The following is a 57,671-nucleotide window of genomic DNA, read 5'->3' as shown; positions in this document are numbered from 1 at the left end:
GCCGGCCGGCGTTGTTGCCCTTCTTCAGGTTCTCCACCACGGTGTTCAGCATGGAGGGAGCCAGCAGGGGCCGCATGATGGTAAGGTTGGAGGTAATGGGGTTCAGCAGGCGGATTACCCGGCGCTCGGGAGCGTCCTCGGCCAGATGCAGCGCGTCCAGATCGGCGTCCGCGTAGAAGGCCAGGGTGGAAATCTCGTAGTAGCCCTGACCGCACAGGGTGCGCTTGAGCTTGGCGCGGCGCTGCTGAGAGGGATTCAGACCGCCGTTGGTCACGCTGGAATCCTGCAGGAAGGTGGGCACAATGTGCTCGTAGCCGTATTCCCGGATGACCTCCTCGGCCAGGTCGGGCTCGCCGATCTCGATGTCCTCACGGTAGCGGGGCGCGGTCACGTCCAGCACGTCGCCGTCCTGCTTCACCTCGAACTGCAAACGGCGCAGGATGTCCAGAATGGCCTCGGCGGGCACATCAATGCCCAGAATCCGGTTGATGCCGCTGATGGTGGCGGTGAACCGCTTGCCCTCACGGGGAGCACCGGCGCTCACGTCGAAGGCACTGGCGGTCACTTCGCCGCAGCCCAGCTCCTGAATCAGGTGCAGCGCGCGGGCCATGCCCAGCTCGCAGGTGTATTCGGAAATGCCCTTCTCGTAGTGGCTGGAGGCATCGGTACTCTGGCCCAGGCTGCGGGAGGTCTTGCGGATGTTGTCCCGCAAGAACTTGGCGGACTCGAACAGCAGCTGGGTGGTGTTCTCGGTGATCTCGCTGTTCAGACCGCCCATGATACCGGCCAGGGCAACGGGCTTTGCGCCGTCGCAGATGACCAGATTGCTGTCGTTCAGCTGGAACTCCTTGCCGTCCAGGGTGACGATGGACTCGTCGTTGCGGGCGCGGCGCACGATGATCTGGGTGCTTTCCAGGGTGGACATGTCAAAGGCGTGCATGGGCTGGCCGATTTCCAGCATCACGAAGTTGGTGATGTCCACCACGTTGCTGATGCTGCGCAGGCCGCACAGAGCCAGGTACCGGCGCATCCACTGGGGAGACTGGCCGGGGGTGATGTTGCGCACGCCGTGGCCCAGATAACGGGGGCACAGGTCCAGGGCCTCCACGGTGATGTTCAGGCCGGGATAGGTGTAATCGCTGGTGGTGTAGTCGGTGGCGGGCATCTTCAGGGGCTTGTTCAGCACAGCGGCCACCTCGCGGGCAATGCCCAGCACGGACTGGCAGTCCGCACGGTTGGCGGTGACCGAGATGTCGAAGATGTAATCGTCCATGCCCAGCAGAGGCTTCACATCCGCGCCGACGGGTGCGTCCTCAGGCAGCACCAGCAGGCCGAAATAATCGGCGCCGGGGTACAGATCGTCGTTCAGGCCCAGCTCCACGCCGCTGCACAGCATACCGAAGCTCTCGTAGCCCCGCAGCTTGCCCTTCTTGATGGTCATAACGCCTTCCACGGTCTTGTGGTCCTTGCCGGTGGCCAGCACGGTGGCGCCCACCAGAGCGCAGGGGTATTTGCCGCCCGCCTGCACGTTGTCCGCGCCGCAGCAGATCTGCAGCAGCTCGCCGGTGCCCGCGTCCACCTTGCACAGGGACAGATGGGTGTCCGGAATCTTCTCGCACTCCACCACGTGGCCGACCACAACGCCGGAGATGTCCTTGCCCACGGGGATCAGCTCTTCCACTTCAAAACCGCAGCTGAAGAGCTTTTCCTCCAGCTCCTGGGCGGTTACGTCAATGTCTACATATTCCTTCAGCCAGCTGAATGGTACTTTCATGGGTTTGCCTCCTTAGTCCTTGAACTGCTTCAGGAACCGCAGATCGTTCTCATAAAGCAGGCCGATGTTGTTGATGCCGTATTTCAGCATGGCGATACGCTCGATGCCGATGCCGAAGGCCAGGCCGGAATATTCGTTGGGGTCGATGCCGCAGTTCTCCAGCACCTTGTGGTGCACGATGCCGCCGCCCAGAACCTCGATCCAGCCGGTGCCCTTGCACAGCGAGCAGCCCTTGCCGCCGCACTCAAAGCAGCTCACGTCCACCTCCACGCTGGGCTCGGTGAAGGGGAAGTAGCTGGGCCGCAGGCGGGTCTTCACCTCGCTGCCGAAGATCTTCTTCACGAACTCATCCAGCATGCCCTGCAAATCGCACAGGGTGATCTTCTTGTCCACCACCAGACCCTCCATCTGATGGAACATGGGGGAGTGGGTGGCGTCGCTGTCCGAACGGAACACGCGGCCGGGCACCAGCACCTTAATGGGGGGCTTCTCGGCGTCCATCACGCGGATCTGCCCGGGGCTGGTGTGGGTGCGCAGCACGATGTCCTCGGCCACATAGAAGGTATCCTGCATGTCACGGGCGGGGTGGTTCTTCGCCACGTTCAGCCGGGTGAAGTTGTGGTCATCGTCCTCGATTTCGGGGCCCTCGTAGATTTCAAAGCCCATGCCGGCGAACACGTCCACCATCTGGTCCTTCACGATGGTGATGGGATGCAGCGAGCCCATGGGCCGCTTCACGGCGGGCATGGTGATGTCCACCTGCTCGTTTTTGTTGCGGGCCTCCAGCTCCTTGCGGTCCATCTCGGCGCGCACTTCCTGGTAGCGCTGCTCAGCGTAGGCCTTGAACTGGTTGATGAACTTACCCATGGCGGGCCGTTCCTCGGCGGAAACCTTGCCCAGCTCCTTCATCAGCCCGGCGATGCTGCCCTTTTTGCCCAGGTAAGCCTGCCAGAATTCGGCCAGCTCTTCCTGAGACTGCACAGCGCCAAGCGAAATCTCCATCTGCTCTTTCAGAGCATTGATCTTTGCTTCCATAATACACCTCATTTTCGATGATAAAAAGAACAGCCCCGCCCCGCAACACAACGGGACGAAGCTGTAAACTCCGTGGTACCACCCATATTCCGCCGCAAAACGCGACGGCACTTTCGGCGCCGGTAACGGGGCGAACCGTTCCGCACTACTGAGGCCGCAAGGGCCCGTTGGCACGAACTGCTCCGGAGGGAATTCGCATCGCTCTGTTCGGAAGGCCTTTCAGCCGGTGAACCTTCTCTCTGTACCCAGGGGTGCGGTGCGCTGTCTCCATCTCAGCATTTTAACTTTATAAAGTATACTCGTTTGGAAAGCTTCTGTCAAGGGGCGGGGGACAGGGGCTTTGGCGGCGGGCAGGAATTGTGATACAATGAATAAAAATCCACAATACGCGGCGGATTCGGGCGCTGAAACGCTCAAGGGCCCGCAAAATACCTAAGGCAACACCGCATAATTCATGCCTAACGGCTCAGGCGGCGTATCACGCCAAAATTTTCCGTGGAATTTTCCCAAAATGCTCGCGGGTCCACAAAGGATTGCCTGCGCTTTTGGGTTCATTCCGCAAAAAATTTCCGGCGCGCTTCACCACCTGGAATTGTGCGGTATTGCCCTAAAGCCGCTTGAAGGTTGGTGCAGCAATGAGCGATCAGAATATGGAGCGATATTCCAATTACACCATCGGCGATATGGCCAAGCTGCTGGGGGTTACGGCCGAGGCCATCCGGTATTACGAGAGCAAGGGCATCATCAAGCCGCTGCGGGCGGAGGGCAGCGGATACCGGCATTTTACCACCTGGGACCTGCACATGCTGGCCCGTGCCCGCCACTACCGGCAGTGCGGTTTTTCCCTGGAGGAGACCGCCGCGCTGCTGGAGGGGCGCAGTCTGGAGGATGTGGAGCGGGCCCTTCACGCCAAGGAGGAGGAGATTCAGCACGAGATTCTGTGGAACATCAACCTGCTGCGCAGTGTGCGCCAGTGCCAGCAGCGCATCCGCAGCGCCCGTGAGGATGTGGGCGTTTACCGCATGCTGAAAAGCCCCGGTATCTACCGGATAAATACCCAGAAATGCTACACGCTGCCCCGCACCCGGCAGGAGACGGAGCTGATCCGGGAATGGATGGAAAAAACACCCTTTGTATATTCCACCGCGGTGTTTCACAAAAGCCAGATCGAAGCCGGGGACGAGAACTTCGACTTTGGGCTGGGGCTGGATGAGGAGTATGCGGCTTTTCTTGGGGTGGAGCAGAGCGAGCTGGTGGAATATTATCCGCCCTGCCCCTGCGTGTATACCTGCATTCCGTCCCGCTCCAGCGAATATCTGAGCTACCGCCGCCTGGAGGCAGCCTTTGATTATATGCGCCGCTGCGGTCTGCATCTGGCGGGTGATATTGTGACTCAGGTGGCCTGCATGGCAAAGCCGGAGGAGGAGTATTTCAACTGGCACTGCGTCTGGATTCCGGTGGACACCGGCTGCGGGCCGGAGAACACTGGAAAAGATGCACAAATAGTTAAATAAAAAATTATCGAACATGCCCGCTTGACCTTAAAGCGGGTTCAGGCTGTATCATGGGAGCCGCCGGAGGGAGCAAACAACTGCTTTCTCCGGCGGCTTTTTGCGTTTGAATTCGCAGTTGCGGAAAAGGGAGGAAACAGAAAACATGGAACAGAGAAAAGTAGTGCTGATCACCGGCGGCGCCATGGGGCAGGGCCGCGCTCATGCGCTGAAGTATGCGGAAAACGGCTTTGACGTGGTTCTGGGCGATATGCTGGACCCCACCGACGAGCGCTTTCAGGAAACCGTGAAGGAAGTGGAGCAGCGGGGCGGCAAGGCCCTGGCGGTGCAGTGCAACATCACCAGCGACGAGCAGATGCAGGCCATGTTCCAAACCGCCTGGGAGACCTTCGGCCGGCTGGACGTGGTGATCGCCAACGCGGGCGTGATCAACTTCGGCTATACCTGGGAGCTGACCGACCAGCAGGTGCAGAAGGTGATCGACATCAACCTGATCGGCACCTGGCGAACCGACAAATACGCCGCCCGGTACATGCTCAAGCAGGGCTTCGGGCGGATCATTAATATTTCGTCCACCAGCGGCCTGTACGGCACCCCGCAGCTGGCCACCTACTGTATGTCCAAATGGGGCATTCTGGGCCTGACCAAGACCCTGGCCAAGGAGGTGGGCAGCAAGGGCATCATCGTGAATGCACTGTGCCCCACCAAGGTCAAGACCCCCATGTGCGAGACCGAGAGCTATGTGAAGTTCATCAACGACCTGACCGGCAAGAATTTTGCCAACTGGCAGGAGATGTACGAGGGCGTGCCCTTCCTGGAAGTGGACGACATTGCAGACATGGTCTACTGGCTGGGCACCAGCCGCGCCGCGGGCAAGTTCAACGGCCGCGAGGTTGCGCTGGACCTGGGCACCCTGCAGTAATCGGAACAACGAGGAGGAATATCCCATGAAAATTACAAGCAAGACCCGCTGGATGGTATTCGCGGGCGTCTGGCTGCAAAGCCTGTTTACCAGTGCCACTGCCTTTTTCAGTCTGTTCTCGCTGCCGCTGACCACCCAGTTCGGCTGGAGCAGCTCGGATTTCAGCATGGCGTACACCATTTATATGTTTGTTTATTGTGCCGTGGGCTTCTTCGGCGGCTACCTGGCCGAAAAGTTGCAGCCCCGGGTGGCCATCTACATCGGCCTGGTGTTCTTTGCGGGCGGCTGGTTTTTGACCGGCTTTGCCGCCAGCATCCCCCAGCTGTATCTGTTCTACGGCCTGTTTGCAGGTGCGGGCGCGGGTACCATCTATCCCGCCTGTCTGCCCACCGCCCTGAAGTGGTTCCCGGATAAGAGCGGCTCCATCTCCGGCCTGGTGCAGGCGGGCGCTGCCTGCGGCCCCTTCATCATGTCGCCCATTGCCCAGTGGCTCATCGACAGCTACGGCGCACAGATGGCATGCCGGATTCTGGGCATCGTGTTCCTGATCGGTGTGGGCGCTGTGGCCTGGATGATCGTGCCCTGCCCGGAGGGCTGGCTGCCGGAAGGCTGGAAGCCCAGCACCACCCAGTCTCAGGAGCTGAACCGAAAGAACTATAACATTCCCCAGATGGTGGCCACCCCGGTATTCTGGGTGCTGCTGATCATGTTCATCTTCGCCAACGCGGCGGGCACCATGATGGTAAGCGCCACCAGTCCCATCGCCCAGAATCAAATCGGCCAGTCGGCCATGACCGCGGCCATGTGCGTCTCCGCCATGACCCTGTTCAATATGATCGGCCGCATCTCCTTTGGCTTCATCTATGACAAGCTGAAGGGCTGGAACTCCCTGATCCTGGTGCTGCTGCTGAACGGCATCTCCATGCTCATGCTCACCGTGGCGAAGAGCCTGCCCTACTTCCTGGTCTGCGTGGCTCTGGTGGGCTTCTCCTTCGGTGGCCTGCTGGTGGTGTTCGCGCCCATGGTGCGCATCATCTTCGGTTCCCGGTTCTACAACCGCAACTACGGGCTGATCTTCATCGGCTACGGCATCGGCGCCTTTGTGGGCCCCAAGATCAGCGCCAGCTTCTACGATTCCACCGGCTCCTATGTGATGGGCTACATCGGCAGCGCCATTCTGGCGGCCGCCGCCATCCTGCTGGTGCTGCTGGCCAAAAAGCTGGCAAGCAACATGAATCGTTGAAGACCCCCTTTGTCGATGAAAAGCATATCTGATGCGGGAGGCTGGCGGATTGAATGCGGCCCGGAATTTGAGCCCTGGGCAATTTGCGCGATATTTGTGTTCTGCCGGTATCTGGAACAGGAAAATCAGATGGTTGTTGTTTGAAAAAGAGGAGTGGCTTTCCGGCAATTTGCGCCGGGAAGCCGCTCCTCTTATATTACATTATATAAGCAAAAGAAAAACCGCAAGAAAAAGACGAGGCAGCTGCGGAAAAAAACGAAAAACAGCGCCGGGCGCTCTTCGGCAAAATACGCCGGGCAAAAGGGCTTACAATCAAAATCAGACCCGGAAAACGGGGGGCGGGCCACACCCGAAAAACGGAAGCAAAAGTGCCGGACCGGCGGTGAAACAAATGGTGCCTGATGCAAATAGTACCGATTTGCATCAGCAAGGAAAAATCCCCGATTGGAATAAAAATTGTGGAAGCTGCACAAAATCCTCCCAGAGGATTCTGTGAGCGGTAGTAGGAGTTTGTGTTGTACAAAAGGTGGTGATATTGATACAATCGTTTTGAATCTTAAGAAATCTTAAGAAAAAAGCCGAAAAAGCGAGGATTTTAAAAGCAAGCATGAACGGTAAATATATTTCGGCGAAATTTGAAAGCATGCGGCGAAAAACGGCAGGGCTTTCCCGTTTGACGGCCCCGGCCCGCTTTTGCTACAATGCCACAAGTGCCCGGAACGGGCCGCATTGGGCGGCAAAGGCTCCGGGCCATCGAAAGCAGGGCGCGGTCTGGCCCCATGTTCCAGGCCGCCGGCGGGCCGCTTTTGGCCCCCATTGCCCGCCAGCATGGAACGTTAGGAGATTGCATGATTACGATCATCAAGAAATTGCGCCGCCTGGTTCTGGCGGTGCCGGTCAAGGTGTGGGCCTGCCTGATTACCGTGGGCTGCCTGGCGCTCACCCTGATCGGCCTGCATCAGGCGCTGCATCTGGTGCGCATCACCGATTCCGAGGGCGCGAGCGAGGTGGTTATGACCCACCTGGACGACCCGCAGAAGCTCATGCAGCTGAGCGGCATCGTGGCCGAGGAGGGCGACGATGTGCACTACACCGCCTACAAGGGCAATCAGGCCAGCCTGAGCATCCAGCGGGCGGTGGACCTCACCGTCACCGCGGACGGCCAGACCCATGACCTGCGGCTGGTCAACGGCACGGTGAGCGACGCACTGGCCGCCTGCGGCGTGGAGCTGGGGGAGCATGATTACACCGAGCCCAGCCTGCACACCGCCATTTCCGACGGCCTGAGCATTCAGGTGCACCGGGTGGAATACCGGGACACCGTGGTGGAGGAATCCATCCCCTACGAGACCGAGTATGTGTACACCAGCCTGTTCTACAAGAACCGGAACCGAACCCAGCTGGTGCAGCAGGGGCACGAGGGCACCAATCAGATCACCCACCGCGAGCGCGTGGTGGACGGCCAGGTGGAATCCAGCCAGGTGATCAGCGTGGTGCAGACCGTGGCTCCCCAGAACACCATCATCAAGGCCTATCAGGCAGGGGCGCCGGTTTCGCCTCTGGAAGGTCCCGAGGTGGTAGACGGCGTACCCACCGGCTACACGGCGGTGTACACTGGCCGGGCCACCGGCTACAGTGCCAGCCGGGGCCGGGGCGCTTCCGGATTGGGGCTGTACTGCGGCACCGTTGCCGTAAACCCTGCCCTGATTCCGTACGGCACCAAGCTCTATATCACCAGCACCGACGGCAAGCTGGTCTACGGCTATGCCATCGCCACCGACACGGGCGCTTCGCTGCTGAACGGCAGCTGCCTGGTGGACCTGTTCTACGACAGCTTCTCCGAAGCGCTGATGAACGGTGTGCAGGAAGTGAACGTGTATGTGATGGGCTGAGGCCCGCAAAACACAGCACCCCGCGCCGGGGCGGCCAGCGAAACAGCTGGCTGCCCCGGCGTTTCTCTTTCCACGGGAAGAAGCGGCTGCCTTGCCCCAAACCGGGCCGAATTTGCCCGTTTTGGGGCGTTTTTCGCCTTTTTACCCGCTTTTTACCGCATAGCGCCAAAAAGCGGCGTTTTTTGGCGTTTTATGGCTTGACAAACCCGCCCGGCGGGCATACACTAATTGAGGGCCGACAGGGCCCGCAACAAAAAATTCAATGCAAGGAGATGACAGCATGGACGGCGACCCCAGTAGATGTGTGGATCGTTTTATCAGCGGAACCGGCTTTGCTGCCTTACCCTGCATCCTGCGCTGAATCATGAGCGCGGAACCTGCTTTTCGGGGGGCGGCTGTAATGCCGTGCGCCGCAAACACAGCCGGAAAAAGAGCCGGTAAGTTTGAGAAAGCAGGTGTTTTTTATGTTGAATATTTATCTGAGCGATAGCGGCCGTATGCTGGAGCAGGACCAGATTCTGCCCGGCTCCTGGATCAACCTGTGCGACCCCAACGAGAAGGAGATCGGCCGGGTTTGTGCCCAGCTGCATGTGGACCCGGACCTGGTTCGGGCCGCCCTGGACGAAGAGGAACGCAGCCGTATTGAAGTGGAGGACAACGGCCACATCCTCATCATCGTGGACACCCCCATCGTGCAGACCGAGGGCCACAGCTTTGTGTATTCCACCATTCCCTTCGGCATCGTGCTCACCGAGGATAACATCATCACCGTCTCCCTGAAGGAAACCGCGCTGCCCCGCGCCTTCATGGAGGGCCTGGTCAAGGCCTGTAGCACCAAGAAGCGCAAGCGCATGGCTCTGCAGATGCTCTACCGCAACGCCAGCCTGTTCCTGTTCTACCTGCGCCAGGTGGACAAGGCCAGCACCCGCGTGGAGAACGAGCTGCACAAGAGCATGAAGAACAAGGAGCTCATTCAGATGCTGGGCCTGGAGAAGAGCCTGGTGTACTTCTCCACCTCCCTGAAGGGCAACGAGATCGTTCTGGAGAAGCTGCTGCGCATGGATTTTGTGCGAGACTTCCCCGAGGATACCGACCTGCTGGAAGATGTAATCATCGAGAACAAGCAGGCCATGGAGATGAGCAGCATCTACCGGGACATTCTGTCCGGCACCATGGATGCCTTCGCCTCCGTGATCTCCAACAATCTGAACATCGTGATGAAGCTGCTGGCCGCCGTGACCATCATCCTCACGGTGCCCACCATCGTGTCCAGCCTGTGGGGCATGAACGTGCCGGTGCCCTTTGCCGAGAACCCCTTCGGCTTCGTGATCGTGCTGGCCATTGCCGTGCTGGCTACCCTGGGCGCAGGCTTCCTGGCCCGCTGGAAGAAGTGGCTGTAACCGAGAACGGTTTTCAAAAGTACAAACGCGCCCCGGCGATCTGCGGATCGCCGGGCGTTTTGTTTTTGCCAAAAGGTCCGGCCCGCCGTTGCGTAAACCGCCAAAGGCTGGTATAATGATACCATTGAAACTGCGCCGTGCCATGGGGGCCGTTGCGCAGAGCAAGGAGCGAAGCAGTATGCAGATTTTTAACACCCTCACCCGCAAAAAAGAGGAGTTCATCCCGCAGAAGCCCGGCGAGTACCGCATCTATGTGTGCGGCCCCACCGTGTACAATTTCATCCACATCGGCAACGCCCGGCCCATGGTGGTGTTCGACACCCTGCGCCGCTATCTGGAGTACCAGGGCAACAAGGTGATCTACGTTTCCAACATCACCGACATTGACGACAAGCTGATCAAAAAGGGCCAGGAGGAAGGCGTTCCCATGCAGGAGGTCGCCCGCCGCTATGAGGCCGAGTATATCAAGGACAGCGAGGGCTTGAACGTGCTGGCTCCCAGCGTGCGTCCCCGCGCCACCGAGCACATCGACGAGATTCTGGGCATCGTGGCCGACATCATCGAAAAGGGCTACGGCTATGTGGCCAAGAACGGCGACGTGTATTTCCGGGCCAGAAAGTTCAAGGAGTACGGCAAGCTGAGCCACCTGAACCTGGAGGATCTGGAGAGCGGCAACCGGGAGCTGCGCAGCCAGATGGACGACGACCTGAAGGAGGACCCGGCGGATTTCGCGGTCTGGAAGGCTGCCAAGCCCGGCGAGCCCGCCTGGGAAAGCCCCTACGGTCCCGGCCGTCCCGGCTGGCACATCGAGTGCAGCGCCATGGCCCGCAAGCATCTGGGCGAGACCATCGACCTGCACTGCGGCGGTCAGGACCTGATCTTCCCGCACCACGAGAACGAGATCGCCCAGTCCGAGTGCGCCAACGGCTGCACCTTCAGCCGCTACTGGATGCACAACGGCTTTTTAAACATCGACAACCACAAGATGAGCAAGAGCGCCAACAATTTCTTCACCGTGCGCGAGATTGCCGATGTTTACGGCTACGAGCCCATTCGGTATTTCCTGCTCACCGCGGGCTACCGCATGCCTCTGAACTACACTGTGGAGCTGATCCAGTCCTGCAAGGCCAGCCTGGAGCGGCTGTACACCTGCCGTGAGAATCTGGATTTCCTCATCAAGAACGCCGCCGAGACCGGCAGCGATGTGCTGGTTGAGAAGGCTGCCGCCGCCAAGACCAAGTTCAACACCGCCATGGACGACGATCTGAACACCCCGGATGCTCTGGCCGCCATCTTTGAGCTGGTGAAGGAGATCAACACTCTGGGCAAGGATGCCTCCAAGGCTGCGCTGACCAATGCCGCTGAGGTGTTCGATGAGCTGACCGGCGTGCTGGGCCTGCTGTACAACCGCAAGACCAACGAGGTGCCTGCCGAGGTGATGGAGCTGGTGGAACGCCGCGCTGCAGCCAAGAAGGCCAAGGACTGGGGCACTGCCGACGCACTGCGCGCCCAGATCACCGAGATGGGCTGGCAGGTGGAGGACACCGCTCAGGGCCCCAAGGTGTCTAAAATTTCTTAAAATATCACATGCTGGGCTTGCTCTAAAACGGAGCAGCTCTGCAATCCGACGTTTCGCCGGGTGTGGTGAGGGCTTCACCGCACCCGGCTTTTTTGTACCAGTCTTTGTATTCTTTTTTCGTTTTCACAGGAAAACCACACCCTTCCCCTTGCAATGGGCGGCGGGTTTTGACTATACTGAACATAAGAGCGTCTACTATTTGAATAGACCATCCCCGCGCGGTGCGCCGTGCGTGTGCAAAGGAGAGAGATCATGGCAAACGCCAAATCATATGCCCGCCGGAATGCCCGGCGCCTGCCTGCCGGCCTACTGGTGCTGCTGGTCTGCGCCGCTGTGCTGCGCATCGGGCTGACCCTGGTCACCGAGGGCTATTCCACCGACGTGGCCTGCTTCACCGCCTGGGCCCAGCGCCTGGCGGACCTGGGTCCGGGCCAGTTCTATTCCCCGGATTACTTTGCGGATTATCCCCCCGGCTACATGCTGGTGCTCTGGGTGCTGGGCAGCCTGGGCAAGCTGCTGGGCATGAATGTGAGCGGCAAGGGCTTTGTGCTGCTGCTCAGCAGCGTGCCCATCCTGTGCGATGTGGGCCTCACCGCCCTCGTCTGGCACATCGCCCGCACCCATCTGAACGAAAAGCGGGCCATGCTCATTGCGGCGCTCGTCGCCTTCTGCCCGGCCTTTTTGTATGATGCCGCCGTCTGGAAGCAGGTGGACAGCGTACCCGCCCTCTGCCTGGTGGGGGTGTTCTGGCTGCTGAGCCGGAAAAAATACCTGCCTTCTGCATTGCTTTACGGTTTGGCGCTTGCTATGAAGCCCCAGGCCCTGTTGTTCGGGCCGGTGCTGGCTGTCTGCTTTGCGCTGCCCCTGTTCACCGGCCCGGCGGCTGAGCGGGGCAGGGCAGTGGGTCGCGCGGCACTGGGGGCGGTTCTGTCCGTGGCAGTGGTGCTGGCCTTTGCGCTGCCCTTCTGGGGCGATCAGCCCATGGACTGGCTGGTGGAAAAGTACACCGGCACCGTATCCAGCTACCCCTATGCCAGCGTGAACGGCTTTAACCTGATCACCCTGCTGGGCGGCAACTGGACCATGCAGACCGATGGCATATTCGGCACGCCCATTACCTGGCAAATGCTGGGCACTGTGGGCATCCTGATCGCCACCGCCGCCATGCTGTATCTGGTCTGGGCGAGCGTGCGCAGCGGCCGGTTCTGCCCCATGCTGCTGGCGGGCTTTTACGGTGCGGCCATCTTCTGTTTGAGTCACCGGATGCACGAGCGGTACCTGATTCCGGCGCTGGCGCTGCTGCTGGCGGCGGTGGCCCGCTGGGCGGACCGCAAGCTGCTGGCGGGCACGGCGGTGCTGAGCATGTCCACCCTGCTGAATCTGGCGCTGGTTCTGGCCTCCAACGGCACCGAGGATCAGTTCCTCACCAGCGACACCGCCCGGGTGATGATTGCAGTGGTGAGTCTGGCTAATCTGGTTGGCACCGTGATGGTCTGGCTGGCCTGCCTGCGGCTGTGCCGTGGCGGGAAGATTTGTGCGCTGCAGCCCTCCCCGGAGCCTGCCATCACCGCGCCTGCACCCCAGCCCCGCTGGACCCGGCCGGAGCTGCTCTGGCTGCTGGCGGGCACCCTTCTGGTGGGTGTGGTGAGTCTGACCAACCTGGGCGACTTCACCGCGCCTCAGAACCCGGAGGTGGTGCAGGGGACCAGGACCTACACCGTGCAGGTGGAGGGCGAGGCCTCCAGCCTGTGGATTTACCCGGAGATCAACTGGAACGGCCAGCTCACCGTGACCGACAGCCGAGGCACCGAGCTGGTGAACCAGACGCTGGACTACGGCAACGTGTTCCACTGGCTGTCCCTGCCGGTCACCGCGAACGAGACTTATACCATTACCCTCACCGATGCCAGCGTGATGGAGCTGGCCTTCAAGAACGATGCGGGCGAGTGCTTAACCGTGATCGGCGAGAGCGGGGCACTGTTCGACGAGCAGGCCCAGGTGCCGGATACCATCAGCTACAAAAACAGCATGTATTTTGATGAGATCTATCACGGCCGCACCGCCTACGAGCATCTGCACGGCATGCCGGTGTACGAGACCACCCACCCGCCGCTGGGCAAGGTGTTCATCATGCTGGGCATTGCGGTGTTCGGCATGACCGGCTTCGGCTGGCGCGTGGCGGGGGCGCTGTTCGGCATCGCTCTGGTGCCGGTGCTGTATCTCTTTGTGCGGCGGCTCACCCGGTCGCCCCGGTGGGCGGGCTTTGCGGCCCTTCTGGCCGGGCTGGACCTGATGCGCTATGCCCAGAGCCGGATTGCCACCATCGACATCTACGGCACTTTCTTTATCCTGCTGGGGGCTTATTTCATGCTCTGGTACTGCCAGAGCGTGCTGACCAGAGGTGTGGACAAGAGCATCCTGCCCATGGCTCTGGCAGGAGTTGCCTTTGGCCTGGGCGCGGCCAGCAAGTGGACCGGTATTTACGCCGGGGCCGGGCTGGCGGTGCTGTATTTCGGTGTGCTGTGGGCCCGCTGGCGGCAGAAGAAGCCGAACTTCGGCCGGGAGCTGGCCGTGGCCCTGGTGGGCGGCGTGCTCTTCTTCGTGCTGGTTCCGCTGATCATCTACATCGCGGCCTATCTGCCCTACTGGTGGCGGGAAGGCGGCTTCAGCCTGGGCGAGTGGTGGCAGTGCCAGCTGACCATGTTCAACTACCACAGCCAGCTCAAGAGCACCCATCCGTACGAATCCAACTGGTATACCTGGCCTTTGTTATTACGCCCTGTATGGTATTATTCCGCCAGCGGGCTGCCTGCGGAGATGCGAGGGACCATTGCGGGCATGGGCAATCCCATCGTATGGTGGGCGGCGCTGGCCGGGCTGTGTGTGCTGGTCTGGCGGCAGATCAGCGGACGGGCCTGCCGGGCGCAGGGAAGCGTGCTGGTGCTGTATCTGGCGCAGCTGCTGCCCTGGGTGCTGGTGACCCGGTGCACCTTCCTGTATCATTATTTCCCCAGCCTGTGGTTTGCGGTGGCGGGGCTTGTCCTGATGCTGTCCAAGCTGGATCATGACCGGCCGCAGCTTGCGCGTAGAATCGCCCTGGGTGTTCTGGTTGCGGCGGCAGTGGTGTTCCTCTGGTTCTACCCGGCGGTGACCGGTATCCCGGTATCTGAAACCTGGATCATCTCTGCCCGCTGGCTCCCCTCTTGGTTTTTTTAACGATTTTTTAGCGGACTCGAACGTTAGCGGGGTGCGATACGTTTACGTGTACGCACCGGGGTTTCCTCAGCAAAATACGCAAACACCCATTAACGGACTCGACCAGGGCAGGCTTATTGAAGTGTAGATTTACCCGGATTTTCGTTGAAAAGCCCGGATAAACCTTTGTTTTGACCCTTGGCAAGCCCGGTTCCGCCTGTGCTATCATATAAACTGGAACAAATAAAAAACCGACGGCGTATGGCTTTTATTTTGCCATGCGCCGCCGTTTTTTTCTGTCCGTTTGTTCCCGGAAATTTCAACAGAACCAAAGGAGGAAAACAACCATGCGTTCCATGCCGAAATCCCTGTGCCCGATGCGTCACTTCCATGTTACAGATTTGAAAGATGGAAACGTCAGTTTCGATCCTTCCATGCGCCGGATGCAGCACTTGAAAGTGACGAAACCGGAAGAGCAATATAAGATACCCAATAAGATATCCAAGAAGATATACACACACAAAGAAGCACCCCGCCCCAGAGGGCGAGGTGCAATGTGCGAATTTTAAACACTCGAAGTAATTTTTGATTTTAATTCAACGAACTGGATTGCAATCCTGGCGGGGAAGAAAGGGATTTTGTTTCAAACCCTTGGAACCAGGCCAAGAACCGGGAGAGTCCGCCAAAAGCCAGCTGGAGTATTTCGCTGAAGAATACCCGGCATATATCGGGTACTGCATTCTGTCAATGGTCGGGGACGCCCTATGGGGGTTAGCGTACGTTGCTGAGGAAAATCCGGTGCGTACACGTAAACGTACCGCACCCCGTTACCGATCGAGTCCGTCAAAAAGAAGATTTGATAACTTTGAGGCGGGAGAAATCTTCCCGTTCTTTTTCTTCCAGCACTTCGGTGATGTACTTGATGTTGGAATTGAACTGCGGGATCATGATGTTGCTCAGAGCGTTGGCCCGCTTCTGGGTCTTCTGAATGGCCTGTGCCAGACGGTATACGCTGCTCTCCACCTCGGCCAGCTCCACCGTGAGCCTCTTCACCTGGCAGAACTTGCGGTATGCCTCGTCCAGCTGACTGTTGGTCCCGCCTAAGCCGTAATACAGGCTCTGGGGCGCGGTCTCCTCCAGCTTCACCATGGGCAGCTCCACGCCCATCACGCTGCGCCAGTCTAGCGAAAGACCGTTTTCCACCGGCACCGTGTGAGCAAAGCCCGATACCACGCCCAGGGTCACATTGGCCAGCTGCAGAGCAGCATAGGCCTCCGCATAAGCCGCGGCGATCTGATCCTGAATGGCGGCGGCCCGGTCGATGAGCTGCATCATCTCGCGCACCAGAATGTTGCGCTTTCGGTCCATCAGCTCGTAGCCCTGGCTGGCCAGCGCAAGGCTTTTCTGCTGCGCCATCAGGTTGCTTTTTGTGGGGAATATCTGCTGCGCCAAAACAAGGCCTCCTTTCTGGGTCTATCTGCCCGGTTACTCGGCGTCGTCATGGAAGGCCCGGCGCAGGCCCAGCTCCCGCTGCTTCGGGTCGGTTTTGGGCTTGTAGTAGTGGTCCAGCAATACCTGGTCCACACGGTCCAGCTCCTCCTTGGGCAGCATGCTCAGCAGCTCCCAGCCAAGATCCAGCGTCTCCTCAATGGTCCGGCTGGTGTTGCCCTGGCCAACGAATTTTTCCTCAAAGGCGCGGCCGAATTCCATCACCCGCTTGTCGCTGGGCGAAAGCTCTTCCTCACCGATGACACTGGCCAGAGCCTTCGCGTCCTGCACCCGGGCATAGGTGGCGAACAGCTGGTTGGCCAGCGGGTTGTGGTCCTCGCGGGTGTAGCCCTTGCCGATGCCGTCCTTCATCAGACGGGACAGGCTGGGCAGCACGCTGATGGGCGGATACACGCCGGTGGCGTCCAGATTGCGGTCCAGCACGATCTGGCCCTCGGTGATGTATCCGGTCAGGTCCGGAATGGGATGGGTAATGTCGTCGTTGGGCATGGTCAGAATGGGGATCTGGGTCACGGAACCCTTCTTGCCCTTCACGATGCCCGCCCGCTCGTACAGGCTGGCCAGGTCGGAATACAGGTAGCCGGGGTATCCCTTACGGCCGGGAATCTCGCCCTTGGAGGAGGAGAACTCCCGCAGAGCCTCACAGTAGCTGGTCATGTCGGTGAGGATGACCAGAATGTTCTTGCCCAGATCAAAGGCCAGATACTCCGCGATGGTAAGCGCCGCCTTGGGGGTGATGATACGTTCCACGATGGGGTCGCCCGCCAGATTCAGCAGCATGACTACCCGGTCCATCACGTTGGCGGCCTCGAAGGAGCTCTTGAAATAATCCGCCACGTCGTTCTTCACGCCCATGGCCGCGAACACGATGGCGAAATCCTCGCCGTCGGATACGTTTGCCTGCTTTACGATCTGCACAGCCAGCTCGTTGTGGCGCATGCCGGACCCGGAAAAGATGGGCAGCTTCTGGCCGCGGATCAGGGTGGTCAGCGCGTCAATGGCGGAAATGCCGGTGCAGATGTAGTTGCGGGGATAGACCCGGCTCACCGGGTTGATGGGCGCGCCGTTCACGTCCCGGCGGCATTCCGGGTAGATGGCGCCCAGACCGTCGATGGGGCGGCCCAGACCGTCCAGCGTGCGGCCCAGCAGCTCCGGGCTCAGGTCCACCTGCATGGGATGGCCGGTCAGGGTGGTGCGGGTGTTGCTCAGCGAGAAGCCGGTGGTTCCCTCGAACACCTGAATCACGCATTTTTCGCCCTCGATCATCACGATGCGGCCGATGCGCTGGCTGCCGTCGTCAAGGCGCAGCACCACCATCTCGTCGTAGCTGGCGTTTTTCACCCCATCCAGAATCACCAGCGAGCCGTTGATCTGGCTGAGGCCAACATACTCTAAGAGCATGGTACAAATCTCTCCTTTCCGGCGCCGGTCACGGGCGCATGAGTTCGCCGATCTTCTGCTCGATCTCGGCGGTATAATCGTCGAAAAGCTCCAGGTGGTCGTTGGGGATGTCGTACTTCATCTTGACCAGCTTGTCGAACAGGCCGGTGCGCAGCACCCGGCTCATGGGCACCTGCTTTGCCACCAGCACCTGGCTCTTTTCGTACAGATGCAGGATCACCCGCATCATTTTCAGCTGCTTTTCCAGGCTCACATAGGTGTCCTGGTCGTGGAAGAAGTTCTGCTGCAAAAAGCCCACGCGGATGACGCGGGCGATCTCGATGATCAGCTTCTGGTCGTCCGGCAGCACGTCGGAGCCGATCAGCTTCACGATCTCCATCAGGCTGGTCTCCTGCAGCAGCAGACCGGCAATGCGCTCGCGGCACTGCATGAAGTCCGGGCCCACGTTGTCGTAGTACCAGGGGGACAGATCCCCCAGATACTCGCTGTAGCTGGTGTTCCAGTTGATGGCAGGGTAGTGGCGGGCGTAGGCCAGCGCCTTGTCCAGCGCCCAGAAGCAGCGGGTGAACCGCTTGGTGTTCTGGGTCACCGGCTCCGAGAAGTCGGAGCCCTGGGGGCTGACCGCGCCAATTACGGTAACAGAGCCCTCCTGGCCGCACAGCGCCTGGGCATAGCCTGCGCGCTCGTAGAACTGGGCCAGACGGCTGGGCAGGTAGGCGGGGTAGCCCTCGTCAGCGGGCATCTCCTCCAGACGGCCGCTGATTTCGCGCAGAGCCTCGGCCCAGCGGGAGGTGGAGTCGGCCATCATGGCGGCATGGTAGCCCATGTCCCGGTAGTATTCCGCCAGGGTGATGCCGGTGTAGATGGATGCCTCGCGGGCGGCCACCGGCATGTTGGAGGTGTTGGCGATCAGTACGGTGCGGTCGGTCAGCGGGCGGCCGGTCTTGGGGTCGATCAGCTCGCTGAACTCGGTCAGCGCCTGGGTCATCTCGTTGCCGCGTTCGCCGCAGCCCACGTAGATGATGATGTCCGCGTCACACCATTTGGCCAGCTGGTGCTGGGTCATGGTCTTGCCGGTGCCGAAGCCGCCGGGGATGGCCGCCGCGCCGCCCTTGGCGATGGGGAACATGGTGTCCACCACCCGCATGCCGGTAATCAGCGGCCGCTGGGCGGGCATCCGGCGAGAGACAGGGCGGGGGATTCGGATGGGCCATTTCTGGCACAGGGTCAGCACCCGCTCGTTGCCCCGGTCGTCGGTGAGCTTTACCACCGTGTCGTTCACGGTGTAGCTGCCGTTTTCGGCCACCCAGGTCACGGTGCCGGACACATTGGGCGGCACCATGCACCGGTGCTCAATGGCGGGGGTCTCGGGGCAGGTAGCGTAGATCTGGCCGGGGGTGAGCCGGTCGCCGGGCTTTGCCAGCACCGTCACGTCCCAGCGGGCGGTCTCGTCCAGCGCGGGGGCGGAGCAGCCGCGGCCGATGAAGGCCCCGCTCAGCTCTTCCAGAGCGGGCAGCGGGCGCTGGATGCCGTCGTAGATGTTGCGCAGGATGCCGGGGCCAAGGGTCACGGCCAGCGCGCCGCCGGTGGAATACACCGGCTCGCCGGGGGCAAGGCCGCCGGTCTCCTCGTATACCTGGATGGTGGCGGCGTCCTCGCTCAGGCGGATCACCTCGCCCACCAGCCGGGCCTCGCCCACATACACCATCTCCATCATGGAAAACCCGGTTTTGCCCCGCACGGTCACAACCGGGCCGTTGATGCTATAGATGCGATTTTCTGCCAATTCCCTTCACCTCACAACTGTTCCAGCGCGATGGACATGCCGCAGGAACGCAGGAACCAGTCCTTCTGGTTCTCCATGCGCATGTCCAGCGTGTCGTCCGCCTCGGTGCTGCCCGCGCGGGCGCGCAGCCCGCCCAGACGGATGGTACCGTCCGCCTCCACGGTGCAGCCGGCGGGCAGGTTCTGCCGGGCCAGCTCCAGGTCCTGGGGCCGGGCAAAGAACTGGGCGGTGTCGCACCGCAGCAGTGTCAGCAGCCCGGCGGCGTTCTGCTTCAGAAACGGCCCGTAGTCCGGGCTGCTCACGAAGGCTTCGATCTCTTTTTCGCAGGCCGAGAACACCTCGTCCGCGATCTGGCCCCGGCGGCGGGCAAGCTCCGCCCCGGCGTCCAGCACGCTCTGCGAAAGCAGCCGGTTGGCGTTTTCGGTGGCGCGCTGGGTTTCGTATTCCTCCATACGGGCGGCCTTTTTCTCCGCTTCGGTCCGCTTCTTTTCCAGCTCAGCAGCGGTCTCGGCGTCGATGGCCTTCACGATCTCGCTGCGCCGGTGCTCGGCGTCCCGCTGGATGGCCTGCAGAAACTGCGCGGCCCGCTCGTTTTCGTCGATCATGGCTTACACCTCTTTTGGTTGGTTTACGGCCCTCGGGTCAAATCTTCACGCCGATGGCCTCCCGCACATAGCGGGTGATGCGATCCTTGCCCAGGGCCGAGCCGTGCCGGTCCGGAATGGCAAGAATCAGCGGGGCGTCCGGGGCTTGCTTTGCCTCGTTCACGATGGCCTCGAAATCGTCGGCAATCTTTTCCGTCACCAGAATCATGCCCACGTCCGGCTGAGCCAGGGCGTAGTCCAGGGCGGCGGTCACCTCGTCGGCCTGGTGGGCCACCACGCCCTCGATGCCCGCCAGCCGCATGCCGGTCTGGGTATCGGTATTGTCGCTGATCAGGTAAAACCGCATGGTCTGCCCTCCCTTCGGGTTATCAAACCGCCGGGTCAGACCAGCTTGTTCAGGATCAGAATGGAGATAACCACGCCGTACAGCGCGATGGACTCGCCCAGAGCAACGAAGATCAGGCTCTTACCGAAGCTCTTGGGGTCCTCGCTGGCGGCGGCGATGGCGGCAGGAGCGCCGGCGGCAACGGACAGGCCGCCGCCGATGCCGGCCAGACCGGTAACCAGCGCGGCAGCCAGCAGGCCAAGGCCCATGCTCTCGTTGCTGGCGGCCTTCTCGGCGGCGGTCATCACGGCGGTGGTGGTGGCGGCGTCCTCAGCGCTGACCGCGAAGGCGAAGCAGCCGGCGATCAGCAGAACGACCAGAAAACAGCTCAGGTTGAGGGCCAGGGTGCGCTTGACCGGCATGCCGGTGGCAGAGCGTTTGGCCAGATAAGCGGCGCAGCCCATGATCAGGGCCAGGGGCAGCAGAACGAGCAGAGCGGTGATTACGGGATTCATAGATCATTACCTCCAAATAACTATCTCAAAGGCGGCAGGCAATCAGCCCTGCTGCGCCTTCTTGGTCAGGTCCACGCCCCGGAAGGGGTGGCCGCCGCCCTCGTAGCAGCGGCTGAACATTTCGTAAAATTCAAGGCGCAGGCCCTGAATGCCGGAGAGCAGGCCCTCCAGTGCGATGATGAGGGCGTTGCCCAGCACCACCACGATCATGTTGGGCGGGTCGCCCGCCAGGCTGAAGATGGCCATCATCATGGCCGCGTGCACGAAGACGAAGGCGCCCACGCGCAGGAAGGATACCGTGTTGCTGAAATAGCTCAGCACGTATTCCAGCAGTTCAAACACATTCTGCATGCAGTAGTCGGCCCAGCTGTCCGGCTTCCAGTGGGGATGATGGTCCACCAGACCGATGAGCACCTCCTGGAAGAAGAGCACCACAAGGCCTGCCACCAGGATGACCAGCGCCACGCTGCCCGGCAGGAAGACGGGGCCCTTCATGAAGCCGCTCACCAGCGAAACACCGGCGGCGTACACCAGCATGCCCACCAGGCCGTTGTTGGAGAAGATGGCCTCGCCCCAGTGCTTTTTGCGCACCGCCGCATATACGTGCAGCAGCATGGCCAGGAAGACCATGGCCACGCCGATGAAGATGGCACAGATCAGAATGGGGTTGATGGCGGCGGTGTCCAGCACCGAATGGGGAGCGCCGGGCCACCAGCTGATGGGCTTTCCGCTCCAGCCGAGGGCCTCATACACCGGGTTCAGCGCCTCCTCGAAGCCGAAGACAGAGCCGAACAAAAAGCCGAACACCATGCTGGAGATGCCGCAGGGCACCACCAGCCGGGCCAGACCGATCTTTTTCCACTTCCACAGTGCGAAGCCGCCGATGGCCAGCACCGCGCCCTGGCCCAGGTCGCCGAACATGATGCCGAACAGCACCGTGAAGGTGATGGCCACAAAGGCGGTGATGTCCATCTCGCCGTAGCTGGGCAGGCCGTACATGTCCACGAACATCTCGAAGGGCCGCACGAACCAGGGGTTTTTGAGCAGGGTGGGCGGCGTGGATTCCTCCACCTCGCCCGGATCGCTCACCGTGACCCGCATGTGGGGGATGGCCTTTGCCTTCTTCTCGAATTCCGGGGCCTTGTCGGCGGGCACCCAGCCCACGAAGAAGAAGTAATTGTCGCGGCAGGCGGCGTAGTGGCGCATATCAAATACGCTCTGGTGCCATTTCAGCTGGCGGTAGATATCCGCCAGGGGCTTTTCCTCCTGGGCCCAGTAATCGGCGGTGCGCCGGGCCACGTCCTCCAGCTTTTTGTCCAGCTCGGCCATCTGGGCGTCCAGCTGGCTCACGATCTGTGCCGGGGTGCCGGTGGCGGCGGGCAGATGCAGCCGCTCGAAGAACAGGGTGGAGAAGATGCCGTCGATCTCGTCAGCGGTCTCCCGGGGGGTGAAATACAGGCCCCAGTACCCGGCGGCCTCCTCGCCGCAGGTGACGAAGAGTACGTGGGGGTTCTCGGCGTAGGCCACCGTCATGCGGGCGTAGCTGGCCTTGGGCAGAAAACCGAACCGAATTTTGATATACTCACAGCCCAGAATGTCCTCCAGCGGTACGTCCAGCCCGGAGAAGTGGGCGAACTGGTCCCGCTGCTGGGCCAGCTTGCTTTTCTCCTCCACCAGTGCATCCCGCTCGGCGGCCAGGTCCTGCAGCTGCCGGGCCACCTGATGTACCAGCTCGAATTCCTCGTCCCGGATGTGGCGGGGCTTGCCGGTGACGGCGGGCAGCTCGGTCTGCCCGGCCAGCCGGAACAGCTCCTCCATCTGCTGCACGTCCGGGGCGTAGGGGTTGTCCTCGCTGAGGGTCACATAGCCCAGCGAGCCGGACATGTGCTGCACCGCGGGCTCCGGGTGAAAATCGCCGTTCAGGCAGCAGGCTGCGATCAGCTCGTCCAGCTGAGGCAGCAGCCCGTCCACCCGAACCAGCTTCATTTTTTCAATGGCCAAGGTGTTCTCATCTCACTTTCGTTCGCTTCTTCCTGTTTCCTGCTCCCAGGCCCGGCGGGCCAGCACCCGGTCCGGCAGCAGATTCAGCTGGCCCAGTCCCCGGCAGGCGGCCTCAAAAGCCGCCAGATCCGGCTGGCGCAGCCATACGCAGTAAAAGAATCGCTCGCCGCGCACCGCAGCGCACCGGCGCAGCTCCTCCACGCGGGCCCTTCGGCAGGCCAGGGCGTAAAGGGGAGCGGCCCATGGCTTTGCCTGCTGCCACAAAGCGGTCCGGTGGTCCAGCGCGGCGGCTTTTTCAGCCTCCAGCAGCCGGATGTTCCGGCCAAGATTTTCCACGATCTGAGCGGGCGTGCCCGCCGCACCCGGCAGGTGCACCGGCTCGAACCGCAGCTCGGCCAGAACGCCGTCCATGCGGGCGGCCTCCACCATGGGGGTCAGGCAGACGCCCCAGCAGCCCTGCTCGTTCTGACCGCAGGGCAAAAACAGCAGGCAGTCCTTGGAATAATCCCGCTGCAGCATCTCCAGCCCCCGCTGGGGCATGCAGCCGAAGCGCACCTGCACGAAGCGGCATTGCTCCAGCTGGTCCACCGGCACCTCCAGCCCGGAAAACTGGTTGAATTGTTCGCTGCCGGTGCGGCAGAGGGTGAGCTGGTCGTTCAACAGCTTCAGATCCGCGTCGCTCTCGGCCAGCTGGTGCTCCAGCTCCTCCAGCAATTGGCGCTGCCGGGGCGAGAATTCCTCGCAGGGGTGGGTCAGGGGCAGGGAATCGTCCCCGGCATCCGCCTCCAGCCGGGCCACCAGGGCGGCCCATTCGCCGCTGGTTTCCGGTGCGGCGTAGCCCGCCGCCGGATTCATGTTGTCCAGCGCCCGGGCGGGATGCACCGTGCCCTGGTCCAGGCAGCAGCGCTCGAGAAAATCCGTCAGCCGGCCGATGGGTCCGTTCACCCAGACCAGCTGCATTTTTGGTTCAAATAACATCGCTCGGCACCTCCCTTCAGTCGCCCACGCCCACCAGCAGGGGGGCGATCTTTTCCGGCGGCAGGTGGTAGCGGACACCCTCGATGATGTGGGTCAGGTTGGTCAGCTCGTTTTCCGCCAAAAAGATGTAGCAGAACAGCACCACGCTGGGGTCGGTGGAAAAGCGCAGCTTTTTCAGATGCCAGCGGTAATCCAGCCGCTGCACCGCGTCCTCCACGCGGGTGAAGGAGGAGCCGAAGAACTCCCGTGCATAAGGGGTGCGGGCCAGCCGGTGCACAAAGTCCTCGCAGTCCGCCGCGTCCATCAGGTAAAGCAGCTGCTTCTGGCTCATGTTGCTGTAGCCCACCGCCAGCCGGGGCAACAGATACGCCCGGTCGGCGCCGGTCATCTGCTTGAGCCGGTACATGTAGACGATGGCCGCCAGGTCGCTCTTGCGGCGCAGCAGGTAGTCCATGTCCTTTTTGGCGGCGCCGTGCAGCTTTTTGGCCACCAGCTCCTCCATGGTGTTGTAGATCAGCTGGTCCAGCGCGGCCTGTACCTGCAAAACGCCGTCCTTATCCAGCACAAAGCCTGCCTTTTCACAGAAGCTCATGAGGATGGGATGGTAGACGGTGCCCTCCACCACGGCGGTCAGGCTGGCAAGATCGCGGGCGGAGGCCAGGGCAGCGGCGTCCAGCTTGGAATGGCGGCGGATAAACTCCGGCATCTGATACAGCCGCAGCGTCTCGCTGCCAGGGGCGGCCAGCTCCTGCAGCCGGTTGGCAAGCGCCCGGACCTCCGCCTTTAAAATAAAGTAGCGGTAAAAATCGTGGCCGATGTTCATCTCGTACCGGCACAGGGCCGCGTACTGATCGAACAGATTCTGCCGCAGCCGGACCTCCAGCTCCGCCCGGCGTACCCGGGTGGGGTCCGCGCCCTCCAGCGCGCGGGCATAGGCGGTGCGGCTTTTTAAATAGGTGATCACCTCCGGCAGGTCCCGGCAGTTCATCAGCTGCTGATAGTCCTGCCCGGTGAGGCGGCGGCCGTAAAGCGCGCGGCTTTTGGCCAGAATGGCATTGGAGGCCTGCGTGTTGCCCATGGCTTACGCCTCCCGCCCCAGCACCCGGTCGGTGATGGTCTTCACCCATTCCTCCCGTTTGTCCGCCCGGAGCTGCTCCATCCGGCTGAGGGCCTGCTGCTTGCCTGCCTCCAGCTTGGCCAGGCGTTCGTCGGCCCGGGCCTGCTCCCTGGCGGAAAAGGCGTCCACCCGGGTGCGCATGGCGGCCATGATCTCGGCCTCCTGGTTGCGGGCTGCCTCGGTCAGGCGGGTCTGGGCGCCGCGCCGGTATTCCTCGGTGGCCTGAGTGCGCAGCCGTTCCTCCTCGTCCATCTTTAAAATTGCCCGCAGCAGTTCGTTGGTGGCATTCATGCTAAGAGCTCCTTTCCCGCAGCAAAGGGCGAAGGCCGGGCCAAAAACCAGCCCGGCCCGTGGCCCGCAGGGCCGCGTTTGCGATGAAATTTTGATACTATTATAACGCTTTTTACAGGGAGCGACAATGGGCATTTGAACAAATTAACTAAAAAATATTCTACGTTTTTGAGAAACAATGGTTTAAGGACAAAAATATGCGCCGCCACCTTACCCCGAGTGGAGAGAAGGCGGCGGCGCGGTTATGAAAAATGCAATTGGTCACAGCTCAATCCAGTATCGCTGAATGGTCATGCTCCCCATGAGCAGCTCATCCTGCAGCACCGCCCCGCAGTGGAGCATGGTGCGGGCGGAGGCCACGTTGGTTTTCTCGCAGGTAAGCATCACCTGGGAAAGCCCCAGGCGGCGGCATTCCTCCAGAGCCAGGGTGAGCATGGCGGTGGCATAGCCCCGGCGGCGAAAGGCCGGGCGCACGCTGTAGCCGATGTGGCCGCAGTAGCGGCGCAGGTAGTCATTCAGCCGGTGGCGGATGTCCACCATGCCCACCAGCTGCTCTCCGTCAAAGGCCAGGAACACGCTGGTGGCCACGCAGCCCGGACGGGCGGTCTCGTCGTGGGAATTGTCGGCCAGCAGAGCCATCCAATCATCGAAGCCGCTGCACCAGGCAAGCCCGGCCGAGCCGTCGATGGAGTCGCCGCTGTTCAAAAATTCCCGCCGGTAGGTTTCCACCAGCTGCCGGTGCTCGGGCCGGGGGGCTTCCAAGCGCAGTTCCATCTTCTGTTCCCGCCTTTCCGTTTGGGTTTGCCCCTATGGTAGCACAGGGCGGCGGGGCTTTCAAGTGGGCGAAGGCTTTGGTATAATCAAAGGGAATACCGCATAATTCCAGGTGGTGAAGTGCGCCGCCTGAGCCCTTGGGCGTGAATTGTGCGGCATTGCCCAAGGGTAAGACCCGAAACGCGGTACCAAAGAAAGGCAACAAAGCATGAAATTTCTGCATTTATCTGATCTGCATCTGGGGCGCAGGCTCTGTGAGGTGGATCTTTACGAGGACCAGCGGCACATCCTGAACCAGTGCCTTGCCATGGCAACCGAGCACGGGGTGGACGGTGTGCTGGTGGCGGGCGATGTGTACGACCGCAGCGTGCCCACCGTGGGCGCGGTGGCGCTGCTGGATGAATTCCTCACCGGACTGTGCCGGGCGAAGATTCCGGTGTATCTGATCAGCGGCAACCACGACAGCGCCGACCGGCTGGGCTTCGGCAGCCAGCTGCTGGCCGCGGGCGGGGTGCATCTGGCGGCGGTGTTTTCCGGCGGGCTGGAGCACTACCTGCTGGAGGATGCCTTCGGCCCGGTGCATCTGTGGGCGCTGCCCTTTATCCGGCCCAGCCAGGTGCGGGCCGCCCTGCCGCAGGAGACCATCGAGAGCTACACCGAGGCGGTGGCCGCCCTGATCCGGGCTGCCGGGCCGGATTTTTCCGCCCGCAATCTGATCATGGCCCACCAGTTTGTGACCAGCGGGGGCAGAAGTCCCGAGACCTGCGACTCCGAGACGCTGAACCTGGGCACGCTGGACAATGTGGACGCGGTGGTGTTCGAGGGCTTTGACTATGTGGCCCTGGGGCACATCCACGGTCCCCAGCAGGTGGGCGCGGAGCACATCCGCTATTGCGGTTCGCCGCTGGCCTATTCGGTGAGCGAGGTGCGCCACCGCAAGGCGGCGGTGCTGGTGGAGCTGGGCGAAAAGGGGGATGTGCGCTGGCAGCCGCTGCCCTTTGCGCCGCTGCGGCCGCTGCGCCGGGTGCAAGGCCCGTTGGAGGAGCTGATCGACAGCGCCGAGCCGGGATGCGCCGATTTTGTCCATGCGGTACTCACCGACCGGCAGATCCCGCCCAATGCGGCCGCCCGGATGCGCAGCGTTTACCCGAACCTGGTCAAGCTGGAGCTTGCGCCCCAGATCCCCACCGGGCGCAGCGAGGCCCAGCTGCGGGCGCGGCAGCTGCAGCGGGCGGGCCTTTTGGACCAGTTCGCAGATTTTTACCGGACCGTGCACGGCCAGCCCCTCAGTGAGGAGGAGCGGGCGGTGCTGGAGCCCATTTGCCGGGAGGTGGAAGCATGAGACCCTTGACCCTGACCCTGACCGCCTTCGGCGCCTACGCGGGCAGCCAGACCGTGGATTTTGAGGCCGCGGGCGCGGGCGGTTTGTTTCTGATCACCGGCGACACCGGCGCGGGCAAGACCACCCTGTTTGACGGGGTGTGCTATGCGCTCTTCGGCAAGCTCACCGGCCGGGTGCGCAGCGAGAAGATGATCCGCAGCGACTATGCGGACGATACCCTGGAGACCAGCGCCCAGCTGGTGTTCCTGCACCGGGGAGAGCGGTGGCGCATCACCCGGCGACCCGCCCAGACCCGCCGCAAAAAGCGGGGCGAGGGTACCACCGAGGTGCCCGCCACCGCCCTGCTGGAGCGGCTGGAGGGGGAGAGCCCCGTCCCGGTGGCCGAGGGCAAGGAGAGCGTGGATGCGGCGGTGGAAGAGCTGTTGGGCATCCAGGTGGACCAGTTCCGCCAGATCGCCATGATCGCCCAGAACCAGTTTGCCGAGCTGCTGAACAAATCCGGCCGGGACCGCAGCGCCATTCTGCGGCAGGTGTTCGCCACCGAGCGCTGCCAGCAGCTGCAGCAGCGGCTGAAAGAGCTGGCCTCGGCCAGCCGGGCCGAGACGGAAAAGCAGGTGGACTCCCTGCGCCAGTATCTGGCGGGCCTGCGCCTGCCCGAGAGAGAAGAGGCCGAGGCCCTGCCCCAGGCCCGGGAGCTGGCCCAGCTGCTGGCGGATGCAGGCTGCGTCTGGCGCAGCGGCCGGGTGCTGGAGCTGGCGGAGGCGCTCTGCCAGGCGGACCGGGAGAACCTGGCCGCACTGGAGGAGAAAATCAGCGCGCTGGACGAGAGCATCAAGCAAAGCGCCGCACTGGTGCAGAGCGCCCGGGAGGCCGGGCAGCGGGCCGAGCAGCTGGCCTGGCTGGAGCAGCAGCTGGCACAGCAGCAGAGCGAAGCACCCCGGCGGGCGGAGGACCTTGCCCGGCTGGGCCGGTGGGAGGTGGCTGCCCGGCTGGCCCCGGTGTGGGAGAGCAGCGAAAAGGCCCGCCAGTCAGCGGAGCAGGCTGCCCGGCTGCGCGCCGAAGCACAGGCGCAGCTGGAAGGGCTGAACGCCCAGGCTCCCCGGTGGGAGCAGGCCCGGGAGCAGCTGGCGCAGGACCAGCAGGCCACCGCCCGGCTGGCGGTGGCACTGGAACGCCAGGCAGAGGCGCTGAAGCAATATGACAAGCTGGATGCGGCGAAGGCACAGCAGCAGGCCTGCGCCCGGGAGCTGGACCGGCTGAAACAGGAGGAGGAGCGGGCCCGCAAGCTGGAAGAGCAGCAGGCCGCCGCCCTGGAACAGACCCAGACGCTGGCGGATGGCCTGGCCGCTGCCCTTACTGCCGCCCAGGCAGTGGAACAGGAGCTCAACCGCTGGAGCGGGGCCAAGGAGAAAATGGCGGAGGTTCGCAGCCGGATGCGGGAGCTGGTGAAGCTGCAAAAGAGCGAGCAGGCCGCCCGCCAGACGCTGGAGCAGGCGAGCAACGAGCTGGACAAGGCCCAGCAGGCCTACATGAGCGCGGACCAGCTGTTCCGCCGGGACCAGGCGGGGCTGCTGGCAAAGGACCTGACCCCCGGCCAGCCCTGCCCGGTGTGCGGCAGCGTGCACCATCCCAGCCCGGCCCGGGGCGTGACCGGCGCGCCCAATAAGGAAGAGCTGGAGGCACTGGCCGCTGTCATGGAAACGGCCCGCACCGCCTATAACGATGCACTCCAGACCAGCAGCACCCTTACCGCTCAGGCGGGCAGTGCCCGGGAGCAGTACATCCGGCAGGCCCGCCAGGTGCTGGCTGAGCTGGAGCAGAAGCTGCCCCCGGAAGAGGATGCAAAAACTCTTTCCCGTCTGCTGCTGGACTGGGACGAGCGGCTGGACCAACTGCTCCGGCAGGCCGAAGCGGCAAAAGCGGAGTGTCAGGCCAAGGTGGAGGCCGCCAGTGCGGCGGTGAACCAGCTGGCGGAGGACCGCAGACAGCTGGACCAGACCCGCCAGAAGCGCAGCGAATTGCAGGCCCAGGCGGCGCAGGCTGCCGCCCGGCAGGATACGGCCCGGCGTCAGGCGGAGGAGCTGCAGGCAGACCTGCCCCAGGCCACCCGCGCCGAGGCCGAGCAGACCCTGGCCGCCATGCAGGCCGAGAAGGCCCGGCTGGACCGGAGCGCGGAAGAAACCCGGAAAAATCTGGAGGAGTACCAGAAGGCACTGGCCGCCGCCCTCACCCTGCAAACCGAGCGAAAGAACAATGACCAAAAAGCGGCCGGGGAAGCACGTCAGGCGGCCCAGGAGTGGAACAAGGCGCTGGATGCCAGCGGCATGAGCGAGGAAGCCTTCCGCCAGGCGCTGCACACCCAGAAAGAGATTGACGCTCTGCGCCAGCGGCTGGAACAGGAGCAAAAGGCCTGCGAAGAGACGCAGACTCTTTACAAGCAGCTGCGTGACCAGCAGCAAAACGCCCCCGCCCCGGCCTGCCAGCCCCAGGAGCTGGAGCGGGCCATGGCAGAGCAGGAGCAGCGGCGCGCGGCCCTGAACGGGGAGCGCATCCGGCTTGCCGGGCGGCTGGAGGCCAACCGGCAGACCATGGCGGATGTGCGCGCTGCGGGCGGAAAGCTGGAGCAGGCCCAGAAGCGCCAGCAGCTGATCGAGCGGCTGGACGCCACCGCCGGGGGCAAGCTTTCCGGCGGGCTGGGCAAGCAGCAGTTCGAGCAGTATGTGCTGGCCGCCTATTTTGCCGACGCGGTGGAGGCTGCCAACCAGCGGCTGTTTGCCATGACCGGCGGACGCTACCAGCTGGAATGTCACCAGATGACCGCCGCCGAGACCAAGGACACGCTGGATCTGGATGTGCTGGACAACTATACCGGCAAGGTGCGCAGCGTGGGCAGCCTGTCCGGCGGCGAGACCTTCCAGGCGGCGCTGGCTCTGGCGCTGGGCCTGTCCGACGTGATCCAGAATTACGCGGGCGGTGTGGAGCTGGATGTGCTGTTTGTGGACGAGGGCTTCGGCACTCTGGACGCCGAGAGCCTGGAGCAGGCGGTTACCACCCTGCACAGCCTTGTGCAGGGCCAGCGGATGGTGGGCATCATCAGCCATGTGCCGGAGCTGAAAAGCCGCATCGAGAACCAGCTGGTGGTCACCAAGACCCCCGGCGGCAGCACCGTGGCCCTGCGAAAACTGTAAAACAAAAAGCACCCTCAGCCAACCGGCTGGGGGTGCTTTGCTTTGCAAAATGATCGAAAATGACAGGGCCGCTTACAGGCGGGTGTGCAGGGGAACACCGGCCACGTAAATGGGAATCTGCTCGCCCTGGATCAGGGGCCGGGCGTAGGCCTCGAAGGCGCCGGTCACCTGCATGCCGTCCGGGGTGATCCACCCGGCGGGAATGGCCTTTTCCTTGTTGGCAACAGCCTGCACGTCCACGGTCTCGCAGTCCGCCACATAGGGGGCGTCCTGACGGCGAACCAGTGCGCTCATGCGGCCGGTCTGGCCGTGAAGCGCCGCCTGCACCGCTATGCCGCCCACCTGGTAGGCCTCGTTCACGTCGATGCGGCTGGTCAGGTGGCTGGCACACCGCTGCAGGGTGGACAGCTCGATGGCACGGGTCTTGCAGCCCAGATGATGGCGGATCAGGCCCTCCAGATACCGGCTGGTGCCGGACAGGGTGACCTTGTGGCCGAAGGCGTCCACCGCGCCGTCGCCGCCCGCCAGATCGCACAGGAAGGTGCCGTCCTTGCGGCGCACGCCCTCGCTGGCCGCGATGACGATGTTGTTCTTTTCCTTGCGCAGGGCCTCCACCCGGCTCAGGAACAGCTCCTCACTGAAGGGAACCTCCGGCAGCAGAATCAGGTCCGGGCCGTCGCAGTCGTCGCCCTTGGCCAGGCTCGCGGAGGCGGCCAGCCAGCCCGCGTGGCGGCCCATGATCTCGGTCACGGTCACGCTCTTCAGGTCATACACGTTGGAATCCCGGATGATCTCCTTCATCACGGTGGCGATGTACTTGGCCGCGCTGCCGAAACCGGGAGTGTGGTCGGTGAGCATCAGGTCGTTGTCGATGGTCTTGGGCACGCCGATGAACCGGATGGGGCTGCCGATGCGGCTGCCGTAAGCTGCCAGCTTGGCAATGGTGTCCATGCTGTCGTTGCCGCCGATGTAAAGCACCGCGTCGATCTGATAACGCTCAAACAGGGCGAACAGGGTCTTGTACACGCCCTCGTCCTGCTCGGGGGTGGGCAGCTTGTACCGGCAGCTGCCCAGATAGGAGGAGGGGGTGCGCTTGAGCAGCTCGATGTTCAGCGCCTTGCCCAGCAGCTGGTCCAGATCCAGCAGCTTCTCGTTCAAAAGACCCTCAATGCCGTAATGCATGCCGTAAATGCGCCCGGCGCCGCAGGCACGGGCGGTTTCATATACGCCAGCCAGGCTGGAATTGATCACCGCAGTGGGGCCGCCGCTCTGCCCCACCAGAAAATTCATACCCATCAAATACACTTCCTTCTTCAAAAAGCGGGTCAGCCGTCGACCCCTTGTGACACAACGCCTTTTATTGTATCTTATTTATAAAGGGGCTGCAATAATCCCGGCTGCAATTTCGTATAAGGGTCAGAGAGGTGACATTCTTCACCGTGAAATCTTGGTGGTTTTGCCAAAAAACAAGGAGGGAAACAGGATGAAGCACAACAAGCATTGGCTCGCCGCGGCGCTTGCCGCCGCACTTTTTGCCGGCCTTTTCACCGGCTGCGGCGGTTCGTCCGGCGCCACGGCTACCGGCGCCGCCGCGGTGCAGGAGACAGCGGGCAGCGCCATGGAGGACGCCGCCAACGGAACGGGCACAGGCGCGGGGGTGACCGACCTGGATTCCGGCGCGCTTACCCCGCAGGACAGCCGCAAGATCATCTACAACGCCACCCTCTGGCTGGAGACCAAGCAGTTTGACCAGGCCAGCGCCGACCTGCTGGAGGCGGCCAGCCAGGCAGGGGCCTATGTGCAGAGCAGCGAAAGCAGCGGCAGCGCCGAGCAGGGAAACCGCAGTGTGTACTACACCCTGCGCGTTCCGGCAGAGAACTACAGCGAATTTCTGAATGCGGCGGCCCAGGCCGCCAACCTCATCCGGCGCAGCGAGTCCAGCCAGGACGTGACCGCCGAATATGTGGATCTGGAGGCCCGCCTGGCCAGCCTGGAGCAGCAGCGTCAGCGGCTGGATGAACTGGCAGCCCAGGCCGAAAGCCTGGAGGACCTGCTGGCCATCGAGAGCCAGCGCAGCGAGGTGCAGTACCAGATCGAGAGCTACACCGGCCAGATGAATGTACTGCAGGACCAGATCAGCTACAGCACGGTGGACGTCTACCTGGACGAGGTGACCGAGCTCACGCCCCAGAGCACAAGCTTTATCAGCCGGGTGGGCTCCGCCTTCCGGGGCAGCTGGAACGGCTTTGTGAGCGTGGTGCAGGAGCTGGTGATCGGCCTGATCTACCTGCTGCCCTTCCTGGTGGTGGCGGCGGTGGTGATCGTGGCGGTGGTGCTGCTGGCCCGCCGTGCCGCCAAAAAGCGGCCCCAGCCGGTACCACCCAAGCGTCCCGAGGGGGATGGCGGAAACCAGCCGCCCAAATACACCCAGATGAAGTAAGCTGACCCGAAATACCGCCCCGGTGGAACCGCACGTTTGCGGCCCGCCGGGGCCTTTTTGTGCCTCTGACAACTTTTGGGGCGGAAAATCTGGCCGTGGTGTGTTATAATAAGTCGGAACGCATAAATTGTAGAAAAAGGCGGAAACGATCCATGCGAAGCAAAACCATTCGATACGAGCTTGCCACCGGCCTGGGCTGCGCCGCGCTGGTGCTGCTGCTCTGCGCGCTGCCCTTTGCCAGCCGGGACCTGGTGGCTGGGCACGACAGCGTGTTCCATATCCTGCGGCTGGAGGGTCTGGCCGCGGCCCTGGGCGGCCATGCCAGCCTTCCGGTGCGCATCTATTCTTTGATGCTGGGCGGCTACGGCTATGCCAGCGGCCTGTTTTACCCGGATTTGTTTTTGTATCCGGCGGCACTGGCCCGGGTGGCGGGCCTGGGGCCGGAAATGGCCTTTAAATTCCTGATGCTGGGCTGCGTTGCGGCCCAGTGCGTCACCAGCTATTTTGCCGGGCGGGCCATCACCAAAAAGCATTTTGGCGGCTGCCTGTTGATGGTGCTGTACGGCCTGTGCCACTATCATTTTGTGAACCTCTACATCCGCAGCGCGGTGGGCGAGGTGCAGGCCATGGTGTTCCTGCCTCTGGTGGTCTGGGGCCTGTGGGACCTGACCGAGGAGGGGGCAAAGCGCCCCTGGGTGCTCTGGCTGGGCTTCACCGGCCTGGTGCTCAGCCACACCGTGAGCCTTGCCCTGGCGGGCCTTCTGGCCATCGTGTGGGTGCTGGTGCGGCTGCCCCGGGTGCTGAACCGCCGGGCGATTCTGAGTGGCCTGGGCGCTGCCGGGGCCTGCCTGCTGGTGAGCTGCTATTACTGGCTGCCCATGCTGGAGCAGTTTGCAAGCGATAAATTCGCGGTGACCCAGCAGCCGCTGACCCAGGTCTCCTGGAACACGGTGAGCGTGGCCAACCTGTTTGACCCCACCAGCTACATCGGCCTGGGCATCACCGGCTTGGTGGGCATTGTGGCCGCTCTGGTGCTGCCGGTCTGCCCGCTGGGGCGGCGCAGCGGGGCGCGCCGTGCCGCCTGGGCCTTTCTGGCGGCGGGCGTGGTGCTCACGGTGCTGGTGCTGCCCTTCGTGCCCTGGCGCATGCTGGACGATACTCTGCTGAACAGCATCCAGTTCCCCTGGCGGCTCAACGCTTTCAGCCAGCTGGCGGTCTGCCTGGCCATCACGCTGGTGCTGGCAAATCTGAGCAGCCGCCGGGCCCGGGTGCTGGTGCTGGCAGTGGCCTTTGTGCTGGGCGGCGTGGACCTGGCGGTCAGCTCCACCCAGTTCCCCGAGCAGGTGAACTATCCGGCCAACTACTTCACCAGCCAGCGGGGTGAGACCTTCTACCTGGTGGGAGCCGAATGGGTGCCCGCCGGTGTGGACGCCAAGGCCTTCGCCTTTGAGCCGGGCGCCCAGTACAGCAACACCACCGGCGTTTACAGCGGCAATTACCTGCCCAACGGCGATTTCGTGTTTGACTTCGACGGCGAGGTCTTCGGGGCCTACGGTATTCCCAAGCTGTGGTATAAGGGCTACTCCGCCACCCTCACCCCGGCGGACGGCAGCGCGCCCATTGAACTGGAGCTGCACAAGGACGGCGGCGGCCGGGTGGAGCTGACCATGCCGGAGAATGCCCCGGCGGGTCAGGTACGGGTGAGCTACACCGGTACCACCCTGCAGCATGTGTCGGACTGGGTGAGCGGCCTTGGCACGCTGGCCCTTTGTGCGGGCGCGGCCTGGCATCTGGTGCGCACCCGCAGGGCGGGCAAGCGGCAGCCGGTGCTGACCCACTGAACCGAATAAAAAGAGCGCGGGCTTTCTTCCGATCAAGAAGAAAGCCCGCGCTCTTTTCGTTTTTATTCTTTGGCTGGCGCGTCGAACTGGGCGCTCACCTGGGCCAGCAGCTGGCGAATGGGCAGGTGCTGAGGGCAGGAGGCCTCGCATTTTCCGCAGCCGATGCAGTCCTTTGCCTTGCCGTGGCCGCTCCGGGTGCAGATGTTGTAATAAGTGGCGGCGCCGGGGTCCTGGAACAGGTTCCGGCTGTTGGCGCAGGCGAACAGCTCAGGGATGGAAATGGCCTTGGGGCAGCCGTCCACGCAGTAGCGGCAGCCGGTGCAGCCGATGCTCTTCAGCCCGGCCAGCGCCCGGCGGGCGTCGCTCACGGCCTGCCATTCCCGCGGCGACAGGGCACGGAAATCCCGGAACAGGCCCAGATTCTCCTCCATCTGGGCCGGGGCGCTCATGCCGCTGAGCACCATGCACACGCCTTCAAAGCTGGCGGCAAAGCGCAGTGCATAGCCCGCCGGGCTGCTCTCCATTCCGGCAAAGGCCCCGGCGGCCTGGGGCGGCAGGTTGGCCAGCGCGCCGCCCCGCACCGGCTCCATCACGATCACCGGCTTTTGGAAGCGGCGGCAGATTTCATACAGCGCCCGGCTTTCCACGCTGGGGCTGTCGTAGTCGGCGTAGTTGAACTGAATCTGTACCACCTCGATGTCCGGCTGCTCGGAGAGAATCCGTTCCAGAAGAGCGGGCTTGTCGTGGAAGGAGATGCCGATGTGCCGGATGCGGCCCTCCGCCTTCAGCTGCCGGGCCACCGCGAAGGCGTTGCAGGCGCAGTATTTGGGGTAGTACTCCGCGTTCATGGCGTGCATCAGGTAAAAATCGAAGTAGTCCACCCCACAGGCCTCCAGCTGGGAGAAGAACAGGGGGCGAATCTCGGCTTCACTTTTGAAAAAGCCGTTGGAGAGCTTGTCCGCCAGCAGGTAACGCTCGCGGGGGTAGCGGCTGGTCAGGCAGTGGCGCAGAGCGGTCTCGCTTTTGCCGTTCAGGTAGCCGTGAGCGGTGTCGAAATAGCAAAAGCCCGCGGCCAGAAAATCGTCCACCATGCGGCAGGTCTTTTCGTAATCCACCTGGCTGGCCGGGTCGGCGGCAGGGCCAGTGAGGGGCAGACGCATGCAGCCGAACCCCAGCTTTTTGGTTCCAAACAGTTCTTCCATGGCAAAGGCCCTCCGTTTGCATTGAAATTCTGCTTTCATCATAAGGGGAGGGCAGAGGCCTTGTCAACAAAAAAGCCCCCGTGCCGGGTGGCACAGGGGCGGATGCTCGTTTCAGAACAAGGGGAACGAATTAGCCGTTCTTCTTGCCCTTCAGCTGCTTCATGCGCATGTCGTGGTTCAGAATGCGCTTGCGGATACGCAGGTTCTCGGGGGTAACCTCCAGCAGCTCGTCGGGAGCCAGGAACTCCAGGCAGGCCTCCAGGCTGAACTTGGAAACGGGAACCAGGCGCAGGGCGTCGTCGGAGCCGGAAGCACGGGTGTTGGTCAGGTGCTTGGTCTTGCAGACGTTCACGCTGATGTCCTCGCCGGTGGGGGTGTAGCCGATGACCATGCCCTCGTAGACCTTCTCGCCGGGGGTCACGATCAGGGTGCCGCGCTGCTGGGCGTTGAACAGACCGTAGGTCACGGCATCGCCGGTCTCGAAGCTTACCAGGCTGCCGGTGCTGCGGCAGGTGATGTCGCCGCACCAGGCGTCGTAGCCGTCAAAAATGGTGTTCAGAATGCCCTCGCCGTGGGTATCGGTGAGGAACTGGCTGCGGTAGCCGAACAGGCCGCGGCTGGGCATGCGGAACTCCAGACGCACGCGAGTGCCGATGGGCTCCATCTGCTGCAGGATGGCCTTGCGGGAGCCCAGAGCAGTCATGACCGCGCCCTGGTACTCGGTGGGAGTGTCGATGACAACGCGCTCGAAGGGCTCCATCAGCTGGCCGTCCTCCTCGTGGGTCAGAACCTTCGGGGGGCTGACCTGCAGCTCGTAGCCTTCACGGCGCATGGTCTCAATCAGGATGGACAGGTGCATCTCGCCACGGCCCATCACGCGGAAGGAATCGCTGGTGGCGGAGTCCTCAACCTTCAGGGCCACGTCCTTCAGCAGCTCGCGCTGCAGGCGGTCGCGGATCTGGCGGCTGGTGACGAACTTGCCCTCGCGGCCGGCGAAGGGGCTGTCGTTAACGGCGAAGGTCATCTCCACGGTGGGATCGTTGATCTTCACAAAGGGCAGGGGCTCCACGTTGGCGGGATCGCACAGGGTATTGCCGATGGTCACATCGGTGATGCCGGAGAAGGCAACGATATCGCCGGCAGAGGCTTCCTCAGCGGGCTCACGGCCGTTGGCCTTGAACTCGTACAGCTTGGTGATACGGCCCTTGATGGAAACGCTGGGATCGTGCCAGTCGCAGACCTGCACATCCTGACCGACCTTCATGCGGCCGTTCTGGATGCGGCCGATGCCGATGCGGCCCACGAACTCGTTGTAGTCCACGCTGGAGCACAGCATCTGGAAGGGAGCGTCCGGGTCGCCCTCGGGACCCTTCACGTACTCCAGAATGGTGTCGAACAGGGGCTTCAGGTCGGTGCCGGGCACGTCCGGGCTGTAGCTGGCGGTGCCGGCGCGGCCGGAGCAGAACACCATGGGGCTGTCCAGCTGCTCGTCGGTGGCGCCCAGGTCCATGAGCAGCAGCAGAACTTCGTCGATGACTTCCTTGATGCGGGCGTCAGGACGGTCGATCTTGTTTACGGCGATGACCAGGTTCAGGTTCTGCTGCAGGGCCTTCTGCAGCACGAAACGGGTCTGGGGCATGCAGCCCTCGGCGGCGTCCACCAGCAGCAGCACGCCGTTGACCATCTTCAGAACACGCTCCACCTCGCCACCGAAGTCGGCGTGGCCCGGGGTGTCCACGATGTTGATCTTCACACCGTTGTATACGGTGGAGCAGTTCTTGGCCAGGATGGTGATGCCGCGCTCCCGCTCGATATCGCCGGAGTCCATCACACGCTCGGCCACCTGCTGATTTTCACGAAACGCGCCGCTCTGCTTCAGCATCTGGTCCACCAGGGTGGTCTTACCATGGTCAACGTGGGCGATGATGGCAATGTTGCGCAAATCTTTACGTTCCATACTGTTATCCTTTCTGATATTGGATCGCGATTGGATCGCTCCATATATAATTACATCTATTCGTAACCTTACCTATACTAAAGCAGGAAAAAAGGTTTGTCAAGAATATACAAATGATTTTTAACAGCATTGGGCGTTGTCACAAGGTTTTTTGCCCGCCGCGTGGGGCTTTCTGGGCTGTATGACCAAGGCGGCGCGCCGCCAGCCAGGCCGCCGCGGCCCCCAGGCTGCAAAGGCTCACCGCCGCGCCAAGGCCCAGCCCGGCGGGGGCAAAGCGCAGGGTGAGCTGGTGCTCGCCCGGGGCCACGGGTACGCAGAGCAGCGCGCCCCAGGCGGTTTCGGGCTCGACTTTTTGGCCGTCCACCAGGACCTGCCAGCCCGGCTCGGCAGGGATGCTGGTGAACAGGGCGGTGCAGCCCTCGGGCACCTGGATGGTCCCGCGCACAAGGCCGGGGGCAAACTCTGCCACCTGAAGGCCCTGCTGCTGCAGCCGCTCGCAGGCCGCGGCAAGGGCTTCGCTGTCTTCCACGGCAAAGCTCCAGCCGCCCAGCGAAAGAAAATCCCCCTGGGGCCGCAGCTCCACGGTGAGGGTTTGGCCCGCCTGCACCTGCCCCAGGCAGACCGTGCCATTCTCCTGCTGCAGCAGCGCCTGGCTCGCCGCTTCACCGTTCACAAATACATCTGCCCCGCAGTACTGGTCATACACCGGGAAGCTGGCATACAGCACGCCGGAGACAGGGGCGGTGAGGGAAAAGCGCAAAGCGGCATTTTCGCCGGTCACGGTGTAGTGCAGTCCATCCGCCCCGGCTTCCAGCCCCAACACCTGGGGTTCGGCCTCGATGGGGTGCAGAATGCCTGCGTCCTCGCCCAAAAGGGTGTTGTAGACCTGATTCAGGTTGTCAAAGGGCCGGTCCAGCGCCAGCCGCTCGCTGTTTGTATCCGTTGCCGCAACGACCAGCGGCAGGGCACAGGGGTTCTCCCATACATCGCCCTGCTGCTGCCACTGGCCGGAGGCGGTGCCGCCCAGCTGCCAGCGCAGTCCCAGCAGGCTGGCGGCACTTTGGGTCAGCCCGTCGGACCAGGCCATCCAGCCGCTGGTGCCGGTGCAGCCCAGCGCCCGCATCAGCTCATAGGCGGTCTGGGAATAGCTGCTGCTGTAGTGGCTCAGGCCGTTGTAGTCCAGCAGGAAGGGCGTGTTCTGCCCGCCCTCGGCCAGCTGCATCCGGGCGGAGGGGGCCTGAGCGCTGAGTTCCTCCACGGTGGATTGCCATTGTTCCGTGAGCCGGGGCAGAGTGGAGGGAAAGGGCTCGAAGGCTTCCAGCGCGGACCAGCCGTTGGCCGTCAGCTCCGCCGCCAGGCAGAAAGCAGCCAGCAGGCCCGCGGCCCGCCGCCAGGGCATTGCCAGCAGCAGTGCGGCGGCCACCAGGCAGCACAGGGTGAGCACCGCCGCCCAGCCGGAAATCAGCCCAAGGCCCCAGGCACAGGCCAGCAGCAGGGCAACGGCCCCGGCAGACGCGAACCGGCGGGTGGTGGGCAGACGCTCCGCAAGCCCCTTGCCGCCCAGCGCCGCCAGCTCCAGCAAAGTGAAGATGAACAAAAAGCTGTAGCGGTAACTGAACCAGCTGGGACTCTGAAAGCCGTGCCAGACAAGATCCGGCGTGCGCAGCCAGAAGCTGAGCAGCAGGCAGACCAGCAGCCCGCCACTCGCAAGTTTGGGCCGCATCGGGCCGGGGCGGAGAAAAAACAACACCGCCAGCACCAGCGGCAGGGTGCCGCAGAAGATAAGGGGCAGGGTGTTGGTGTCCTGCCCGGCGGGATAGGCCCCGGCGAACAGCTGGCCCAGCAGCTGGGGAAGGGAGAAGTTGGTGGAAAAGCCCCATTCCATGGCTGCCTGGGCCTTGCCCTGACCGAGCGCTTTCGCCACCGGCAGCAGCATCCAGGCGTTCAGCCCGCCCGCCAGCAGGCTGGCCAGCGCAAAGCGCACCGCCACTCGTAACTTGCGGCCCGCGGCATCGCCTGCGGTCAGGCCGAAGAGAAAATAGAGCAGGGAGTACAGGCAGAGCATCCAGCCGATGTAATAGCAGCAGAATATCCCGGCCGCCAGGCTTACCAGATACAGCCAGGGGGAACGGCCCTCCAGAATACGCCGGATGCCCCAGGCAATCAGCGGCAGGGCGATCAGCGCGTCCATCCACATGATGTTCTGGGAAAAGCCCAGCAGGTAGCCGCTCAGTGCCCAGGCCCAGCTGAACGGCATCGAGAGCCTGCTGCCCGCCCGGCGGCGCAGGAACAGGTGCATGGTAAGCCCTGCACAGCCCGCCTTGGCCAAGGTAATCAGGGTCACGGCAGTGGGCATCTGGGAGGTGGGGAACAAAAGCACCAGAAAATTAAAGGGGCTGAACAGATAGTAGGCGGCCCAGCTGAGGGCCTCGCCGCCCAGCGCCTTGTGCCAGGTGTAAAACGCTCCCCGGCCGAACAGCTCGGAGAAGCTGGCCAGAAAATGGGAATACTGGCCGTCCATATCGCCGAAGAACAGGCTGTTAGGGCCGAAGGGGGCCACGCCCTGGGCGGCGTACAGCCCGGCCAGCAGGGCAACCGGCACCAGTGCGGCGGCCAGCGCGGGCCAAAGGCCGGAGAACCGGCGGGAGGATTCGGACCGGGCAAAGGGAAGATGCATGCAAAGGACTCCTTTCCAGAAGGGGAAAAACGTGCCGCAGTGCGGCGAAACGGGGGAAAATAAAAAAGAAAAACTTTTTTTCAAAAAGTACTTGCAATTTGAAAAAAGATTCGATATAATAATCAAGCCGAAAGGACATGGACGGTTAGCTCAGCTGGTAGAGCATCTGCTTGACGTGCAGAGGGTCAGGGATTCGAGTTCCTTACCGTCCACCACACAGGGCGCTCAATCGAGCGTCCTGTTTTTTGTTTTACGCCAGAAAGAAACAGGAGAAAGGGAACTCGAATCCCGGAAGGGTGACCGCCGAACAAGAAAACCTGCCGGTGGCAGGTTTTCCGGCGGGCTGCCGCGCAGGCCAAAGGGCCAAGCGGCGCGGAGCCGCCCACGGGCGGAGCCGCCCCGAGTTCCTTACCGTCCACCACACAGGGCGCTCAGTAGAGCGTCCTGTTTTTGTTTTGTGTCAAGAAAAAGAAGAACAACAGGAACTCGAATCCCCAAAATGCTTCCTCTCATACAACGAGGCATCAAGCGGCTATGATACACCAATACTATGAAAATAGTATGAAATAAAAAAGAACAATCTGTCGGTTTCACCGGTTTCTGAGAAAAGAGCAGGGCCCAAGCGGGGTCCTGCTCTTTTTGTCTGCCCGGAGTCTGCCCGCTGCCGGTGGGCGGTATTTGCTATTTTATAAAAAATATAGTATACTATATCGGTTAATATGGAGAGGTGTATCTATGCGAGTATTGGGTATCGACCCCGGCTATGCAATCGTGGGCTGGGGCGTGGTGGAATATGTGGGCAACCGGTTCACGCCGGTGGCGTTCGGCGCGGTCACGACCGAGGCGGGCGTGCCCTTCGAGCAGCGGCTGGACAAGGTGTATGAAGGCGTGTTGGATGTGATGACAACCTACAAGCCCGAGGCGCTGAGCATCGAGCAGCTGTTTTATCAGCACAACCAGACCACGGTGATCGGCGTGGCCGAGGCCAGAGGCGTGATTCTGCTGGCGGCGGCCAAGTGCGGCATCCCCATCTTTGAATATACCCCCATGCAGGTGAAGCAGGCGGTGACCGGCTATGGCAAGGCGGTGAAAAAGCAGGTGCAGGAGATGACCCGCATGATGCTCAAGCTGGAAAAGGTGCCAAAGCCTGACGATACCGCCGACGCACTGGGCATGGCCATCGCCCATTGCCATTGCAGCCGCAGCCGCCTGATGGGCACACCGCTGCGCTGACCGAAGCTGAATGCAACAGGAGGTTCCCGATGATCTATTGTCTGACCGGAAAACTTTTGAAAAAGACCCTGGACATGGTGGTCCTTTCCTGCGCGGGAGTGGGCTATCTTGTGCAGGTGCCCGCGTCGGTGTCGTCGGCGCTGCCGGCCATCGGCCATGAGGCTACCCTTTATACCTATATGAATATCACCGAAAACGACGTGACCCTCTTCGGCTTTGCCACCGAGGAGCAGCAGGCCTGCTTCAAGATGCTCACCGCCGTTTCCGGCGTGGGCCCCAAGGTGGGTCTGGCGATTCTGAATGTGATGACCCCCGAGCGGATCACCCTGGCCATCTCGGCCGGGGACCACAAGGCCTTCACTGCTGCCAACGGCGTGGGCCCCAAGCTGGCCCAGCGCATTGCCCTGGAATTGAAGGACAAGGTGGGCAAGGGCCTGGCCGAGGGCATCACCCTGGGCGATGTGAGCGGCGGCGGAGCACCGGCGGGCAACCTGAGCCAGGCCATCGCGGCCCTCACCAGTCTGGGCTACAGCCCCAGCGAGGCGACCCAGGCGGTGGCCAAGGCCGACCCCTCCCTGCCGGTGGAGGAACTCATCAAGCTTGCGCTGCGCGGCATGGCGAAAGGAAGGTAACCCGTGGAAGAATACGAATTCGGCACGCGGCTGGTCAGCCCGGAGATGAACCAGGGCGAGAGCGAAGAGATCAGCCTGCGGCCCAAAACTCTGGACGAGTATGTGGGCCAGGAAAAGGTAAAGGAAAACCTGCGCATCTATCTGGAAGCGGCCAAGCGCCGGGGCGAGCCCATGGACCACATCCTGCTCTACGGCCCTCCGGGTCTGGGCAAGACCACCCTGGCGGGCATCGTGGCCCAGGAGATGGGGGTGCAGATCCGCATCACCAGCGGCCCGGCCATCGAAAAGCCCGGCGACCTGGCGGCCCTGCTCACCAACCTGCAGGAGGGCGACGTGCTCTTCATCGACGAGATTCACCGTCTGTCCCGCCAGGTGGAGGAGGTTCTGTACCCCGCGCTGGAGGACTACGCGCTGGACATCATGATCGGCAAGGGCCCCAGCGCCCAGAGCATCCGCATCAATCTGCCCCGATTCACCCTGATCGGCGCCACCACCCGTGCGGGCCAGATCACCGGCCCCCTGCGGGACCGGTTCGGCGTGCTGCTCAAGCTGGAGCTGTACAGCCCGGACGAGCTGAGCGGCATCATCCAGCGCTCGGCGGGCATTCTGGGCCAGCCCATCACCCCGGAGGGAGCTTACGAGCTGGCAAAATGCAGCCGGGGTACCCCCCGTGTGGCCAACCGGCTGTTAAAGCGGGTGCGGGACTTCGCCGCCGTTCTGGCGGACGGTGTGATCGACGAGGCCACCGCCAAGCTGGCCCTCAAGCGGATGGACATCGATCAGCTGGGCCTGGACGAGATGGACCGGAGCATGCTGCGGGCCATCATCGAGCTGTACGGCGGCGGGCCGGTGGGCCTGGATACGCTGGCCGCCGCGCTGGGCGAGGAGGCCGTGACGCTGGAGGACGTGTGCGAGCCCTATCTGATGCAGATGGGCTTTTTGACCCGCACCCCTCGCGGCCGCTGCGCCACCCGGCAGGCCTGGGTCCACCTGGGGCTGGAGCTGCCCAAGGAGCTGGACGCTCCGGGCCAGCAGAGCATGTTCGACTGACCCCGCCAAGAAAATTTCATAAATACACGTTATACTGATACGGAAATCGCCCAAAGGCCGGTTTCCCCGGAATGAAAAAGGAGAATTGCGTATGCGCCCTGCCACCAGCTGGCAAGATTATGAACTCATCGACGCAACCTGCGGCAACCGTCTGGAGCGCTGGGGCAGCACCCTGCTGGTGCGCCCGGACCCCCAGGTGGTGTGGAAAAGCCCCGAGACCAGCCCCCTGTGGGCCAAGGCAGACGCGGTGTACCACCGGTCCGAGCGGGGCGGCGGCCAGTGGGAATACCGCCGCCGCCTGCCGGAAAAGTGGAAGATCGGCTGCGGTCCGCTGACCCTGGTGGTCAGCCCCACCGGATTCAAGCACACCGGCGTGTTCCCTGAGCAGGCCGTGAACTGGGCCTGGTATGAGGAGAAGATCAAGGCCGCCGGCCGCCCCATTAAGGTGCTGAACCTGTTCGGTTATACCGGAGGCGCCACCCTGGCCTGCGCCGCGGCGGGCGCCAGCGTCTGCCATGTGGATGCCTCCAAGGGCATCGTGGCCTGGGCCCGGGAGAATGCGCAGGCCAGCAATCTGGCCGACCGGCCCATCCGCTGGATCGTGGACGACTGCGCCAAGTTTGTGGCCCGGGAGATCCGCCGGGGCAACACCTACGACGCCATCATCATGGACCCGCCCAGCTACGGCCGGGGCCCCGGCGGCGAGGTGTGGAAGCTGGAGGACAATATTTATGACCTGATCGCCCTGTGCGCGGGCGTGCTCAGTGAGCAGCCCCTGTTCGTGGCGGTGAACAGCTACACCACCGGCCTGTCGCCCGCGGTGATGGAGTATATCCTGAAAACCACCCTGTGCGGCAGGTACGGCGGGGTGACCAGCTGCGACGAGATCGGCCTGCCGGTGAGCAGCACCGGGGGCGTGGTGCCCTGCGGCGCCACCGCCATCTGGCAGGAGGCCTGAACACAGGACCCGGAACAAGAGGGGAGAGAACAATCGAAATGAACGAGATGATCGCCGCAAAAGACGTGCGCTTTCGCTATACCCCGGAAAACCCCTACGCGGTGGACGGCGCGTCCATGACCATCCGCAAGGGCGAGTTCGTGGCGGTGCTGGGCGCCAACGGCTGCGGCAAGTCCACCCTGGCCAAGCATTTCAACGCCATCCTGCTGCCCGAGAGCGGCACCGTGACGGTGGAGGGCATGGATACCCGGGATGAAAGCCACCTGTACGACATCCGCCAGACCGTGGGCATGGTGTTCCAGAACCCGGACAACCAGATCGTCGCCACCGTGGTGGAGGAGGACGTGGCCTTCGCGCTGGAGAACCTGGGCGTTCCCCCGGCCGAGATCCGCGCCCGCATCGACGAGGCCATGCAGATGTCCGGCATCTACAAGCACCGGGAGAAGGCCCCCCACAAGCTGAGCGGCGGCCAGAAGCAGCGTGTGGCCATCGCGGGCGTGATCGCCATGCGGCCGGACTGCCTGGTGCTGGACGAAGCCACCGCCATGCTGGACCCCCGGGGCCGGGAAAAGGTGATGGAGACCATCCACCACCTGAACAAGGATTTCGGCATCACCGTGGTGAGCATCACCCACTATATGGAGGAGGCCGCTCAGGCCGACCGGGTGCTGGTGATGAGCGAGGGCCACGTGGTCATGGAGGGTACCCCGAAAGAGGTATTCAGCCAGACCGAAAAGGTGCGCGCCCTGCGGCTGGACGTACCCCAGGCCGCCGAGCTGCGGGATGAGCTGGTGAAGGCGGGTCTGGACCTGCCCGAGGGCATCATCACCGAGGACGAGTGCGCCGCCGCGCTCTACGAGCTGCTGAAATAACAGCGAATATAAAAATGAAAGCGCCATCTTGCAAGCAAGAGGCACATTTCCGGGGCTGAAAACCCCTTTGCAGTAAGGATGTGAAACCATGGCAGCTATCATTGAAACGCGCCATCTGACTCATATATACAACGCCGGCATGCCGGACGCCACCACCGCTCTGGAGGATGTGAGCTTCGCGGTGGAGGAGGGCGACTTCGTGGGCATCATCGGGTCCACCGGCAGCGGCAAATCCACCCTCATCACCCACTTCAACGGCATTCTGAAGCCCACCAGCGGTCAGGTGCTGCTGGACGGTAAGGACATCTGGGCCAAGGGCCAGGACATCCGCAAGGTCCGCTTTTCGGTGGGCCTGGTGTTCCAGTACCCGGAGTACCAGCTGTTTGAGGAGACCATTTACAAAGACATCGCCTTCGGCCCCAAGAACATGGGTCTGAGCGAGGAGGAAATCGACCGGCGGGTGCGCCGGGCGGCAGCCTTCACCGGCCTGCCGGAGGACTATCTGGAGCGCAGCCCCTTTGAGCTTTCCGGCGGTCAGAAGCGCCGGGTGGCCATTGCGGGCGTGCTGGCTATGGAGCCCCGCGTGCTGGTGCTGGACGAGCCCGCCGCAGGCCTGGACCCGGAGGGCCGGGACATGATTCTCAGCCAGGTCAAGCGCTACCACAAGGAAACCGGCACCACCGTGCTGCTGGTGAGCCACTCCATGGAGGACATCGCCAAATATGCCGACAAGGTGCTGGTGATGGACCAGAAGAAGATCGCCATGTACGACCGGGTGGACAAGGTGTTTGCCCGGGCGGATGAGCTGCTGGCGCTGGGCCTCTCGGTGCCGCAGGTGACCAAGATTTTTTTGAAGCTGCGTCAGATGGGGCTGGACCTGCCCCAGGACGTATACACCGTGCCCTGGGCGGTCAAGACCATCCTGGAGGCAAAGGCCCGCAAGGAAGCCAAGGGGGAGGGGACCACATGCTGAAGGACATCACCATCGGGCAGCACTTCCCGGGCGATTCCATCGTGCACCGCACCGACCCGCGGCTGAAGATTCTGCTGGTCATCGCCTACATTGTGCTGCTGTTTACCATCAACAATTTCCTGGGCCTGGCGCTGAGTCTGGTGCTGCTGGCGGGCCTTTACATGCTGGCAAAGATCCCGCTGCGCATCATCCTCAAGAGCCTGAAGCCCATCATTCCCATCATCGCCTTCACGGCCATTCTGAACCTGTTCTTTATGGGCGGCGAGGGCGAGCCGCTGATCCATTTCTGGGTCATCAAGGTGTATAAAGAGGGCATCGCCTACGCCATCTTCATGGCGGTGCGCATCGTGGCCCTGATCGCGGGCACCGGCCTGCTCACCTACACCACCAGCCCCATCGTGCTCACCGACGCCATCGAGCGGCTGCTGTCGCCCTTTGCCAAGCTGGGCCTGCCGGTGCACGAGCTGGCCATGATGATGACCATTGCTCTGCGGTTCATTCCCACCCTGATCGAGGAGACCGACAAGATCATGAACGCCCAGAAGGCCCGCGGCGCCATGCTGGACAGCGGCAGCGCCAAGGACCGGATCAAGGCCATGGTGCCCATTCTGATCCCGCTGTTCATCTCGGCCTTCCGCCGGGCGGACGAGCTGGCCATGGCCATGGAGTGCCGGTGCTACCGGGGCGGCGAGGGCCGCACCCGTCTGAAGGTGCTCAAGTTCCAGCCCCACGACTGGGGCACCGTGGCCTTCTGCGCCGTTACCTTCGGCCTGGTCTGGGCCACCCGCTTTGTGATGCCGGGGGTGCTGTAAGGCCATGAACATCCTGCTGGACATCAGCTACGACGGCAGCGGCTTCTGCGGCTTTCAGGTGCAGAACAACGGCCTGTCGGTCTGTCAGGCGCTGCAGGACGGGCTGGAGGCCCTGCTGGGCACCCGCCCGCCGGTGAAGGGCTGCTCCCGCACCGATGCGGGGGTCCATGCCCTGCACTACGCGGTGAATTTCTGGGCGGACTGCCGCATCCCCATGGAAAAGCTGCCGCTGGCCTTGAACCAGAAGCTTCCGGCGGCCATCCGGGTGAACCGGGCCATGGAGGTGGAGGAGGAGTTCCACGCCCGTTACGCCGCCCACGAAAAAACCTATTGCTACCGCATCTGGAACAGCCCCATCGACAGCCCCTTCGGGGCGGGCTGGCATCACCGGCTGCCGGGCAAACTGGACGAGGCCGCCATGCAGGCGGCAGCGGACCGGTTCGTGGGCAGCCACGATTTTATGAGCCTGTGCTCGGCTGGCTGCGAGGTGGCTTTGCGGGGCAGCACCGTGCGCACCATCAGCCGGTGCCGGGTGCAGCGCACCGGGGACCTGGTCACGGTGACCGTCACAGCGGACGGCTACCTCTACAACATGGTGCGGATTCTGGCGGGTACGCTGGTTCTGGCGGGCCAGCACAAGCTGGACCCGGAGCGGGTTCCCGCCATTCTGGAAAGCCGGGACCGCAGTCAGGCGGGCCCAACCCTCCCGGCCCAGGGCCTGTTCCTGGCCTGGGTGGATTATCCCGAGCTGCCTGCGTGGCAGGCGGGCAAGCCCCAGGGGGAACCGGGGCGCATTTTGTGACGAAGAAATGAGAAAGGGGGCGGGGATATGGAAACCAATCAAACGCCCGGCGGGGCAAAGCTTACCCGCCTGAGCGCACTGCGGCACCGCCGCCGGATGCGCAGGCTGCGCACCGCGGCACTGGCACTGGTGGTGCTGCTGGCGCTGGCGCTGTATGCCAGCGGCATTTTCGGCCGTGGCTTGGCGCTGCTGAGCGATGTGGTGGAATCCGCCCGCATCGGGCTGCAGCCCGGCGGCGGCTGGCCGGTGAAGACCGGCATCGCCGAACCGCTCCAGGTGGAGAGCCTGGGCGGCGGCTTTGTGGAGCTGGGCAGCAAGGACCTGGTGGTCTTTTCCGCCCGGGGCGCACAGCTGCGCAGCATCGCCCACAACTATGCCCGCCCGTGCATCAGCAGCGGCAAGACCCGTTTTGTGCTGTATAACCGGGCCGGGTACGAGCTGCGGGTGGAAAGCAGAACCCGCACACTGTATACCAACACCTACACCCAGCCCATTCTGCTGGCGGAGATGGCCTCCAACGGAACGGTGGCGGTGGTCACCGATTCCAGCCGTTATCTGGCGGAGGTCACGGTTTACGACTCCACCTTCCAGCCCATCTACCAGTGGTACCCCAGCGATGCCGAGGGGGTGCCCGCTCAGATCGCCTTTTCCCAGAACGGAAAGCGGTTTGCGGCGGCCTGCCTGAGCGCCGAAAACGGCCAGCTGGCGGTGAAGATTCATCTGCTGGACCTGAATTCCAGCACCATCGGCCTGACCATCGATGCGGGCACCAGCCCGGTGCTGCAGATGCACTGGCTCAGCGCCAGCAAGCTGCTGGTGGTGTTCCAGGGCCGGGTGGCAGTGTACGACACCAGTACCGGCGAACAGCTGGCCACCTACAGCTATCCCAGCGGCACGCTGCTCAGTGTGTCGGTGAGCCAGCGGGCGGTGGGCATTCTGATTGGCTCGGAAATGGCTGACGCCCCGGTACGGCTGATCCTGCTGGATACAGGCTGCCAGGAAACCGGCACCGTTTCGGTGCCCGCACCCGCATCCAAAGTGGTGTGTACCCGTTCCGGCGCGTATGTATTACGGGGCAGCAGTGTTGCCGCCTACGATCTGGAAGGGGAAGCCCTGTGGGAAATGACCACCGACAGCCAGCCCCAGGCGGTGCTGAATGCCAAGAATCTGCTGGTGTTCGGCGGCGGTCAGGCGGCTCTGGTGACCCAGCCCGCCGAGGAATGACCTCGGCCACGCGCAAAAATCCAAAAGAAAACGAGGAAATGACCCATGACCATTGCCAATGGCTTTGACCTGATTCTGCTGGCGATCCTGCTGCTGGTTGCCATGCGCTATGCGGGCAAGGGCTTCGCGGCCGCACTGGTGCAGTTCGCGGGCAACCTTGCCAGCCTGCTGGGCGCAAGCATCTTCAGCCAGAACATCGCCCCGGTGCTGTTCACCAGCTTTTTTGAAAACAACTTCACCACCAGCATCGAAAAGACCCTGGCCGACGGCGGCCAGCTGCAGCTGGACCAGCTGGTGGAAAAATACGCCGGTTTTCTGCCGAATGAGATTCAGCAGAGCATCATCCAGTCCGCGGGCGGCGTGCTCACCGGCAGCGCCCCCGAGCTGGCCGAGCAGGTGGTGAATCAGGTGATCGCTCCGCTGCTCACCCCCATCATTGCCATTGTGGTGTTCTTTGTGGCCTTCGCGCTGTGCAAGGTGATCGTGGGCTTTGTGGTGGCGGTGCTCACCAACTTCAACCGTATCCCCATCCTGGGCGGCGTGAACAAGCTGCTGGGCTTTGCCATGGGCCTGCTGGCCGGTGTGGTGGATCTGTATCTGATCCTGTGCGCCGTGTGGGCGATCATTGTGGTCACCGGCGGGTCCATCCCCTGGCTCAACCAGCAGGTGCTGGGCGACAGCATCGGCTTCTCGCTGTTTGGGCAGTTCAATCCGTTTTATTAAGCCGGGCCCTTGGCCCCGGCGCCCCAAAGAAAGGGAAATGAGATATGCTTTGTGTACGTTGTAAAAAGCGCACGGCCATTGTGTTCGTGCAGCGCATGGAGGCTGGCCAGCCCAAGCAGGAGGGCTATTGCCTCACCTGCGCCCGGGAGCTGGGCATCAAGCCTGTGGACGACCTGATGAAGCAGTTCGGCGTCTCCGACCAGGATCTGGAGAACATGGAGGAGCGCATGAGCAGCTTCATGGAGGAAGCGGGCGAGAACGGCATGTTCCCCTTCGGCCCCATGGGCGGCCAGGAGGACCCGGACGCCGACGAGAACAATGAGGGCGATGAAGACGGCTTCACCCCCGGCGGCAGCGCCACCTTCCCCTTCGGCTTCGGCGCGAAGGAAAAGAAGGAAAAGGACGGCGAGAAGAACGAAAAGGGCAAAAAGCCCCGCTACAAGTTCCTGGACAAATACTGCGAGAACCTGACCGCCAAGGCCAAGGCCGGCAAGCTGGACGAGATCATCGGCCGCGAGCAGGAGATCTACCGCACCATCCAGATTCTGGCCCGCCGCCAGAAGAACAACCCCTGCCTGATCGGTGAGGCGGGCGTCGGCAAGACCGCCATCGCCGAGGGCATTGCCCAGCGCATCGCCCGGGACCAGGTGCCCTCCTGCCTGAAGGGCAAACAGCTGTATCTGCTGGATCTGACCGGTCTGGTGGCCGGTACCCAGTTCCGCGGCCAGTTCGAGCAGCGGGTGAAGGGCCTGATCAGCGAGGTGAAGAGCGCCGGAAACGTGATTCTGTTCATCGACGAGATCCACAGCATCACCGGCGCGGGCGACAGCGAGGGCGCCATGAACGCGGGCAACATCCTGAAGCCCGCCCTCAGCCGCGGTGAGATCCAGGTGATCGGCGCCACCACCTTTGCCGAGTACCGCAAATACATCGAGAAGGATCAGGCGCTGGAGCGCCGCTTCCAGCCGGTCAAGGTGGGCGAGCCCAGCCTGGCCCAGGCCATTGAGGTGATCAGCGGCATCAAGAAATACTACGAGAAGCACCACGGTGTGGAGGTCAGCCAGCCCATCGTGGCCGCGGTGGTCAACCTGAGCGAGCGCTACATCTCCGATCGTTTCCTGCCGGATAAGGCCATCGACCTGCTGGACGAGGCCTGTGCCTGCTGCAACCTGCGTCATCCGGAGATCAGCCAGCTGGCCGATACCCACAAAAAGATCGCCGCGCTGGAGGCTGAGGAGCTGGCGGCGGAGCAGTCCGGCGAGGGCGAAGGCCAGGCCGAGGACTACTATGCCCGACTGGCCCAGATCAAGACCGATCTGGCCCGCCTGCGGGAGGAGCTGCCCGCTCTGGAGCTGAAGGCCGGCGGCATCCAGGTGGAGATGGAGGACGTGGCCAAGGTCATCGAGCTGTGGACCGGCATCCCCGCCGTAAAGGTACAGGAGAGCGAGTTTGCCAAGCTGGTGAACCTGGAGACCGAGCTGAAGAAGCACATCATCGGCCAGGATGAGGCGGTGAGCGCGGTGGCCCGCGCCATGAAGCGGGCCCGGGCAGACCTGTCCGGCCGCCGCCGCCCGGCGAGCTTTTTGTTTGTTGGCCCCACCGGCGTGGGTAAGACCGAGCTGGTCAAGCAGCTGGCCAACCAGCTGTTCGACTCGGTGGACCCGCTGATTCGCTTTGACATGAGCGAGTATATGGAGAAGCACACCGTCAGCCGCCTGATCGGTGCCCCTCCGGGCTACGTGGGCCACGACGAGGCGGGCCAGCTCACCGAGCAGGTGCGCCGCCGTCCCTATAGCGTGGTGCTCTTCGACGAGATCGAGAAGGCCCACCCGGATGTGCTGAACATCCTGCTGCAGATCCTGGACGAGGGCCGCATCACCGACAGCCAGGGCCGCACCGTGAACTTTGAGAACACGGTCATCTGCATGACCAGCAATGCGGGCAGCACCGAGAAGACCGGCGAGACCGGCTTCAACAAGAGCGCTGAGCAGATCAGCGAGAACAAGATGATGAAGGCGCTGGGCGATTTCCTGCGGCCGGAATTCCTGGGCCGTGTGGATGAGATCGTGGCCTTCAAGCCGCTGAACGAGCAGAGCCTGTGCCGCATCGCCGGGCTGATGCTGGACGAGTACCGCCAGCCCATGGCCGACAAGGGCCTGGCACTGGAGTACACCCCCGCTGCTCTGGAGCAGCTGGTGAAGGAGTGCGGCGGCGTGAAGTTCGGCGCCCGCGACCTGCGCCGGGTGATCCGCAAGCAGGTGGAGGACCCCCTGGCCGAGCGCTTTGTGGCGAGTACCCTCACCGGAACGGTGAAGCTGGACGTGCAGGACGGCAAGCTGGTACTGCTGTAATCTTGCGCTTGTCTGCATAAGAAAAACCTGTTATAATAACAGCAAGATTGCCCGGCCCGGCCGGGTATCGGGGCCCCGGCTCTGCGCTGAGCAGAGCTGGGGCTGCCGTGTATTCTGGCATGTTTCGAAGTTGTAACCAAGAGGTATCGATTTTCTTAAGAAAATCGCAAGAATTTTTGGAAAAATGAAATATTTCAGGGCGCAGGTATCGTTTGTAGAATGGAGGCGCTCAAGAAGGAGCGTGATTTTGTGGCCTCGCAAACCCCATGCACCCAGCAGCAGATGGAGCGGCTGGTGGACGAATACGGCAACGGAATGCTGCGGCTTTGCTGCATGTATCTGGGGGACGTGCATCTGGCTCAGGACGCTGTGCAGGACGCCTTTGTGAAAATCTATCGGGCCTGGCCCGCCATCTCGGATCCGGCGGCGGAAAAGGCCTGGGTGATGAAGATCACCGTGAATGTGTGCAAGGATTATCTGCGCAGTGCCTGGAAGCGGCGGGTCAGCCTGGTGGACCAGTACCCCGAGCTGCCCGCGGGCCAGGAGCCCCGTTCGGAAGAAGGCCGCCTGATCCAGGAGATCATGGCCCTGAAGCCGAAGTACCGCGAGGTCATCCTTCTGCACTACTATCAGCAGCTGCGGGTGGGCGAGATTGCCGCCATTCTGGGCGCGCCTCAGTCCACCGTGAGCATCCGGCTTCACCGGGCGCGGGAGCTGCTGAAAAAACGTTTGGAGGGAGGGCCCTATGAGGATCTTTGACGACAAACGCTGCGACGATACCATCCGCCTCGCGATCGATCGCGAATTGGGAAGCATCCAGTTGGATGCTTCCCAAAAGAGTGCTATCCTGGCCCAGTGCAGGCCCAGCCTGACCGTAGCGCCGCGCCGCCGCCCGGTGCGCCGTGTGCTGGCGGTGGCGGCAAGCTTTGCCGCGGTCATGGTGCTCAGCGCCGGTACCCTGGCCGCCGCGCCGGAGCTGCGGGAAAGCCTGAAGGGCCTCTCGGAGGACACCATTGCCATCCTGCAGCCGGTGAACGAGGTGAGCGAGGACCAGGGCATCCGCATGGAGGTGCTGGGCGCGGTGAACGACGGCGGCGTGGCCGTGGCGTTCCTGAGCCTGCAGGATACCACCGGGCAGGGCCGTGTGAGCGATACCGTGCTTCTGAAGGACTGCCGGATCAGCGATGATATGGGCGGTGCATTCGCCAATGTGGTAAGCTACGACGAGACCACCGAGACCGCAATCCTGCGCCTGGAGAGTATGGGCGTGGATGCCGATGCAGGCGAAAAAATCACCGTGAGTGCCCGCTCGCTGCTCAGCGGCGAGCAGCAGGTGAGCGATGAGTCCACCGGCTACACCGTGAGCGAGCTGCTGGCAAGCGGCCCGGCCGCGGAATACGCGGCCCCCGAAGAGGGGATGGTCATGGGCAGCATGGCGGGTGTGGCAGATCCGGAGCATGCGGAGATCAGCATGGAAGAAATCGAGCAGCTGAAGGATTCCGGTAAGGTTCCGGTGCTGAAGCCCTGGGCCGAGAGCCTGAAGATCGACGGCGTGGACTGGGCCAGTGTGGCTGCCGCCGCCAAGATCGGCAACCAGCTGCACATTCAGTATAATACCGACAGCGTGCTGGGTGGTGTGAACAGCCTGAGCTTCCGTTTGAAGGATGCTTCCGGCCAGGTGCTGGATCTTCCCATGCTGGAACTGAACATCGGCCCCCGCACCGAGCTGAGCCAGGAGCTGTATTACACCGAGACCAACGAATATGTGCTCTTTTTGCCCGAGGGCCAGGACGTGGGCGATATGGAAGTGGTCTACAGCGGCACCACCTATGAGTCTCTGACCCAGGGCGAATGGTCCACCACCTTCCGGCTGGAGCAGGTGAAGGAGCGGCTGCAGAGCAAGCTGAACCTGGACCTGGGCGGCTGGACGGTGGAGAGCGTGACCATCTCTCCGGTGGCGCTCACCGTGCGCGGCAGCGGCGATATGTGGGATATCAGCGGCGAGATGCCAATGCCGGAAATCAGCATTCAGCTGCAGGACGGCACCCAGGTGGAGACCTCTGCCGCCGGCACCTCGGTTTCCGATGAGGGCGTGACCCTGAACAGCATGTTCAACGAAATCCTGGATCTTTCCCAGGTGAAGTCGGTCACCCTGAACGGTGAAGTGCTGGATATGGAATACATTACTGAGTAAACCAAGAACCCCGCCGGAAGAATTTCCGGCGGGGAATTTTTGTGCCGCGTTGAAGCAAAAAGGAAAGCCCCCGGAAACCTCCGGGGGCTTTCTTATGTGTTGCGGGAAATGACAGGGAAGCTTAGTCCCGATGGATGGAGAGGATCTCATCCGCCAGATCGGACTGGGGAGTCAGCTCGCTCTCGATGTAGCTTTCCAGGAAGGTGCGCATGCTGTTGCGGCTGTAACGGTTGCCGTGGATGATCTGGCCCAGGCGGCGCACGGTCTTTTCCACAGTGTCGTTGATCAGGATGTAGTCATACTGACCGGCGCACAGAACCTCTTCCTGCGCGGTTTCCAGCTCGGAGCGGATCTTCTCCTCGGTCTTGGTGGAATCCGAACGCAGACGGCGCTCCAGCTCTTCCCAGGAGGGAGGCATGATGAAGATCAGGGTTGCATCCGGGCAGAGGGTGCGGATCTTGGTGGCGCCCACCACATCCACGTCCAGAATTACGTTGCGGCCTGCACGGCGCAGCTTTTCTACCGCGTTCTTGGGGGTGCCGTAGCCATTCTGGCCCCGGTATACGTATTCCAGCAGCTGCTGGGAACGGATCAGCTGCTCGAACTCCTGATGGCTTACAAAGTAGTGGTCCTCACCGTCTTCCTCATCCGCCCGGGGAGGCCGGGTGGTCACGGAAACACATTTGCAGGCATTGGGATGCTCGGCAATGTAGTTGGTGATGACGGTGCTCTTGCCTACGCCGCTGGGACCGGAAATGATGACCAGCTGACCATACTCCGCGATTTTATCAAAATAAGTTTTCTCAACGCTCATAACTGAAAGCAACCACCTTTCCAAATAATGTGCGGGGGACCTGTTACCTTCATTATGGTACGTTTTGTGTTAAAAGTCAATAAAAAACGAGAGGATATACGGAAAAGTTTTCGATATCTTATACAACAACCTGTTTTGCTTTAAAAATGCTCACAGCGCCAGTGGATGGCCGTTCAGAACCGCACCGGCAAGCTGCTCACCCCGGTAGGTGAGCTTGAGCAGAAAAAAAGGTTCCTCCTTCGTCAAAAGCTCCAGAAAGACCCGGTCGCCTTCCCAGAGCTTCAGCGCGGGCACGTCCTCCTTTTTCACCCAGGCAAGCTCGCCCTCGTTGCAGTCGGTGAGCTGCCCTTCAAAGCCGTCCGCCGTGAACAGGTGCATGTACTCGGTGGGCCATTCGTCGGACACAAAGGTCACAATGCCCCGGCAGCGCCAGCGGGTGAGGGTCAGGCCGGTCTCCTCCTTTACCTCCCGTACCAGGCATTCGTCCGGGCTTTCGTTTTCCTCGAACTTGCCGCCCACGCCGATCCATTTGCCGGCGTTGGGGTCCTGGTGCTTTTTTACCCGATGAAGCATCAGGTAGCGGCCGTCCTGTTCAATGTAGCAAAGAGTGGTGTTTTTCATGGGTTCTCCTTATTTTGCCTGAGCCTTTCGGCGCGAATGATGCGGTGCGGTTTTATTTGTCGTACCAGTATTTCCGGTCCAGGCTGCGGTACTGCAGCGCCTCGGCCACATGGGCCGCTCCGATGGTTTTGCTGCCGGAAAGGTCTGCAATGGTGCGGCTTACCTTCAAAATCCGGTCGTGAGCACGGGCGGAAAGCCCCAGCCGGTCAAAGGCCGCCCGCAGGGTGGCGGCAGCCGCGTCGTCCAAACGGCAGACCTGACGCAGGGCCCGGCTGGGCAGGTGGGCGTTGCAGGTCACGCCGGTGGTCTCGAACCGGGCCAGCTGCACCGCCCGGGCGGCCAGTACCCGCTCCAGAATGGCGGCGCTGCATTCGCCCGGCTCCTCGGCACTCAGCTCGTCGTAGGCCACGGGACTTACATCCACGTGCAGGTCGATCCGGTCCAGCAGCGGGCCGGAGATGCGCTGACGGTACCGCTCCACCGCGCTGGGCGGGCAGGTGCAGGGCCGGGTGGGATGGCCGAAAAAGCCACACCGGCAAGGGTTCATGGCGGCAACCAGCATGAAGCGGCTGGGGTAGGTGGCGCTGCCGGAGGCCCGGCTCACCGTGACCACGCCGTCCTCCAGGGGCTGGCGCAGCACCTCCAGGGCATCCCGGTGGAATTCCGGCAGCTCGTCCAGAAACAGCACCCCGTTGTGTGCCAGGCTCACTTCGCCGGGACGGATCTGGGCGCCGCCGCCGGCCAGAGCAGGGGCGCTCACGCTGTGGTGGGGGCTGCGGAAGGGCCGCTGGGTCAGCAGGCCGCTGTTTCCGGGCAGCAGACCGGCCACCGAATAGATCTTGGTACACTCCACTGCCTCGGGGCGGGTGAGGGGAGGCAGGATGCCCGGCAGGCGGCGGGCCAGCATGGATTTGCCGGTGCCCGGCGGGCCGATGAGCAGCACATTGTGGCCGCCCGCAGCGGCGATTTCCAGCGCGCGCCGGGCCATCAGCTGGCCGCGCACATCGGAAAAATCCAGCCCGCCGGTGTGCCCCTGGCCCGAGAAGGGCGGGCAGACCGCGGCGGTCAGCTTCGCTTCGCCCCGCAGATGGTCCGCCACCTGGCGGGCGGTGTCGGCCCCGTAAACGGTCAGGCCCTCGGCTGTGGCCGCCTCGGCGGCGTTTTCGGTGGGCACGAACAGCTCGGTCACGCCGTATTCCGCTGCCGCCAGCGCCATGGGCAGGATGCCCTGCACCGGGCGCAGCGCGCCGTCCAGCGACAGCTCGCCGATAAAGGCCTGGTGCGCTCCAGGCACGGGCAGCTGCCCGGCGGCGCACAGCAGGGCCAGAAACACCGGCAGATCGTAAAGGGGGCCGGTTTTGCGCACGTCCGCCGGGGCCAGATTCACGGTGATCCGGCTGGAGGGCCAGGAAAAGCCCAGATTCTTCACCGCGCTGCGCACCCGGTCCGCCGCCTCCTTGACCGCGCTGTCCGGCAGGCCCACAATGGACAGTTGAGGCAGCCCGCCGCTGATATCCGCTTCCGCTGTGACGGCAAAGCCCGCAAGGCCCCGCACGCCAAAGCTGTTCACTTTTGCAAACATGACATTCGCTCCGTTATTCCGAAATTTCAGGGCGATGCCGCACAATTCCCGCCGTCTGAGCTTTTTAGGGGCAATGGGTGCGGTGCTGCCCTGGTTGCCTTTTTAGTATACTTCGGAACAGGGGATTGCACAAGGCGCATCTTCTGTGTAGATTGCAGCATTTTAAAGTACTGAACTTGTTTGCTTGCACAAAAAGAACGGGTTCGATTGACTTTTCGAACAGACTCTATTAGAATAAAGATGATAGATACTTTGTACAAAAAGTGTCGAAATAAACAAAAAGCAGGTGTGTGCAATGTATAAAAATGAGTACGAGCGCTGGCTGGCGTT

Annotated in this window: 48 protein-coding genes and 1 tRNA gene (2 of these 49 running past the window's edge); 28 read left to right on the top strand and 21 right to left on the bottom strand. The window is 62.6% G+C overall.

Annotated features, from left to right (window positions below; genetic code table 11):
- Both pheT and pheS read right to left on the bottom strand, forming a co-directional pair.
- On the bottom strand, positions 1–1,774 hold the 5' portion of the coding sequence (gene pheT, locus PH256_RS02735; protein ID WP_270912886.1) for a phenylalanine--tRNA ligase subunit beta. It extends 668 nt beyond the left edge of the window; the window shows 1,774 of its 2,442 coding nt (coding positions 1–1,774); its start codon is at positions 1,772–1,774; the stop codon falls past the left edge of the window.
- Between the two features lie 12 nt (positions 1,775–1,786).
- Positions 1,787–2,809 carry a phenylalanine--tRNA ligase subunit alpha gene (gene pheS, locus PH256_RS02730; RefSeq protein WP_087185090.1) on the bottom strand — a complete coding sequence of 341 codons (1,023 nt, stop codon included), beginning with the start codon at positions 2,807–2,809 and terminating at the stop codon, positions 1,787–1,789.
- A gap of 635 nt (positions 2,810–3,444) precedes the next feature.
- Between pheS and PH256_RS02725 the strand changes: the two genes are divergently transcribed.
- From PH256_RS02725 to PH256_RS02690, 8 genes are all read left to right on the top strand, one after another.
- A complete protein-coding gene (locus PH256_RS02725) occupies positions 3,445–4,323 on the top strand; it encodes a MerR family transcriptional regulator (protein ID WP_087185089.1) in 879 nt (292 codons plus the stop codon).
- Between the two features lie 142 nt (positions 4,324–4,465).
- Positions 4,466–5,242, top strand: a complete 777-nt coding sequence (locus PH256_RS02720) for an SDR family NAD(P)-dependent oxidoreductase (protein ID WP_270912885.1) — start codon at positions 4,466–4,468, stop codon at positions 5,240–5,242.
- Positions 5,243–5,267: 25 nt separating this feature from the next.
- The gene (locus tag PH256_RS02715) at positions 5,268–6,485 is read left to right on the top strand and encodes an L-lactate MFS transporter (protein WP_270912884.1); all 1,218 of its coding nucleotides are present in this window, start codon (positions 5,268–5,270) and stop codon (positions 6,483–6,485) included.
- Between the two features lie 49 nt (positions 6,486–6,534).
- Positions 6,535–6,981, top strand: a complete 447-nt coding sequence (locus tag PH256_RS02710) for a hypothetical protein (RefSeq protein WP_270912883.1) — start codon at positions 6,535–6,537, stop codon at positions 6,979–6,981.
- 352 nt (positions 6,982–7,333) lie between these two features.
- The gene (locus tag PH256_RS02705) at positions 7,334–8,377 is read left to right on the top strand and encodes a 3D domain-containing protein (protein ID WP_270912882.1); all 1,044 of its coding nucleotides are present in this window, start codon (positions 7,334–7,336) and stop codon (positions 8,375–8,377) included.
- A 464-nt stretch (positions 8,378–8,841) separates the two neighbouring features.
- Positions 8,842–9,777 (top strand): magnesium transporter CorA family protein, encoded by a 936-nt coding sequence (locus tag PH256_RS02700; RefSeq protein WP_087180436.1) that lies wholly within the window; start codon positions 8,842–8,844, stop codon positions 9,775–9,777.
- Positions 9,778–9,955: 178 nt separating this feature from the next.
- Positions 9,956–11,356, top strand: coding sequence for a cysteine--tRNA ligase (gene cysS / locus PH256_RS02695; protein ID WP_270912880.1), 1,401 nt, complete (start codon positions 9,956–9,958; stop codon positions 11,354–11,356).
- Positions 11,357–11,608: 252 nt separating this feature from the next.
- Positions 11,609–14,572, top strand: a complete 2,964-nt coding sequence (locus tag PH256_RS02690; RefSeq protein WP_270912879.1) for a phospholipid carrier-dependent glycosyltransferase — start codon at positions 11,609–11,611, stop codon at positions 14,570–14,572.
- A gap of 113 nt (positions 14,573–14,685) precedes the next feature.
- Here the strand turns inward: PH256_RS02690 and PH256_RS02685 are convergent, their stop codons facing one another.
- Positions 14,686–14,883, bottom strand: coding sequence for a hypothetical protein (locus PH256_RS02685; protein ID WP_270912877.1), 198 nt, complete (start codon positions 14,881–14,883; stop codon positions 14,686–14,688).
- A gap of 15 nt (positions 14,884–14,898) precedes the next feature.
- Here PH256_RS02685 and PH256_RS02680 point away from each other — a divergent pair, with 15 nt between their 5' ends.
- Positions 14,899–15,120 carry a hypothetical protein gene (locus PH256_RS02680; RefSeq protein WP_270912876.1) on the top strand — a complete coding sequence of 74 codons (222 nt, stop codon included), beginning with the start codon at positions 14,899–14,901 and terminating at the stop codon, positions 15,118–15,120.
- Positions 15,121–15,394: 274 nt separating this feature from the next.
- On the opposite strand, the gene PH256_RS02675 is transcribed toward PH256_RS02680, so the two are convergent.
- The 11 genes from PH256_RS02675 to PH256_RS02625 all read right to left on the bottom strand — a co-directional run bounded on the left by PH256_RS02675 (position 15,395) and on the right by PH256_RS02625 (position 25,853).
- On the bottom strand, positions 15,395–16,003 hold the full coding sequence (locus PH256_RS02675) for a V-type ATP synthase subunit D (RefSeq protein ID WP_164474961.1): 609 nt from the start codon (positions 16,001–16,003) through the stop codon (positions 15,395–15,397).
- A 33-nt stretch (positions 16,004–16,036) separates the two neighbouring features.
- On the bottom strand, positions 16,037–17,461 hold the full coding sequence (locus PH256_RS02670) for a V-type ATP synthase subunit B (RefSeq protein WP_058965870.1): 1,425 nt from the start codon (positions 17,459–17,461) through the stop codon (positions 16,037–16,039).
- A 28-nt stretch (positions 17,462–17,489) separates the two neighbouring features.
- The gene (locus PH256_RS02665; RefSeq protein WP_270912875.1) at positions 17,490–19,247 is read right to left on the bottom strand and encodes a V-type ATP synthase subunit A; all 1,758 of its coding nucleotides are present in this window, start codon (positions 19,245–19,247) and stop codon (positions 17,490–17,492) included.
- 11 nt (positions 19,248–19,258) lie between these two features.
- Positions 19,259–19,852, bottom strand: a complete 594-nt coding sequence (locus PH256_RS02660) for a V-type ATP synthase subunit E (protein WP_087183257.1) — start codon at positions 19,850–19,852, stop codon at positions 19,259–19,261.
- A 37-nt stretch (positions 19,853–19,889) separates the two neighbouring features.
- On the bottom strand, positions 19,890–20,198 hold the full coding sequence (locus tag PH256_RS02655; RefSeq protein ID WP_087180443.1) for a V-type ATP synthase subunit F: 309 nt from the start codon (positions 20,196–20,198) through the stop codon (positions 19,890–19,892).
- 35 nt (positions 20,199–20,233) lie between these two features.
- A complete protein-coding gene (locus PH256_RS02650) occupies positions 20,234–20,692 on the bottom strand; it encodes an ATP synthase subunit C (protein WP_270912874.1) in 459 nt (152 codons plus the stop codon).
- Positions 20,693–20,734: 42 nt separating this feature from the next.
- Entirely contained in the window at positions 20,735–22,693 is a 1,959-nt protein-coding gene (locus PH256_RS02645) for a V-type ATP synthase subunit I (protein ID WP_270912873.1), read from the bottom strand.
- 12 nt (positions 22,694–22,705) lie between these two features.
- Positions 22,706–23,671 (bottom strand): hypothetical protein, encoded by a 966-nt coding sequence (locus tag PH256_RS02640; protein ID WP_270912872.1) that lies wholly within the window; start codon positions 23,669–23,671, stop codon positions 22,706–22,708.
- Between the two features lie 16 nt (positions 23,672–23,687).
- Positions 23,688–24,749, bottom strand: coding sequence for a V0D/AC39 family V-type ATPase subunit (locus PH256_RS02635; RefSeq protein WP_270912871.1), 1,062 nt, complete (start codon positions 24,747–24,749; stop codon positions 23,688–23,690).
- A 3-nt stretch (positions 24,750–24,752) separates the two neighbouring features.
- Positions 24,753–25,079, bottom strand: a complete 327-nt coding sequence (locus PH256_RS02630) for a hypothetical protein (RefSeq protein WP_087183261.1) — start codon at positions 25,077–25,079, stop codon at positions 24,753–24,755.
- Positions 25,080–25,340: 261 nt separating this feature from the next.
- Positions 25,341–25,853, bottom strand: a complete 513-nt coding sequence (locus tag PH256_RS02625) for a GNAT family N-acetyltransferase (protein ID WP_087183262.1) — start codon at positions 25,851–25,853, stop codon at positions 25,341–25,343.
- A gap of 208 nt (positions 25,854–26,061) precedes the next feature.
- Here PH256_RS02625 and PH256_RS02620 point away from each other — a divergent pair, with 208 nt between their 5' ends.
- Together PH256_RS02620 and PH256_RS02615 are read left to right on the top strand one after the other, a co-directional pair.
- Positions 26,062–27,195 (top strand): exonuclease SbcCD subunit D, encoded by a 1,134-nt coding sequence (locus PH256_RS02620; RefSeq protein ID WP_270912870.1) that lies wholly within the window; start codon positions 26,062–26,064, stop codon positions 27,193–27,195.
- Entirely contained in the window at positions 27,192–30,383 is a 3,192-nt protein-coding gene (locus PH256_RS02615; protein WP_270912869.1) for an AAA family ATPase, read from the top strand. The genes PH256_RS02620 and PH256_RS02615 overlap by 4 nt, the downstream gene beginning before the upstream one ends.
- A gap of 72 nt (positions 30,384–30,455) precedes the next feature.
- Here PH256_RS02615 and PH256_RS02610 read toward each other — a convergent pair whose 3' ends face one another.
- Positions 30,456–31,679 (bottom strand): 6-phosphofructokinase, encoded by a 1,224-nt coding sequence (locus tag PH256_RS02610; protein WP_270912868.1) that lies wholly within the window; start codon positions 31,677–31,679, stop codon positions 30,456–30,458.
- A gap of 187 nt (positions 31,680–31,866) precedes the next feature.
- Between PH256_RS02610 and PH256_RS02605 the strand changes: the two genes are divergently transcribed.
- Positions 31,867–32,823 carry a DUF4349 domain-containing protein gene (locus PH256_RS02605; protein ID WP_270912867.1) on the top strand — a complete coding sequence of 319 codons (957 nt, stop codon included), beginning with the start codon at positions 31,867–31,869 and terminating at the stop codon, positions 32,821–32,823.
- A gap of 152 nt (positions 32,824–32,975) precedes the next feature.
- The gene (locus tag PH256_RS02600) at positions 32,976–34,664 is read left to right on the top strand and encodes a hypothetical protein (RefSeq protein WP_270912866.1); all 1,689 of its coding nucleotides are present in this window, start codon (positions 32,976–32,978) and stop codon (positions 34,662–34,664) included.
- Positions 34,665–34,726: 62 nt separating this feature from the next.
- Here PH256_RS02600 and PH256_RS02595 read toward each other — a convergent pair whose 3' ends face one another.
- From PH256_RS02595 to PH256_RS02585, 3 genes are all read right to left on the bottom strand, one after another.
- Complete coding sequence (locus PH256_RS02595; protein ID WP_270912865.1) at positions 34,727–35,866, bottom strand: aldo/keto reductase; 1,140 nt, start codon at positions 35,864–35,866, stop codon at positions 34,727–34,729.
- A 130-nt stretch (positions 35,867–35,996) separates the two neighbouring features.
- Positions 35,997–37,823: a translational GTPase TypA gene (gene typA / locus PH256_RS02590; RefSeq protein ID WP_058965899.1), complete on the bottom strand. Its 1,827-nt coding sequence runs from the start codon at positions 37,821–37,823 to the stop codon at positions 35,997–35,999.
- Between the two features lie 139 nt (positions 37,824–37,962).
- Complete coding sequence (locus PH256_RS02585; RefSeq protein ID WP_270912863.1) at positions 37,963–40,500, bottom strand: YfhO family protein; 2,538 nt, start codon at positions 40,498–40,500, stop codon at positions 37,963–37,965.
- 139 nt (positions 40,501–40,639) lie between these two features.
- Between PH256_RS02585 and PH256_RS02580 the strand changes: the two genes are divergently transcribed.
- From PH256_RS02580 to PH256_RS02515, 14 genes are all read left to right on the top strand, one after another.
- A tRNA-Val gene (locus PH256_RS02580) sits at positions 40,640–40,715 on the top strand.
- Positions 40,716–41,235: 520 nt separating this feature from the next.
- Positions 41,236–41,733, top strand: coding sequence for a crossover junction endodeoxyribonuclease RuvC (gene ruvC, locus PH256_RS02575; RefSeq protein ID WP_058965903.1), 498 nt, complete (start codon positions 41,236–41,238; stop codon positions 41,731–41,733).
- Between the two features lie 29 nt (positions 41,734–41,762).
- A complete protein-coding gene (gene ruvA, locus PH256_RS02570; RefSeq protein WP_270912862.1) occupies positions 41,763–42,365 on the top strand; it encodes a Holliday junction branch migration protein RuvA in 603 nt (200 codons plus the stop codon).
- Positions 42,366–42,410: 45 nt separating this feature from the next.
- Positions 42,411–43,415 carry a Holliday junction branch migration DNA helicase RuvB gene (gene ruvB / locus PH256_RS02565; protein ID WP_270912916.1) on the top strand — a complete coding sequence of 335 codons (1,005 nt, stop codon included), beginning with the start codon at positions 42,411–42,413 and terminating at the stop codon, positions 43,413–43,415.
- 91 nt (positions 43,416–43,506) lie between these two features.
- Positions 43,507–44,373 carry a class I SAM-dependent methyltransferase gene (locus PH256_RS02560; RefSeq protein ID WP_270912861.1) on the top strand — a complete coding sequence of 289 codons (867 nt, stop codon included), beginning with the start codon at positions 43,507–43,509 and terminating at the stop codon, positions 44,371–44,373.
- 38 nt (positions 44,374–44,411) lie between these two features.
- The gene (locus PH256_RS02555; protein ID WP_087183271.1) at positions 44,412–45,245 is read left to right on the top strand and encodes an energy-coupling factor transporter ATPase; all 834 of its coding nucleotides are present in this window, start codon (positions 44,412–44,414) and stop codon (positions 45,243–45,245) included.
- 88 nt (positions 45,246–45,333) lie between these two features.
- Positions 45,334–46,218, top strand: coding sequence for an energy-coupling factor transporter ATPase (locus PH256_RS02550; RefSeq protein ID WP_270912860.1), 885 nt, complete (start codon positions 45,334–45,336; stop codon positions 46,216–46,218).
- Positions 46,212–47,030: an energy-coupling factor transporter transmembrane component T family protein gene (locus PH256_RS02545; RefSeq protein WP_270912859.1), complete on the top strand. Its 819-nt coding sequence runs from the start codon at positions 46,212–46,214 to the stop codon at positions 47,028–47,030. The genes PH256_RS02550 and PH256_RS02545 overlap by 7 nt, the downstream gene beginning before the upstream one ends.
- A 4-nt stretch (positions 47,031–47,034) precedes the next feature.
- Positions 47,035–47,832 (top strand): tRNA pseudouridine(38-40) synthase TruA, encoded by a 798-nt coding sequence (truA, locus tag PH256_RS02540; protein WP_087183274.1) that lies wholly within the window; start codon positions 47,035–47,037, stop codon positions 47,830–47,832.
- A 27-nt stretch (positions 47,833–47,859) separates the two neighbouring features.
- The gene (locus tag PH256_RS02535; protein WP_270912858.1) at positions 47,860–49,056 is read left to right on the top strand and encodes a DUF5711 family protein; all 1,197 of its coding nucleotides are present in this window, start codon (positions 47,860–47,862) and stop codon (positions 49,054–49,056) included.
- Between the two features lie 45 nt (positions 49,057–49,101).
- The gene (locus tag PH256_RS02530; protein ID WP_087183276.1) at positions 49,102–49,779 is read left to right on the top strand and encodes a CvpA family protein; all 678 of its coding nucleotides are present in this window, start codon (positions 49,102–49,104) and stop codon (positions 49,777–49,779) included.
- A gap of 44 nt (positions 49,780–49,823) precedes the next feature.
- Positions 49,824–52,130, top strand: coding sequence for an ATP-dependent Clp protease ATP-binding subunit (locus PH256_RS02525; protein WP_270912857.1), 2,307 nt, complete (start codon positions 49,824–49,826; stop codon positions 52,128–52,130).
- Positions 52,131–52,379: 249 nt separating this feature from the next.
- On the top strand, positions 52,380–52,889 hold the full coding sequence (locus PH256_RS02520) for a sigma-70 family RNA polymerase sigma factor (RefSeq protein ID WP_270912856.1): 510 nt from the start codon (positions 52,380–52,382) through the stop codon (positions 52,887–52,889).
- Entirely contained in the window at positions 52,876–54,324 is a 1,449-nt protein-coding gene (locus tag PH256_RS02515; RefSeq protein ID WP_270912855.1) for a hypothetical protein, read from the top strand. Before PH256_RS02520 ends, PH256_RS02515 begins: the two co-directional genes overlap by 14 nt.
- A gap of 121 nt (positions 54,325–54,445) precedes the next feature.
- Here the strand turns inward: PH256_RS02515 and gmk are convergent, their stop codons facing one another.
- From gmk to PH256_RS02500, 3 genes are all read right to left on the bottom strand, one after another.
- The gene (gene gmk / locus PH256_RS02510) at positions 54,446–55,138 is read right to left on the bottom strand and encodes a guanylate kinase (RefSeq protein WP_087183279.1); all 693 of its coding nucleotides are present in this window, start codon (positions 55,136–55,138) and stop codon (positions 54,446–54,448) included.
- Between the two features lie 150 nt (positions 55,139–55,288).
- Positions 55,289–55,759 (bottom strand): NUDIX hydrolase, encoded by a 471-nt coding sequence (locus tag PH256_RS02505; RefSeq protein ID WP_270912854.1) that lies wholly within the window; start codon positions 55,757–55,759, stop codon positions 55,289–55,291.
- Positions 55,760–55,811: 52 nt separating this feature from the next.
- The gene (locus tag PH256_RS02500) at positions 55,812–57,341 is read right to left on the bottom strand and encodes a YifB family Mg chelatase-like AAA ATPase (protein WP_270912853.1); all 1,530 of its coding nucleotides are present in this window, start codon (positions 57,339–57,341) and stop codon (positions 55,812–55,814) included.
- A gap of 295 nt (positions 57,342–57,636) precedes the next feature.
- Between PH256_RS02500 and PH256_RS02495 the strand changes: the two genes are divergently transcribed.
- Positions 57,637–57,671, top strand: partial view of a phospho-sugar mutase gene (locus PH256_RS02495; RefSeq protein ID WP_087183282.1) — the 5' portion only. 1,678 nt of this gene lie beyond the right edge of the window; 35 of the gene's 1,713 nt are visible here — the first part of the coding sequence; it begins with the start codon at positions 57,637–57,639; its stop codon lies beyond the right edge, outside the window.

Origin of the sequence: Allofournierella sp. CML151 (genome assembly GCF_027853465.1) — a bacterium.
In the GTDB taxonomy this organism is placed as follows: Bacteria; Bacillota; Clostridia; order Oscillospirales; family Ruminococcaceae; genus Allofournierella.
The sequence above is the reverse complement of the archived record's forward strand: the minus strand, read 5'-3'. Positions and strand labels throughout refer to the sequence as shown.

Excerpts from the sequence above, each read along its gene's own strand:
- PH256_RS02655 (WP_087180443.1), bottom strand. The coding sequence starts at position 20,198 with ATGCGGTTTTACCTGATCAGCGACAATACCGATACCCAGACCGGCATG.
- PH256_RS02700 (WP_087180436.1), top strand. The coding sequence starts at position 8,842 with ATGTTGAATATTTATCTGAGCGATAGCGGCCGTATGCTGGAGCAGGAC.
- ruvB (WP_270912916.1), top strand. The coding sequence starts at position 42,411 with ATGAACCAGGGCGAGAGCGAAGAGATCAGCCTGCGGCCCAAAACTCTG.
- PH256_RS02715 (WP_270912884.1), top strand. The coding sequence starts at position 5,268 with ATGAAAATTACAAGCAAGACCCGCTGGATGGTATTCGCGGGCGTCTGG.
- PH256_RS02595 (WP_270912865.1), bottom strand. The coding sequence starts at position 35,866 with ATGGAAGAACTGTTTGGAACCAAAAAGCTGGGGTTCGGCTGCATGCGT.
- PH256_RS02670 (WP_058965870.1), bottom strand. The coding sequence starts at position 17,461 with ATGCTCTTAGAGTATGTTGGCCTCAGCCAGATCAACGGCTCGCTGGTG.
- PH256_RS02560 (WP_270912861.1), top strand. The coding sequence starts at position 43,507 with ATGCGCCCTGCCACCAGCTGGCAAGATTATGAACTCATCGACGCAACC.
- typA (WP_058965899.1), bottom strand. The coding sequence starts at position 37,823 with ATGGAACGTAAAGATTTGCGCAACATTGCCATCATCGCCCACGTTGAC.
- PH256_RS02705 (WP_270912882.1), top strand. The coding sequence starts at position 7,334 with ATGATTACGATCATCAAGAAATTGCGCCGCCTGGTTCTGGCGGTGCCG.
- ruvA (WP_270912862.1), top strand. The coding sequence starts at position 41,763 with ATGATCTATTGTCTGACCGGAAAACTTTTGAAAAAGACCCTGGACATG.
- ruvC (WP_058965903.1), top strand. The coding sequence starts at position 41,236 with ATGCGAGTATTGGGTATCGACCCCGGCTATGCAATCGTGGGCTGGGGC.
- PH256_RS02615 (WP_270912869.1), top strand. The coding sequence starts at position 27,192 with ATGAGACCCTTGACCCTGACCCTGACCGCCTTCGGCGCCTACGCGGGC.
- PH256_RS02725 (WP_087185089.1), top strand. The coding sequence starts at position 3,445 with ATGAGCGATCAGAATATGGAGCGATATTCCAATTACACCATCGGCGAT.
- PH256_RS02690 (WP_270912879.1), top strand. The coding sequence starts at position 11,609 with ATGGCAAACGCCAAATCATATGCCCGCCGGAATGCCCGGCGCCTGCCT.
- PH256_RS02585 (WP_270912863.1), bottom strand. The coding sequence starts at position 40,500 with ATGCATCTTCCCTTTGCCCGGTCCGAATCCTCCCGCCGGTTCTCCGGC.
- PH256_RS02530 (WP_087183276.1), top strand. The coding sequence starts at position 49,102 with ATGACCATTGCCAATGGCTTTGACCTGATTCTGCTGGCGATCCTGCTG.
- truA (WP_087183274.1), top strand. The coding sequence starts at position 47,035 with ATGAACATCCTGCTGGACATCAGCTACGACGGCAGCGGCTTCTGCGGC.
- gmk (WP_087183279.1), bottom strand. The coding sequence starts at position 55,138 with ATGAGCGTTGAGAAAACTTATTTTGATAAAATCGCGGAGTATGGTCAG.
- PH256_RS02630 (WP_087183261.1), bottom strand. The coding sequence starts at position 25,079 with ATGAATGCCACCAACGAACTGCTGCGGGCAATTTTAAAGATGGACGAG.
- PH256_RS02610 (WP_270912868.1), bottom strand. The coding sequence starts at position 31,679 with ATGGGTATGAATTTTCTGGTGGGGCAGAGCGGCGGCCCCACTGCGGTG.
- PH256_RS02720 (WP_270912885.1), top strand. The coding sequence starts at position 4,466 with ATGGAACAGAGAAAAGTAGTGCTGATCACCGGCGGCGCCATGGGGCAG.
- PH256_RS02605 (WP_270912867.1), top strand. The coding sequence starts at position 31,867 with ATGAAGCACAACAAGCATTGGCTCGCCGCGGCGCTTGCCGCCGCACTT.
- PH256_RS02525 (WP_270912857.1), top strand. The coding sequence starts at position 49,824 with ATGCTTTGTGTACGTTGTAAAAAGCGCACGGCCATTGTGTTCGTGCAG.
- PH256_RS02600 (WP_270912866.1), top strand. The coding sequence starts at position 32,976 with ATGCGAAGCAAAACCATTCGATACGAGCTTGCCACCGGCCTGGGCTGC.
- PH256_RS02555 (WP_087183271.1), top strand. The coding sequence starts at position 44,412 with ATGAACGAGATGATCGCCGCAAAAGACGTGCGCTTTCGCTATACCCCG.
- PH256_RS02535 (WP_270912858.1), top strand. The coding sequence starts at position 47,860 with ATGGAAACCAATCAAACGCCCGGCGGGGCAAAGCTTACCCGCCTGAGC.
- PH256_RS02640 (WP_270912872.1), bottom strand. The coding sequence starts at position 23,671 with ATGTTATTTGAACCAAAAATGCAGCTGGTCTGGGTGAACGGACCCATC.
- PH256_RS02545 (WP_270912859.1), top strand. The coding sequence starts at position 46,212 with ATGCTGAAGGACATCACCATCGGGCAGCACTTCCCGGGCGATTCCATC.
- pheS (WP_087185090.1), bottom strand. The coding sequence starts at position 2,809 with ATGGAAGCAAAGATCAATGCTCTGAAAGAGCAGATGGAGATTTCGCTT.
- PH256_RS02680 (WP_270912876.1), top strand. The coding sequence starts at position 14,899 with ATGCGTTCCATGCCGAAATCCCTGTGCCCGATGCGTCACTTCCATGTT.
- PH256_RS02620 (WP_270912870.1), top strand. The coding sequence starts at position 26,062 with ATGAAATTTCTGCATTTATCTGATCTGCATCTGGGGCGCAGGCTCTGT.
- PH256_RS02650 (WP_270912874.1), bottom strand. The coding sequence starts at position 20,692 with ATGAATCCCGTAATCACCGCTCTGCTCGTTCTGCTGCCCCTGGCCCTG.
- PH256_RS02625 (WP_087183262.1), bottom strand. The coding sequence starts at position 25,853 with ATGGAACTGCGCTTGGAAGCCCCCCGGCCCGAGCACCGGCAGCTGGTG.
- PH256_RS02660 (WP_087183257.1), bottom strand. The coding sequence starts at position 19,852 with ATGATCGACGAAAACGAGCGGGCCGCGCAGTTTCTGCAGGCCATCCAG.
- PH256_RS02505 (WP_270912854.1), bottom strand. The coding sequence starts at position 55,759 with ATGAAAAACACCACTCTTTGCTACATTGAACAGGACGGCCGCTACCTG.
- PH256_RS02500 (WP_270912853.1), bottom strand. The coding sequence starts at position 57,341 with ATGTTTGCAAAAGTGAACAGCTTTGGCGTGCGGGGCCTTGCGGGCTTT.
- cysS (WP_270912880.1), top strand. The coding sequence starts at position 9,956 with ATGCAGATTTTTAACACCCTCACCCGCAAAAAAGAGGAGTTCATCCCG.
- PH256_RS02550 (WP_270912860.1), top strand. The coding sequence starts at position 45,334 with ATGGCAGCTATCATTGAAACGCGCCATCTGACTCATATATACAACGCC.
- PH256_RS02515 (WP_270912855.1), top strand. The coding sequence starts at position 52,876 with ATGAGGATCTTTGACGACAAACGCTGCGACGATACCATCCGCCTCGCG.
- PH256_RS02635 (WP_270912871.1), bottom strand. The coding sequence starts at position 24,749 with ATGGGCAACACGCAGGCCTCCAATGCCATTCTGGCCAAAAGCCGCGCG.